Genomic DNA, 40982 nt, shown 5'->3' with positions numbered 1-40982 from the left:
CGACGAGCCGGTAGGGCGTGGTCGCGCCCGTCTCGTCCGTGACCTCCACGGTGGTGCCCATCGCGAGGTCGAGCACGTCGCGCATCACGCCGACGCCCGAGGCGGCATCGACGTGCCCGACGAGCACGACGTGCCCCGACGCCGCCCCGGCCGCCGCGCCGGACGACCACCATCCGAGGACGGAGGGGTCCTCCGGGACGAGCAGCGCCCCGGACGGTCCCACGCCGACGGGGACGACGTCGGCGCGGACTTCGGTGCCGGGTGCCGTGACGGACGTCGGCGGTACGCCGTACGTGCGGACGACGTCGACCGGCGGCTCGGGCAGGGGAGCCGCGCTCGGGTCGGCTGCCGGGGCGTCCGTCGGGACGGCGGCGAGCGCCTCGGTGGCGGCGGGTGGCGGCGCGACCTGGCCCGCCGCGGGGACGGTGCCGGCGTCGGCGGCCGCCACCGCGCCGGGACGCAGCGCGAGCTGACCCCCGAGCACGACCGCGGTCGTCCCGACGGCCAGCGCCGTGGCCGTGCCGATCGCGCGCACGCGGCGGTCGGCACGCCACGGGGCGAGTCGGTGCTTCACGCGCGCGAGCGGCGCACCACGAGGAGCGAGGTGGCCGCGAGCAGGAGCAGCCCACCGAACGCCACGGCGAGGCCCAGCGTGCGCGACGACGTCGCGGCCTCACCCGACGTGCCGGCGGGCACGGACGTCGGCACGCCGTACTTCTGGGCGGCCGCGAGAGCGGCGTCGAGGTGGTGCTGGACGACCGGTGCCGAGGCGGTGGCCAGCGCCTTGACCGTCGGCTCGGCACCGTTCGCGAGCTCGCGCTGCCCGAGCGCCAGCGAGGCCCGGTGCGACGTGATCTGAGCGGCGATCCACGCGTTGTCGAACGCCTGACCGGTCTGGGCGGACACCTCGGCCAGGGCGGCCTTCTGCACCGTGGACGGCTCGGCGGGGAGCGTCACCCCGAGGGCCTGCGCGGCGGCGACGACCTGGGCGTCGAGGGCCTGGTGGTCGGTGACCAGCATCTGCCCGAGCTCGCGGACCTCGGAGGTCGTGGCCTTCTCGACCGCCGCCTGACCCGAGGCGATCTCGGTGAGGTTGCTCTGATGGGCTCCGACGAGGAACGCCTGGTCGACGTCGTTGGGTGCGGCGACGACCGGGGCGGCCATCAGGACCAGGGCGCCGACGGCGCCCGTCACGGCGAGTGCGGTGCGGCGGAGAACGTTCATGGCGGGCCCCCAGGACCAATCGGCGGTGATCGACCCGACCACTGTGCGCCTGCCGTGCCCCCGCCGCGCGCCGGGCGCGTGCCGCGGCCGCCGAGGGTGCCGCCCGTGGTCCCATGGGGGATGTGGCGGCAGCCCTCCGGGCCTCGAGCCGCACGTCGGATGTCATAATGCACATTATCGGCGTGCGGGGGTGTGTCGGTACGCAGCGAACGGAGAGCTGGCGCGATTGGCCGAGCCGGGCGCCCAGGGTCCAGGATCGGACCCATGAGCACCGACGCCGCACGTGCACCCGAGCAGGACGTCCGCGAGACGATCGCCCAGGTCGAGGCGCACGAGCACGAGCTCGTGTTCTCCCGGTTCGACAACAACGACGCGTGGCGGCTGGGCTGCCTGCTCGTCGAGCTCGCGCAGGAGCGGGACCTGGCGGTGACGGTCGACATCCGGCGTGGGCCGCAGCAGCTGTTCCACGCCGCCATGCCCGGGACGACGCCCGACAACGACAGCTGGATCGAGCGCAAGGTGCGCGTCGTCGAGCGGTTCGGGGCGTCGTCGTACCTCGTGGGCCTGCGCGCCCGGCGCCAGGGCATCACCTTCGCCGCGCAGCACGAGCTGCCGCTGCAGGAGTACGCCGCGCACGGCGGCTGCTTCCCGGTACGGGTCCGGGACGTCGGCGTGGTCGGGACCGTCACCGTGTCCGGTCTGCCGCAGGCCGACGACCACGCGCTCGTCGTCGAGGCGATCCGCACGTTCCTCGCCTGACCACGGACCCCGCTCCAGTACGGCCGGGCCGAGGTCACAGCCGGGACGCGGGACAGCGTGGGTGGCACCGTCCACACTGTGCGGGTGCGCACTGTGGGTGTCGAGGAAGAGTTCCTGCTGGTCTCCCCGGCCGGCAGGCTGAGCTCGGTGGCACCCGCCGTGCTCGACCACGCGCACGCGGTGGAGCCCGCGACGTCGGAGCCGGGCGGGCACCTGGAGAAGGAGCTCAAGCGCGAGCAGATCGAGACCTCGACGCACCCCTGCGAGGACCTCAGGGACCTCGCGGACCAGCTGCGGGCCGGGCGGGCCGCGGCGGACGAGGCCGCCCAGCACGCCGGCGCCCGCATCGCGGCGGTGGCCACCGCCCCCGGCGCGACGACGTCGGTCGTGTTCCCCGAGCCGCGGGCCGAGCGCCTCGGCGAGCGGTTCGGCGTGCTCGCCCAGGAGCAGCTGACCTGCGGCTGCCACGTGCACGTCGCGGTCGCCGACGACGACGAGGGCGTGCTGGTCATCGACCACCTGCGCCGGTGGGCCGCGGTCCTGCTGGCGCTGACCTCCAACTCCCCGTTCTGGGACGGCGTCGACACCGGGTACGCCAGCTTCCGGACGCAGGTGTGGGGGCGCTGGCCCACCTCGGGGCCGGTGGCGCCGTTCGGGGACGCCGCCACGTACCACCGGGTCGTCGCGGACCTCGTCGCCAGCGGCACGATCCTGGACCAGGGGATGGTGTACTTCGACGCCCGGCTCTCGGCCCGCTACCCCACCGTCGAGGTGCGCGTCGCCGACGTGTGCCTGGACGTGGAGGACGCCGTCGTCCAGGCGGCCCTCGTGCGTGCCCTCGCGGACACGGCCGTCCGGTCCCGCGACGACGCGCCCCAGCCGCGCACGGAGCAGCTGCGGGTCGCCGCCTGGCGGGCCGCGCGCACCGGGATGAGCGCGGACCTGCTCCACCCGTTCACCGGGCGCCCCGCCCGGGCCGCGACCGTGGTGCGGACCCTGCTCGAGCACGTCTCCCCCGCCCTGGAGAGGTCCGGGGACCTGGACCGGGTCACCGCCCGGCTCGACGTCGTCCTCGCGGGCGGGACCGGCGCCGACGCCCAGCGGGCCTGGCGACGTGCCGGTCTGGACGACGCCGCGCTGCTCGCCCGTGCGCGCGACAGGACCCTCGCATGAGCACCGGAACCGCGCCGGCGGCCGGGGCGCCGACCGCTTCCCCGTCGCCCGCCGGCCCGGAGGTCGCCGCCTCGCCCGCGCTCCTGCGGCGCATCGGGGCGCTGCTGACGCCGTACCGCGGGTCCCTGACGCTCGTGGCGGTGGCGATCGGTGTCAGCGCACTGCTCGGGGTCATCACGCCGTTCCTCACCCAGCGGGTCTTCGACGAGGCGCTGTTCCCGGTCGACGGGTCCGGCGTCGACCTGCGCCTGCTCGGCGTGCTGACCGCGGCGATGATCGTCGTGCCGCTGGTGAGCGCCGCCATCGGCGTCGGCCAGACGTACCTGACCACCAAGGTCGGCAACCTGGCGATGGCCGAGCTGCGGGGGCGGCTGTTCGAGCACCTGGAACGCATGGAGCTGGCGTTCTTCACGGCCACCAAGACGGGGTCCATCCAGTCCCGCCTGGCCAACGACGTCGGCGGCGTGCGCTCGGTGCTGACGACGACGGCGTCGTCGATCCTGTCGAACCTGGTGACGGTGCTCGCGTCGCTGGTCGCGATGCTCCTGCTGAGCTGGCAGCTCACCGTCGTGGCGGTGGCGCTGATGCCGCTGTTCGTCGTGCTGCAGCGGCGCGTCGGCGCGCGCCGGCAGCGGCTGGCCCGGGCGACCCAGGAGTCGCTGTCGGACATGACGGCCATCACCGAGGAGGCGCTAAGCGTCTCCGGGGTGCTGCTGGCGAAGATCTTCAACCGCGCCGACGCCGAGGTCGCCCGCTACCGCGTGGAGAACGAGCGGCAGGTCGACCTGCAGGTGCGCCAGGCGATGGCCGGCCAGGGGTTCTTCGGCGTGGTGTCGGCGTTCATGGCGATCACCCCGGCGCTGGTCTACCTCATGGCCGGGTACATGCTCACCGGGGACCTGGGAGCCGCCTCGATCTCCGCCGGGACCCTCGTCGCGTTCTCGACCCTGCAGGCGCGGCTGATGATGCCGATGATCTCGCTCATGCGGGTCGCCCTGGACGTGCAGACGTCGCTCGCGCTCTTCCGCCGCATCTTCGAGTACCTCGACCTGCAGCCGGCGATCGCCGACCGCCCCGACGCCGACGTGCTCGACCCGGCGCGCGTCCGCGGACGTGTGGAGCTGGACGGCGTCTGGTTCGCCTACCCCCCACCCCCGCGGCTGACCGCTCCCCCGCCCGCACCACGGGGTGGAGGTCGGGGTGGCGGCGGTGGTGGCAGCGGCATGGGCGGCGGGCGCTGGGGTGCGCTCGGCCTCCCGCCCAGCGGGCCGGGCAGGCCGCCCGCCGTCGTCCAGGTCGCTGCAGCGGTGACCCCGGACGGCGAGGAGAGCCCGTCGCGCCGGCGGCCGTGGGCGCTCCGTGGCGTCTCGCTCGCGGTCGAGCCGGGGCAGCTGGCCGCGTTCGTCGGGCCGTCCGGTGCCGGCAAGACGACGCTGAGCTACCTCGTGCCGCGCCTGTACGAGGTCGACCGCGGCGCGGTCCGCGTCGACGGCCGGGACGTCCGGGACGTGACGCTGGGATCGCTGGCCGAGGTCGTCGGCATGGTCACGCAGGACCCGTACCTGTTCCACGCGACCATCGCGGAGAACCTGCGCTACGCCCGCCCCGACGCGAGCGACGACCAGCTCCAGGAGGCATGCCGCGCGGCCAACATCCACGACCGGATCATGTCGTTCCCGGACGGCTACGCGACCACGGTCGGCGAGCGCGGGTACCGGCTGTCCGGCGGCGAGAAGCAGCGCCTGGCGATCGCCCGGGTGCTGCTCAAGGACCCGCGCGTGCTCATCCTCGACGAGGCGACCTCCGCGCTGGACTCGGCGTCCGAGCGGCTCGTGCAGGAGGCGCTCGCCAGGGCCGTGTCCCGGCGGACGACGCTGGCGATCGCCCACCGCCTGTCCACCATCCGGCACGCGGACGTCATCTTCGTCGTGGACGACGGGCGCATCGTGGAGCGAGGCACCCACGAGGAGCTGGTGGACTCCCCCAGCGGCCTGTACGCCCGGCTGTACGCCGAGCAGTTCGGCGGCGGGCGGGTCGAGGCACGCTTCGCCGACGGCGTCATGTTCACCGACGGAGTCGTGCTCGCCCAGCCGTCGGCGCCCGCCCCCTGAGGCTCACGCCGGCCCGGGCGCTGCCTCGTCGATCGCGGCCAGCTGCTCCAGGCTCGGCTGCCACGCGCCGGCGGCCGCGTTGGCCTGCACCTGCTCCGCCCGCCGCGCACCGGCGATCACCGACGCGACAGCCGGCTGGGCCGCCAGTCCTCCGATCGCGAGCGTGAGCAGGTCGATCCCCCACGCCCGGGCGAGCGCGGACAGCGCCTCGATCCGGTCGAAGTCCGCGGCGGCCAGGCGCTCGGGGCGCTGCGCCAGGCGCGTGCCTGGGGGCGCCGCCTCCCCGCGTCGGTACTTGCCCGTCAGCAGCCCCGAGGCGAGCGGGAAGTACGGCAGCACGCCCGCGCCGACCCGGTCGGCGGCCGGGACCACCTCGCGCTCGAGGCCTCGCTCCAGCAGCGAGTACGCGTCCTGGACCGAGACGAACGGGGTCAGGCCGCGGGTGCGCGCCGTCCAGTCGGCGTCGACGACCTGCCAGGCGTCGAAGTTCGACGACCCGAGGTACAGCACCTTGCCCTCCGCGACCAGCTCGTGGAGCGCGCCCAGCGTCTCCTCCACGGGGGTCTGCGGGTCCGGGGAGTGCATCTGGTAGAGGTCGATCCGGTCGGTGCGCAGCCGTCGCAGCGACCCCTCCACCGCGCGCCGGATGTACCGCCGGGACCCGCGGGCGCCCCAGTCGGCGCCCGCCGCACCCCGCATGTCGAGCCCGAACTTGGTCGCCACGACGACGTCGTCGCGCCGCCCGACCAGCGCGTCGCCGACCAGCTCCTCGCTCTCGCCTGGCCGACTCCCGTAGATGTCGGCAGTATCGAGGAAGGTGACCCCCGCCTCCAGGGCGGCGGTCACCACGCCGGGGACGTCGTGCGGGGGGACTGTCACCCCGAACGAGTTGCACCCCAGGCCCACGGTGGAGACCACCAGGCCCGAGGTGCCCAAGCGGCGGTACGACATGGAGGAAGGCGTCACCGAGCAACCCTGACACAGGCGGCGACTGTGACGGTGTTCACCGGACCTTCACGTCCGGGGCGGAACACGCCTGTCGCAGTGGTCGTTGACACCACTGGTAGAGCACGAGTCCAGACCTTCGGAGGTTATCTGATGGCGAACCGGTCGTTGCGCGGAATGCGCATCGGTTCCAACAGCATGGAGACGGAAGAGGGCGTCGAGTTCGCTCCCCGTGTCCTGGCCCACTACGACGGTCCCAACGGCGTCAGCGTCACGGTGCCGTTCTCCGTCGAGGCCGAGATCCCGCTGGTGTGGGAGATCCCGGGCGGCGGCGAGGCGCTGCTGCGCGGGCACGAGCGTCCCGAGGGCAAGGTCGGCAAGCCGCCGCGCACCCACTGGGACATGCTGCTCGAGCGCCGCACGATCAAGGAGCTCGAGGTCCTCCTCGAGGAGCGCCTCGAGCTGCTGCGCGCGGGCAAGCTCCGCCGCAGCGCCTGATCCTCAGGGGCGACGCCCCACCCGCGGCAGCCGACCCTGCCGCACCCGCATCGCAGACAGCCGGCGCAACGCGCCGGCTGTCTGCTGCATCCGCCGGGTGACGCCCCACACGGTCACCCGCAGCAGGGCCTCGGCGACGATGCCGCGGGTCATCTTGGACCGCCCGTCGACCCGCTCCACGAACGTGATGGGCACCTCGACGACCGGGTGACCGGCCGCCACGACCCGGCGCGCCATGTCGACCTGGAAGCAGTACCCCTGCGACGCGACGTCCTCGAGGTGGACGTCCCGCAGCGCACCGGCCCGGTAGGCCCGGAAGCCGCCGGTCGCGTCGCGCAGCGGCAGGCCCAGCGCGCGCCGCGCGTAGGTGTTGCCGCCCCGGGACAGCCACTGCCGGTGCCGCGGCCAGTGCACGACCCGTCCCCCGGGCACCCAGCGCGACCCCAGGACGAGCCCGACGCCGCCGTCGAGCGCCGCCAGGATGGCGGGCAGGTCGACCGCGCGGTGCGACCCGTCGGCGTCCATCTCCACCACGACGTCGTACCCGCGCTCCAGGGCCCACCCGAAGCCCGCCACGTAGGCGGTGCCCAGGCCGAGCTTGCCGGTGCGGTGCAGCACGTGGACGGACCCGTCCCGGGCCGCCCACGCGTCCGCCACGTCCCCGGTGCCGTCCGGGCTGGCGTCGTCGACCACGAGGACGTCGGCGGACGGCACGGCGTCGCGCAGGGCGCGCAGCGTCCGGGGCAGGGTGGTGGCCTCGTCGTAGGTCGGGATCACCACGAGCGTCCGGGTCACAGCGCCGCCGGTGGGCGCGTCCCGCGACGCTCGCGGGCGCCGCCGGCCAGGCCTGCCACCACGACGACCACCGCGAGGGCGCTGACCGCCCACCCCGGCCAGATCCCCATCGCGGCCGCCGGCGTGAGCGAGGTGCGCAGCGGGACGGTGTCGACCAGCTGCTCGGCCGTGAACAGCCCGGTGTCCTGCACGACGACGCCGTTGGGTGCGATGACCGCACTCACCCCGACCGTCGAGATCTGGATGGTCGAGCGGCCCAGCTCGATCGCGCGCAGCCGGGACATCGCCAGCTGCTGCGTCGACTCGTCGGTGTACCCGAACGACGCGTTGTTGGTCTGCACGACGAGCACCTCCGCGCCGGCGCGGACGGCGTCGCGCACGAGCGTGTCGTAGGCGACCTCGAAGCAGATGACGTCCCCGATCGGCACGGTGCGCCCGAGCCGCTCGGACGCGAGCGGCACCACGCCGACCTCGGTGCCGGCGATCATGTCGTTGCGCACGAGGTCGACCGCGGACGAGAACGGCCGGACCCACTCGCGCAGGGGGATGTACTCGGCGAACGGCGCCGGGTGCTGCTTGGAGTACTTCGCGGTGACCCCGTCGCCGGGCTCCCACAGGACCGCGGTGTTGTACCGGCCGCCCGAGTCGGGGTACTCGATCGTGCCCACCAGGACCGGCGCGGCCACCGCGCGGGCGGCGTGGTCGATCTCGCGGGCGGCGTCCCGGTCCACCTGGGGGTCGACGTCGGACCCGTTCTCCGGCCACGCGACCAGGTCCAGCTCGCCCGGCTCGACCTGGTCGAGCAGGGCCTCGGTGCCGGCGGCGTGGTTGTGCAGCACCTCGCGCTGCTGGGCGAAGGCGTCCAGGCCGGGGGTCGGCACGTTGCCCTGGACGGCGCCCACCCGCAGCTGCCCCGCCTGCTGCTGGGTCTGCAGGGGCACGACGAAGCCGGCCAGGAGCAGCAGCAGGCCGGCCCCGACGGCGGTCACCGTCCGCACGACCCGGAGCCGCCGCGCGGATAGCACCGCGATCGCGAGCAGCGCCCCGACCGCGGCGACGGCGGCCGAGACGAGCGGGGCGCCGCCCAGCCACGCGAGCCGCGCCAGGGGCGAGTCGGCCTGGGAGAACGCCAGCCGCCCCCACGGGAAGCCGCCGAACGGGGCCGCGGACCGCAGCTGCTCCACCGCGACCCACAGGACCACGAACACCGCCACCTGCAGGCCCGGGCTGCGCCAGGTCCCGACCCCGCGCCGCGCCCACGCCCACGCGGCGCCGAACAGCGCGACGAACCCCGCCTCGAGCACGCTGAGCGCGACCCACGGGACGCGTCCGACGGCGTAGTCGGCCCAGGTGATGTGCGGGAGGAAGAAGGCCAGCCCCCAGACGAACCCGACCAGGGCGTTCCACCGGGCGCTGTCCCGCCGCAGGGCCGCGAACAGCAGGGCGATCCCGACGAAGGCGGCCCCCCACCAGCCACGCCCGGGGAAGCCGGCGTCGGTCACGACGCCGCCGATCGCGCCCAGCAGCAGAGCCCACCAGCGGGTGGGTTCAGGGCGGGCGGGCACGGGAAAAGGCTACGTCAGCGTGCCGGGTGCTCCGGCCGGACCGCGTGTCCTTCGGTCCAGACGACGTAGGCGCGAGCCGTCTGTTTTCTACTGAACACGCGTGCCCGACCGGTGCCCCGGCCGCGGCGCCGGGGTCCTGCGTCCTGCAGGGCACGGCGGCGGGCGGGTGGAACGAGGGTTGAACCTACCGGGCCGGCGACCTGAGGTGTCAAGCGCACGTCTCCGCAGGTCAGCGGCGTCCACGCTGGTCACAACTTGGTCACGGGCGCGATCGTCGGTGCCCGCTGCGGCGTGTCGGCGGGCGTGTCCCGCGTGTCGTCCACCGGGTCGCCCGCGGTGCGCCGGGCGGCTCCGGCGGGCCGCCGGGACGCCGTCGCTGCAGGCGTCACCCGGACGCGCCGCGGGGCCGCGCCGGCGCGTCACCCGGTCGTGCGACGCCCGGCCGGGCGCGGGTCAGCCGAGCACGTCGTGCAGGACGACGCCGTGGCGCAGCGTGCGCAGGCAGACCGGCTCGGGGGCGTCCGGGCCGAGGTCGGGCAGCAGCGGCGTGCCGGCACGCGCGTCGGTGCTCCACGCGGACACCCGGCCGTCGGCCGCCTGCACCGCGAGGTGCTCGGCGCGCCACAGGGCCAGGTGCGCGGGTGCCCCGACGCGGATCTCGCCGGCCCCGGTGTGGTCCAGCGCGGCGGCCCGCCAGCCCCCGCGCGTGTGCGCCCGGAACGCCGCCCGGGCGGAGATGCGCTGCTCCGGTGCGTGGTGGCTCATGGCCGCCCGGACGGCGCCCCAGGGGTCGAAGGGCGTCACCGGGGAGTCCGAGCCGAACGCCAGCGGGATCCCGGCGGCGGCGAGGTCGGCGAAGGGGTTGAGCGTGGCGGCGCGGCCGGGCCCGAGGCGTCGGGCGTACATGCCGTCCGGGCCGCCCCAGGCGGCGTCGAAGGCGGGCTGCATGCTCAGCCGGACCCCGAGCGAGACCAGCGCGGCGAGCGTGCCGGCGTCGACCATCTCGGCGTGCTCCACGCGGTGCCCGGCGGCGCGGATCGGGCCCGTGCCCTCGACGTCCGCGGCCGCCCGCAGCCCCAGCAGCAGCTCGTCCATCGCCCGGTCGCCGATGACGTGGAACCCGGCGTGCACACCGGCCCGGGTGACCGCGGTGACGTGGTCCGCGATCTGCTCCGCGGTCAGGTACAGCGGTCCGCTGCGCTCCGGGTCGTCGGCGTACGGGGCGCGCAGGGCCGCGGTGCGGGACCCGAGCGAGCCGTCCACGTTGAGGTCGCCGCCGATGCCGGTCAGGCCCGGGATCGCGTCGAGCAGCTCGCGGGCGTCGTCCACGGTGACGCACAGCTCGCCCCGGTAGCCGACCACGTGCGGCAGCCCGGCGGCGGCGTCGCCGGTGAGCCTGAGCAGCCGCACCAGCCCGGCGCGGGTGTCGATGCCCGGTGCGCTGTGCTCGTGCAGGGACGCGATCCCGCGCGACGCGGCGTGCCGCAGGGCGGCGGTGTACAGGGCGTCGCGGTGGTCGTCGGTGACCTCGCGGGCCGCCCCCCGCGCCGCGTGGTGCGCGTCGCGCTCGACGCGGCCGTCGTCGGTCCAGCCCGCCAGCCCCCGGACCCCCGTGGCCTCCGCGAAGCTCGTGGACACCACGGCCGAGTGCACGTCGACCCGGGCCAGGTACACCGGCGCGCCACCGGCGGCGGCGTCGAGCTCCTCGCGGGTGGGCGCCCGGCCCTCGGGCCAGTCGCTCTCGTCCCAGCCCTGCCCGAGCAGCGGTCGCGACCCGCCGCCCACGCCCCGGACGGCGTGGGCGTCCTGCGCGGCGCGGTGGACCGCGGCGAGCGCGTCGGCCAGGGACCGCACGCCGGCTGCCGCGGACAGGTCGACGCTCTCCAGCGCCAGCCCGCTCTCCAGGACGTGCGCGTGCGCGTCGACGAAGGCGGGGGTCACCAGGGCGCCGTCGAGGTCCACCACGGTGCCCGCGGTGGCGGCCAGGCCGGCGGCGGTGTCGTCGGCGCCGATCCAGGTCACCACGCCGTCGGCGACCAGCACCGCCTCGGCGAAGGGGTCGGCGGGCGAGTGGACGACGCCGTTCCGGTACAGGGTGGAGCTCACAGCCGGACACGATAGGCCAGACCACCCACGAGGCGACCGCCGCCCGGGCCGCCGGGCCACCCACGGGCCACCGCCGTCCCGGCGGCCGGGCCCCGGACGGGTCAGATGGACGAGTAGGAGACGACCCCGCGGCGCAGCGCCACGACCCCGCGCCGGGCGGACTCGCGCACCCGCGCGTGCGGCGCCGCCTTGGACAGCTGGTCGAGCAGGTCGATGACCTGCTTGCACCACCGCACGAAGTCGCCGGCAGCCAAGTCGGTGCCCTTGAGGACCGCGTCCAGGCTGCGCCCCGACGCCCACCGGTGCATGGCCTCCACGAGGCCCATGTCCAGCGGCCCGGTCGACTCGATGGTCCGCTCGGACTCGATGTCGTCCAGCTCGGACCAGATCCGCACCGTCTCGTCCAGCGCCCGGCCCAGCGTCCCCTGCGGGCCGCCCGGGACGTGCGGCTCGGCGTCGCGGTCGTCGCGGCGGGCGGAGTACACGACCGTGGACACCGCCGCCGCCAGGGCCGGCGGGTCCAGCTCGTCCCAGGCCCCGCGGCGCAGGCACTCCGCGACGAGCAGGTCGTTCTCGGCGTACAGCCGGCGCAGCCACTGCCCCTCCGTGGTGACCCGCACCTCCGCCCGGCCGTCGTCCGTGGTGACCGGCACGAGGTAGCCCAGCTGCTGCAGCACGTCGCAGATCCGGTCGAAGACCCGGGCGATCGAGCTGGTGCGGCCCTCGATGCGCTTGACCAGGGCGTCGTGCTCGCGCCGCAGCCGGTCCCAGCGCTCGGCCCAGCGCGCGTGCTCCTCGCGGTCCGGGCAGCCGTGGCACGGGTGGGCACGCAGCCGTCGGCGCAGGGCGGCCAGCTCCGCGTCGTCGTCCGACTGCCCGTTGTGCACGCTCCCCCGGCGCCCGTGCCGGGGCGCGGCGACGTCGGGGAGCGCCTCGCGCAGCTTGGCGGCCAGGTCCCGGCGGGACGGCGCGTTGCGGCCGTTGAAGCCCTTGGGGACCTTGATCCGGGTGACGGTCCGCACGCCGCCGGGGGTGTCGGCTACCGACACCCGCCGGACCTGCCGGTCGGTGGTCAGCACGAGCGGCTGGGGCCCGTCGAAGCCGCTGTGCATGGCGGGCTCGAGGACCACCGCGTACCCCGCGCGTCGCCCCGAGCCGATCTCCACGACGTCCCCGACCTTCACCTCCTCCAGCGAGCGCATGGCCTCCGCGCGTCGCTCGCGACCCGCCTCGCGGGTCAGGTGCGCCTCGCGGTCCGCGATCCCCCGGCGGATCCCGGCGTACTCGGCGAAGTCCCCCAGGTGGCACTTCATGGCCTGGGCGTACCCGTCCAGGGCCTCGGTGTGGGACTGCGCCTGCCGGGCCAGGCCGACGACGCCCCGGTCGGCCTGGAACTGCGCGAACGAGGTCTCCAGCACCTCCCGGGCCCGCTCGCGACCCACCTGGGCGACCAGGTTGACCGCCATGTTGTACGTGGGCCGGAAGCTGGACCGCAGCGGGTACAGGCGCTTGGACGCCAGCCCGGCGAGCGCCACCGGGTCCAGTCCCGGATGGTCGACGACGACCGCGTGCCCCTCGGTGTCGATGCCGCGCCGCCCGGCCCGCCCGGTCAGCTGCGTGTACTCCCCCGGCGTCATGTCGACGTGGTTGGAGCCGTCCCACTTGACCAGCTTCTCCAGCACGACCGAGCGCGCCGGCATGTTGATCCCCAGCGCGAGCGTCTCGGTGGCGAACACCACCTGCACGAGCCCGCGGGAGAACAGCTCCTCGACGGTCTCCTTGAACAGCGGCAGCATCCCGGCGTGGTGGGCGGCGACCCCGCGGGCCAGCGCCTCGCTCCACTCCCAGTAGCCGAGCACCTGCAGGTCCTCGGGCGGGATGGTGGCGCAGCGGTCCTCGACGATCGCCCGGATCTGCTCCTCCTGCTGCGGCGAGGTGAGCCGCACGCCGGCCGCCAGGCACTGCGAGACGGCGCCCTGGCACCCCGCGCGCGAGAAGATGAAGACGATCGCCGGCAGCAGCCCCTGGTCCTTGAGGATGTCGATGACGGCGAACCGCGGCGTCGGCCGGAACCCCGCGCTGCCGCCGCTGAACCCGCCGCGACCGCCGCCGCCGCGGTAGCCACGGTCCCCCCGGCCGCCGCGCCCGCCCTGCTGGGCCGAGCCGGGGCCGAAGCCCTCCCGGTCGCGGCGCCGCATCGCGATCATCAGGTCGGGGTTGATCGGCGGGTTGGGACCCGGGGCGGTCGGGTCGACGTGGCCGGCGTACAGGTCCAGCAGCGAGTCGCGGGTCAGCACGTGCTGACCGAGCGGGACGGGACGGTGCTCGCTGACCACCACGGCGGTGTCGCCGCGGACCATCTCGAGCCAGTCCCCGAACTCCTCGGCGTTGGACACGGTCGCCGAGAGGGACACCAGCTGCACCTCGGGAGGCAGGTGGATGATCACCTCCTCCCAGACCGGGCCGCGGAAGCGGTCGGCGAGGTAGTGCACCTCGTCCATGACGACGAACCCGAGCCCGTGCAGCGCGTCGGAGCCGGCGTAGAGCATGTTGCGCAGGACCTCGGTGGTCATCACCACCACGGGGGCGTCCCCGTTGACGGTGGTGTCGCCGGTCAGCAGGCCCACCTGGTCCGGCCCGTACCGGCGCACCAGGTCGCCGTACTTCTGGTTCGACAGCGCCTTGATCGGCGTCGTGTAGAACGCCTTGCGCCCCCCGGCCAGCGCCAGGTGGACGGCGAACTCCCCGACCACGGTCTTGCCCGCCCCGGTCGGCGCCGCCACCAGGACGCCCCGGCCCGACTCGAGCGCCTCGCACCCCGCGACCTGGAAGTCGTCCAGCTGGAACCCCAGCAGCTCACGGAACCGGGCCAGCTCGGTGCGCGAGGCGGCCGCCCGGCGACGGGAGGCTGCGTACCGCTCGGCGGGGCTCAGCTCGACATCTGCCATGTCTCCACCCTAGGTGGGGTGCTCGGGCCCCACCCGACGGCGACCTCCGCCCGCGACGGCCGGATCGGGCACGCTCGTCCGGGCTCGCTCTCGCGGACTCGCTCGGTCGCGTGCGCTCGCCCGGCTCGCCCGGCTCGCCCGCGCTGGCTCAGGCGAGGACGGCCAGCGCCCCGGGGCGGACGTCGACGCGCAGCGGCAGCGGGCCGATCGGCTCGCCGTCGGCGAAGGCGACCGGCGGGGTGCGGCCCAGGGTGGGGTCCGGCTCGATCAGCACGCCGCGGGTGCGCAGCACCTGGACCGCCGGGTGCCGGACGTGCCGGCCGCGGTAGGCACCGGGCAGGAGGGCGGCCACCCCGGGACGCGTGACCGGTCGGGCGACGACGACGTCGAGCAGCCCGTCGTCCACCGACGCGTCCGGCGCGATCGCGATGCCGCCCCCGAAGCGCGGCGTGTTGGCGACCGCGACGAGCGTGCCCGCGGACTGCCAGACGGCGTCGTCGAGCACCAGGCGGTACCCGTAGGGCCGGAACCCGCCCAGCTCGGCGGCGACGGCCCGGACGTACCGCCCGGACCCGCGCGGCCAGGTCATGGCGTTGGCGCGGGCGTTGACCGCGGCGTCGAACCCGCACGAGAGCACGCCCACGAACCAGGCACGCGCCGGCGGAGCCGTGAGGTCCGCCGCCACCGGCGCGACGGTGACGGCGTCCACCGTGCGCGGCCCGGCGGTCAGGGCGTCCTCCAGGACCCGGACGGCGGCCGCCACGTCACCGCGCGCGGCCCCCCGGGGCACCCCGAGGCAGCGGGCGACGTCGTTGCCGGACCCGGCCGGGACGACGCCCAGCGGCAGCCCGGTCCCGGCGGTCAGCTGCAGCCCCGCGTGCACGGTGCCGTCCCCGCCGACGACCACCAGCCCGTCGAGGCCGTGCAGGTCGGCCGCGTCGGCGGGCCCGCCGGCGCCCGCCGGTCCGGTGGCGCCGGCGAGCCCGTGCCCTGCCGGCCGCGGGACCTCGACGAGGGACACCCGGTGCCCGCGGCGGCGCAGCAGCTGCACGGTCGCCTCGCCGGCGCGGCGTCCTCGGCCGCCGCCCGCCACGGGGTTGAGCAGGACACCCAGGCGGCTCACGCCCGCTGCTCGGCGATCACCCCGCCGCCGTCCTCCTCGTCCTCCGCGGCCAGCCGGCGGGCGCGGCGGCGGTCCAGCACGAGCCCGATGGCGACCGCGGCGAAGTACAGGATGGTGATCGGGATCGCCAGCACCAGCATGGAGACGGCGTCGCCGGTGGGGGTCGCGACGGCGCCGAAGACGAACGAGAGCATGACCGCGACGCGCCACCCGTGCAGCCAGCTGCGGCCCTCGACGAGCCCGACCATCGTCAGCGCCACCATGATCACCGGCAGCAGGAACCCGGCCCCGAACGCGAGCACCATGCGCATGACGAAGGACAGGTACTCCTGCGCGCTGATGAGGTTGAACGCGTCCTGGGGCGTGAACCCGGTGAGCACGCCGACCGCCTGCGGCAGCAGGAACCACGCGAGGAACGCCCCGGTGAGGAAGAGCGGGACGGCAGCGGCCAGGAAGCCGACCGTGACCAGGCGCTCGCGGCGCGTCAGACCCGGGGTGATGAACGCCCACAGCTGGTAGACCCACCAGGGGCTGGAGACCAGCACGCCGACGAAGAGCGACACCTTGATCTGCATGTCGAAGCCGGCCAGCACGCCGCCGAAGTTGAGCCCGATGAGCAGGCCGCGGTCCTCCTGCAGCCGCACGACGGGTGCCTGGAGGATCTCGAAGACGGTCGGGTACAGCAGCCACCCCGCGACAGCGCCCAGCACGAGGCCGATCGCGGCGCGGCCCACCCGCTTGCGCAGCTCCAGCAGGTGCTCGCGCAAGGGCATCCGACCGTCGCCGGGGCCCTGGCGACGGCTCGAGCGGGATCTCACCGGCGGCTCAGACCTGCTTACGGTCGGGGACGTCGGTGGGCAGGACGTTCAGGGCCGGGTCCCCGTGCGGCGGGGTGGTCCCGAGGCGCTCGGCGTCGGGCAGGGCGGCCGGGGTGACCGGCGTGCCCGGCGCGGGACGGTCGTCCTCGCGCAGGTCCTTGACCTCGCTCTTGAAGATCTTCAGGGACTTCCCGACGCTCCGGGCCAGCTCGGGCAGACGCCGCGCCCCGAAGAGCAGGAGGACGACCAGAACGATGAGCAGGATCTCGATCGGCCTGAGGTTGGGCATGGTGCTCCTTCGGTGGGCGGATGCGTTGTCATGCTAACCCTGCGCAGCCTCCGTGAAGGGAGCGTCAACGCGTGTACGCGCGCCACCCGGCGAACGTCGTGGCGTGACGCAGCTGCCGCTGCGCGCGCCGGGCGGCGCGGGCGGCCTGCAGCGCCGCGAGCCGGGCGCGGTGCACGTCCGGGTCGCCGAGCAGGTCGTGGTGCAGCGGCTGCGCCTCGGCGGCCGCGGTCAGCGCCTCGGCCCGATCGCCCAGCTCGCCGACCACCCGCCCCGCCCGCTCCAGCTCGGCGAGCAGCGCCCTGCTCTTGCGCCACAGGTCCCGGCCGAGCCAGAAGGCACCCGCGAGGGTGGCGAGCACGAGGACCGTCCACACGATGAACCAGAGCACCGGCACAGGGTAGCGGCGGCGAGCGCCCCGGCCGGTCAGTCCGCGAGCGGGCCGTACGCGGCCAGCGCGGCCCGGGCGGCGTCGGCCGCATCGGTCGCCACGACGGCCGGCTCGACGGCGCGGACCTGCGCGGCCACCTGCAGCAGGAGGTGACGCAGCCATGCGGGCTCGGCCACCCGCAGGGCGATGCGGAACCCGCCGTCGGGCAGGTCCTCCACGCTCTCCACCGGGACCTGCTCGGCGATCCAGCGCCCGGGGCTGGCGAGCTCGAGCGTGACGAGCTCGTCCTGGGGCGAGGGGGTGAAGGTCTGGGTGTGCCCGGCGACGGGGTGCTCGGTGGCGGGCACGTCGAGCACCTCGGCGGCCAGGACGCGGTCCACGCGGAACAGCCGCTCGTCGCGGGCCCGGTGGCACCACGCGAGCAGGTACGAGTGGTCGTCCTCGGTGACCAGCCGGATCGGGTCGACCTCGCGCTCGCTGGTCACGTCGGCGGCGGTGACGTACCGGATCCGCAGGCGTCGCTGGGACGCCAGGGCGTCGCTGAGCGCCGCGACGACCTCCGGGGCGCCGTCGACGGCGAGCCGGACGTCCACGGCGGCCGCCCCCTCCCCCGTCGCGGCGGTGAGCTTGTCCAGCGCGGAGCTCAGGACGGCGGCGCGGGCACGGTCCAGCCCGGGCGCGACGGCCTCGCGCATGGCGCGCAGCGCCGCGATGAGGGCGACGGCCTCCCGGGTCCCGAGCCGCAAGGGGCGGGTCATCCCCCGCGACTCCACCAGCCGGACGACGCCCTGGTCGTAGGACGCGGCGTCGAAGTCGATGAGGTCGTGCGGCCAGTAGCCGGGCGTGCCGGTCACCCAGAGCGTGTCCACGTAGGCGAGCACTTGCTGGGTGCTCACCCCGAACTGCGCGGCCACCTGCTCGACCGTCACGCCCTGGTGGCGGTCGAGGTACGTCACCATGCCCAGCAGCCGCAGCAGCCGGTCGGTCGCCTTCTCAGCCACGGTCGTCCTCCGACTCGCTCGCGTCCACGGTGGCCGCCGCGCCGGCGCCGGGCGGGGTGCCCGGTGGTGCCTCGCCCGGGGCCCGGTCCAGCGCCGCGGCCGCGCGCAGCCGCTGCAGCACCTGGGCGCGCAGGTCGTCCGGACCCAGGACGACGACGGCGTCGGCGTAGCCGGCGAGCTCGTCGGCGAGCTCGGACGCGGACCCGAACGGCACCCGCACGACGTCCCGGTCGGCGAGCGCCGCCGCAGACCGTGGGTCGGCGACGTCGGGGTCGTCCGTGGGGTCGGCGGCCACGCCACGGGCGCGCAGCGCGCTCGCGCGCTCGGGGCGCAGCGCCAGGACCGCCAGGCGGGTCGGCTCGGTGTGCCGGTCCCCCACCACCGCGGCGGCGTCGACGTCGGCCGGGATGTCGTAGGCGCCCGCCGCGCCGGTCGTGCGGACCCGGCCCTGGATGCGGCTGAGCCGGAACGAGCGGGGGGCGCCGCGGTCGGTGTCCCGGCCGACGACGTACCAGCCGCCGCCCCGGGCGAGCAGCCGCCACGGCTCCAGGGTCCGGTCGCGGACCTCGCCGGTGTTGGCCGCGCGGTAGGTGAAGGTGACCGCCTGCCGGGCGCCGATGGCGTCCAGCAGCGGGCCGAACGCGTCCCCGGCCGGCCGCACGCGCGGCGCCAGCCCCGCGACGAGGTCGGTGCCGGCAGGCGCGGAGCCGACGGCCCGCAGCTTCGTCAGCGCGCGGGCGGCGTCGGTCCGCAGCGCCTTGTCCTGCCAGAACTGCACGGCCAGCGACAGCACGCCCAGCTCGGCCGCCGTGAGGTCGACCGGGCGCAGCGCGTACGCCTCCTGGTCGATGCGGTAGCCGACGTCGTCGCTGTGCCCGCTGCCGGCCACCGTGAGCACCGGGATGCCCAGCTCGCGCAGGGAGTCCTTGTCCCGCTCGAACATGCGCTCGAAGGCGTCGTCGCTGGTGGCGTCGGCGTACCCGGCGACGCTGGAGCGGATCTGCTCCTTGGTCATCCGGTTCGCCGTGTTGACGAGGGCGATGACGAGGTTGAGCAGGCGCTCGGCGGGGTGGGTCTGTTCAGGCATCGGGCTCCAGGCTAGCCGCCGGTAGCGTGACCGGGTGATCACGTGGCGTGCGGGGACGGTGGTGTCGCGCGGGGCGACGTGGCGCGGGGCCCGCGAGCTGCGGGTCCGGCTGGACGCCGACGGGCCCGGGGAGGGCACCGGCGAGGTGCGCGCGCTGGCCTACCCGGGTCTGGTCGGCGACCCGGCCGTCGGCGACCGGGTGCTGCTCAACGTCTCCGCGCTGGCGCGCGGGCTGGGCACCGGCGGCTACGCGCTGGTCGTCAGCCCCGCGGGGACGCTGCCGCCCGACCCGCTCGCCGGGCCGGGGCACCTGGTCAAGGCCCGGTACACCCCGCTGCAGGCGCTGGTGCTGGGTGTCGACGAGCAGGAGTCCCCGCACCACGACGTCCTGCGCGACGCCGACGACCTGGCCGGCCTGCCGGTCGTCGTGGCGGACCTGCACTCCGCGCTCCCGGCGGTGCTCGCCGGAGCGCGGCACGCCGCGGCGCTCGCGGGCCGGCCCGCGCCGCGCGTGGTGTACGTGATGACCGACGGGGGTGCCCTGCCGGCGTGGTTCTCCCGGACGGTCGCCGGCCTGCGCGACGCCGGGTGGCTCGAGGCGTGCGTGACGGCCGGGCAGGCCTTCGGCGGCGACCTGGAGGCCGTGACGGTGCACACGGCGCTGCTCGCGGCGCGGCACGTGGTGGGCGCCGACCTGGTCGTGGTGGCCCAGGGCCCGGGCAACCTGGGCACGGGGACGCGGTGGGGGTTCTCCGGGGTGGCGGCGGGTGACGCGGTGAACGCCGTGGCCACCCTCGGCGGCCGGCCGGTCGGGTCCCTGCGGGTCTCCGGCGCCGACCCCCGGCCCCGGCACCAGGGGGTGTCGCACCACTCGATGACCGCGCTCGGCCGGGTGGCGCTGGCCCCCGCGGACGTCGTCGTGCCGGTGTTCCCGCCCGGTCCGATGGACGGGCTGCCGGACGCCGACGGCGTCCCCCCGCTGGAGGCCGGCTCCCTGGCACCGCTCGGGGCGCGCGTGCACGGTCAGGCGCTGGCGCTGGTCGCGCCGATGGGACGGCACCGGCTGGTCGAGGTGGAGGCCGGGCCGGACCTGCTCGCGGCGCTCGCGTCGTCCCCGGTCCGGCTCTCGACCATGGGACGCGGCCTGGCCGAGGACCCGGGGTCGTTCCTGGCCGCCGCGGTGGCCGGGGTGCACGCCGTCCGGCTGCTGGGCTGACCGCGGCGGGCCGGCGTGGGCCGGCCGGCGCGGCACCGGCTGGTGCGCTCAGTCGTCGCGCGGCGTGCGGGTGTGGATCGCGACCAGCGCGGCGAGCCGGCCCGCCTCGGCCCGGGCGTGCGCGCCGTCGGCCTGCTGCACGCCCATCACCGCCAGCACGTCGCCGTCGGCGAGGTCGAGCTGCACCCACGGCCGGCCGGACCCGAACCGCACCGACACGACCTGCGCCCAGGCCAGGCGCCGCGTCAGCATGAGGTTGCGCACCACGATGCCCTGCTCGTCGACGTCGGCGCGCACGCTGGCCTCCCGCCAGCAGAACCAGGCGATCCCGCCGCCGAACAGCCCCACGCCCACCATGTCGAACGGGTTGAAGAAGTCCCGCAGCGCGATGAGCAGGGCGGCGGTGCCGACCGCCACCGCGACGGCGAGCACGAGGCTGACGACCCGGGCCGCCCGCGGCCGGAACGGCGCGTACAGGCGCGCCCGGTCGGGTGCGGGCATCAGATCCGGCACGCGTGGATGGTCGTCACCAGGATCGCCCGGGCGCCGACCTCGTACAGGTCGTCCATGACGCGGTTCGTCTCGCTGCGCCTCACCATGGCGCGCACGGCCGCCCACTCGCTGTTGTGCAGCGGGGACACGGTCGGCGACTCCAGGCCCGGGGTGATCGCCACGGCGCGCTCGACGTGCTCGACCGGGACGTCGTAGTCCATGAGCACGTACTGCTGGGCGGTCAGCACGCCCTGCAGGCGGCGGGTCAGGACGTCGAGCCCGGCGGGCGCCTCGGCCCCGGCGCGGCGGACCAGGACGGCCTCGGAGCGCAGGATCGGCTCGCCGAAGACCTCCAGGCCCGCGGCCCGCAGGGTGCTGCCGGTCTCCACGACGTCGGCGATGACGTCCGCGACGCCGAGGCGGATCGCGGTCTCCACCGCCCCGTCGAGCCGGACGATCCCGGCGGGCTGCACGCCGTGGGACGCGAGGTGGTCCGCGACGAGCACGGGGTAGGACGTCGCCACCCGCTGCCCGGCGACCTGGGACACGTCGGTCAGGGTCCCCTGCGGCGCGGCGTAGCGGAACGTGGACCCGGCGAAGCCCAGCGGCAGGTGCTCGGTCGCGGTGGAGCCGGAGTCCAGCAGCAGGTCGCGCCCGGTGATCCCGGCGTCGACCGTCCCCTCCCCCACGTACACGGCGATGTCGCGCGGTCGCAGGAAGAAGAACTCGGCGTCGTTCGCGGGGTCGGCCAGGACGAGCTCGCGGGTGTCGCGGCGCTGGCGGTAGCCCGCCTCGCGGAGCATCTGGGAGGCGGGCTCGGACAGGGAGCCCTTGTTCGGGACGGCGATTCGCAGCACTTCGGTCCTCGGTGCGGTGGTCAGGCGGGTGGGCTGGTGGCTCAGAGGTGGCGGTAGACGTCCTCGAGGGACAGCCCGCGGGCGACCATGAGCACCTGCAGGTGGTAGAGCAGCTGGGAGATCTCCTCGGCGGTCCGCTCGGTGCCCTCGTGCTCCGCGGCCATCCAGACCTCGGCGGCCTCCTCGACGATCTTCTTGCCGATGGCGTGCACGCCGGCGTCGAGCTCGGCCACCGTCCCGGAGCCGGCGGGTCGGGTCACGGCCTTCTCGGACAGCTCGGAGAACAGGGCGTCGAACGTCTTCACGACCCTGAGCCTAGACGGGCCGCGGGGCACGTCCGGGCACGGGCGCCCGGGACGGTCACAGGTCGCGCAGCGCGAGCACCGTGGCGACCGCCGCCTCGGCGGCCTCGGCGCCCTTGTCCTCCGACGACCCCGGCAGCCCCGCCCGGTCCAGCGCCTGAGCCTCGTCGTCGCAGGTCAGGAGCCCGAACCCGACCGGGACGCCGGTGGTCAGGGCGACCGACGACAGCCCCTGGGTGGCGGCCTGGCAGACGTACTCGAAGTGCGGCGTCCCGCCGCGGATGACCACGCCCAGCGCGACGACGGCGTCCACCCCGGACGCCGCGGCCTTCGCGGCGGCGACCGGCAGCTCGAAGGAGCCGGGGACGCGCACCTCGCGGACCTCGGTGACCCCGGCCTTCCCCAGGGCGCGCCGGGCGCCGTCCAGGAGGCCGTCCATGACGGTCGTGTGCCAGCTGGCGGCGACGACCACGACCCGCAGGCCGCTCCCGTCGAGGGTGAGGCTGGGTGCTCCGGCGCCGCTCATGCGGATGTCTCCCTGGGGGTCGAGGTGGTGGTGGCGAGTGGGGTGGTGCCGGTGGGCGCGTGGTCGATCGCCGTCGCCGCGTCGCCGTCGTCGTCGTCCGGCAGCGCCAGGAGGTGGCCCATGGCGACGGCCTTGGTCCGCAGGTACGCGAGGTTCTGCGGGGTGCGGCCCACCTCCAGCGGCAGCATGTCGACTTCCAGGCCGTGCGCGCGCAGGCCGGCGACCTTGGCGGGGTTGTTGGTGAGCAGCCGCAGCCGTGCGATCCCGAGGTCGGCGAGGATCGCCGCCGCCGCGCCGTACTCGCGGCGGTCGGCGGGCCAGCCGAGGTCGATGTTGGCCTGGACGGTGTCCCGGCCGGCGTCCTGCAGCGCGTAGGCGCCGATCTTGGCCAGCAGGCCGATCCCGCGGCCCTCGTGGCCGCGCAGGTACACCACGACGCCGCCCTCCTCCGCGGTGCGCTCCATCGCCGCCTCCAGCTGCGGGCCGCAGTCGCAGCGCAGCGAGCCGAACGCGTCCCCGGTCAGGCACTCGGAGTGGACGCGCACGACCGGGTCGTCGCCGAGGGCGTGCACCGACACCAGCGCGACGTGGTCGGCGCCGGTGCGCAGGTCCCGGTAGCCGTGCACCCGGAACGAGCCGTGCCTGGTCGGCAGCGCCGCGACGCCGCTGCAGTGGACGCGCGGGACGTCGGGGGCGGCGGCGTCCGCGGACGCGGTCCCGGTCGACCCCGACGGCCCGCTCGACCCGTCGTGGACCGGCTCGGCGTCGTGCTCGCGGCGCCACGCGATGAGGTCCGCGATGGTCAGCAGCACCAGGCCGTCGCTCGCGGCGAGCGCCGCAGCCTGCGGCAGGCGGGTCATGGTCCCGTCGTCGTTCACGAGCTCGGCGATGGCGCCGACGGGCTCGAGCCCGGCCAGGCGGCACAGGTCGACGGCGGCCTCGGTGTGCCCGGCGCGGTGCAGCACGCCGCCCGGCACGGCCCGCAGCGGCAGCACGTGCCCCGGACGGATGAGGTCCCCGGCGCCGGACGCCGGGTCGGCCAGCACGCGCAGGGTCCGCGCCCGGTCGGCGGCCGAGATGCCGGTCGTGACGCCGTGCGCCGCGTCGACCGTCACCGTGTAGGCGGTGCGGCGCGGGTCCTGGCTCATCGGGACCATGAGGGGCAGCTCCAGCGCGTCGGCCCGGGCCCCGGTCATCGGCGCGCACAGGTACCCCGACGAGTGCCGGATCGTCCAGCCCAGCCACTCCGGCGTCGCGGACTGCGCGGCGAGGATGATGTCGGCCTCGTTCTCCCGGTCCGGGGAGTCCGCGACCAGGACGGGACGCCCGGCGCGCAGCTCGGCCAGGGCCTCCTCGACCGTGCCCAGCCGCGGCGGGACGGCGTCGACGTCGAGGGTCTCGCTGGTGGCGCTCATCGCAGGGCCTCGGTCGTCCCGGTCGCGCCGCTCGTCCCGCTCGTCCCGGCCGCCCCGTGGCCGGTGGCCAGCAGCCGCTCGACGTACTTGGCGATCACGTCGACCTCGAGGTTGACGGCGGACCCCGGCGCGAGGTCCCCGAGCGTCGTCGCGGCCAGCGTGGTCGGGATGAGGCTGACGCCGAACGTGTCCGGGCCGACGTGGGTGACCGTCAGGGACACGCCGCTGACCGCGATGGACCCCTTCTCCGCGACGTACCCGGCCAGGTCGACCGGGAGCCGGACGACGACGTCGTCCCAGCGCGGCCCCGGCGTGCGGCTGACGATCGTCCCGACCCCGTCCACGTGCCCCTGGACGACGTGCCCGCCGAGGCGCGCGTCGGCCCGCACAGCCCGCTCGAGGTTGACCGGGGCGCCGGGGACCAGGGAGCCGAGCGCCGTGCGGCGCAGCGACTCCGGCATGACGTCGGCGGTGAACGTGCCGTTCCCGGGCAGGTCCGCGACCGTCAGGCACACGCCCGACACCGAGATGGAGTCGCCCAGCGCGGCGTCCGAGGTGACCAGGGGGCCGCGCACGGTCAGCCGGACGTCGGCCTCCGTCGCGGTGCCCTCGGTGCTGCCCGGGGCGACCGACACGACCGTGCCGACCTCCTCGACGATCCCTGTGAACATCAGTGCTCCCTCTGCGGTCCCGGTGCGGTGCCCGCGCCGGTCTGGTCGGAGTCGGCGCCTGCCGCCGCGCGCTCCTGCACGGCGGCGACGACGAGCACGTCCGGTCCCAGCGGGACGGGCTCGCGCGGGACCAGCCGGACGGCGTCGGCGATGCCGGTGATCCCCAGGTCCCCGATCGCCGTCCGGCCGCCGCCGAGCAGCACCGGCGCGACGTAGGCGTACACCTCGTCGACGAGCCCGGCGCGCAGGAACGCCGCCGCGAGGGTCGGGCCGCCCTCGAGCAGGACGTGGCGGACCTCGCGCGCCTCCAGCGCGGCGAGGACCTCGGCTGGGTCGTGCGTGGCGAGGTGGACGAGGTCGCCGCCCGGTCCGTGCAGCCGGGCGCCCGGCTGGACCGGTCGGTGCCCGACGACGACGCGCAGCGGCTGGTGCTGGGCCAGCTCGCCGTCGGCGGTGCGGGCGGTGAGCGAGGGGTCGTCCGCCGCGACGGTGCCGGTGCCGACCACGATCGCGTCGGACTCGGCGCGCAGGTTGTGCGCGTGCCGGCGGGCCACCGGGGAGGTGATCCAGCGGCTGCTGCCGTCGGCGGCGGCGACCCGGCCGTCCAGCGTGGTGGCGATCTTCAGCGTGACGAACGGCCGCCCGCGCGACGCCGCGGGCAGCCACCGGCGCAGCAGCTCGCGGCCCGCGTCCTCCTCCACGCCGGTCACGACGTCGACCCCGTGCGCCCGCAGGTGCTGCGCCCCGCCGGCCGCGACGGGGTTGGGGTCCTGGACGGCGACGACGACGCGGGACACCCCCGCGTCCAGCAGCGCCTGGGCGCACGGGCCGGTGCGGCCGGTGTGGTTGCAGGGCTCGAGGGTGACCACAGCGGTGGCGCCGCGGACGTCGACCCCCGCGGCGCGCGCGGCCTGCAGGGCGGCGACCTCCGCGTGCGGGGTGCCGACGCCGGCGTGCCAGCCCTCGGCGAGCGTGGTGACGTCGGTGAGGTCGGCCCGGTCGCCCCCGGCGGCGGGGCCGGTGCCCAGCAGGACGCAGCCGACGCGCGGGTTCGGGCCGTGCGCGGGGCCGCGCCGGGCGAGCTCCAGGGCGCGCGCCATGGCGGCACGCTCGCGGGCGGTGGCGGTGGTGGTGGCGCTCACGGTGGCGTTGGCGGCGGCGCTCACGGTGGCGGTGGGAGCCGCGGTGGCGCGTGGCGGGGGTGCGCCGGTCGTGCCGAGCACCACGGGTCCACGGCTCTGGGTCGTCTGCACGCTGGTCACCTCCGGTCCGTCTGGCGGCTCCGGGGTGGACGAGGTGGCACGGCGGCGCGGACGCCGCTGGTCACCGCGGACCGCCCGGCGCAGGCCGGACGCACCGCCACGTACTTCCTCCCATCCGGACTTTGACCGTCGGTCCTGGAGTTCCACCAGGTCAACCGGCGTGCGTCCGGTGAGGGACGCGGCGCGCGGGTCGCGGACTATGACCGCCGGCTCGGATTTTCACCGACCCCGGAGCACGTGTGTGTTCGGCCCCGATCATGCCACAGGGGCGCAGGGCGTCCGCTCGTCAGTGCCGGTGGGCGCCGTCGGCCATGGAGCGGAGCACGTCGATCTCCGCGGCGACGTCGTCGGCGCCGTAGACCGCCGACCCGGCGACGAAGACGGTGGCGCCGGCGTCGGCGATGCGCTCGATCGTCGACCGGGACACCCCGCCGTCGACCTGCACCCACACGTCCAGTCCGGACGCGTCGATCGCGGCGCGGGCGCGGCGGATCTTGGGCAGCGTGCCCTCGATGAACGACTGGCCGCCGAACCCCGGCTCCACCGTCATGACCAGGAGCATGTCGATCTCGCCGAGCAGGTCCAGGAACGGCTCGACCGGGGTCGCGGGCCGCAGCGCCAGGCCGGCGCGGGCGCCGTGCCGCCGCAGCTCGCGGGCGAGCCGGACCGGAGCGGAGGCCGCCTCGGCGTGGAAGGTGACCGACGCGGCGCCCGCCTCGGCGAAGGCCGGCGCCCAGCGGTCCGGGTCCTCGATCATGAGGTGGGCGTCGACCGGCACCGGGGACACCTGCACGAGCCGCTCGACCACCGGCAGGCCGAGGGTGAGGTTCGGCACGAAGTGGTTGTCCATGACGTCGACGTGCGCGTAGTCCGCCCCCCGGATCGCGGCGAGGTCCCGCTCGAGGTTGGCGAAGTCGGCGGACAGGATGCTCGGGTTGATGAGGGCGCCCACCCGGGCGACCCTAGCGAACCGCTGCGCTCACGCCCGCCGGCGCAGCAGCGCCAGGAACATCGCGTCGGTGCCGTGCACGTGCGGCCACAGCTGGACGTCGGTGCGCTCGGTGAGCGGCAGGTCCGGTCCGGCGACGTCCCGCATCGCCACGCGCGTGTCGAGGACCTCGACGTCGTCGCGACGGCGCAGCACGTCCTTGACGACGAGCTGGGTCTCGACCAGGTGCGGCGAGCACGTCGCGTAGGCGACGACGCCGCCGGGGCGGACGGCGTCCAGTGCGGACGCGAGCAGCGACCGCTGCAGCTCCCCCAGGTGCGCCAGGTCGGCCGGGGTGCGGCGCCAGCGTGCCTCCGGACGACGACGCAGCGCGCCGAGCCCGGTGCACGGGGCGTCGAGCAGGACCCGGTCGTAGGCGCCGGGCTCCTCCTCGCCGACGGTCCGGCCGTCGCCGACCCGCACCGCCTCCACCGCGCGGGCGGGCACCGCCGCCAGGGCCCGCTCGACCAGTCGCGCGCGGTGCGGCTGCACCTCGTTCGCGACCAGGCGCGCGCCCCTCGTGGCGGCCAGGGCGCCGAGCAGCGCGGCCTTGCCGCCCGGGCCGGCGCACAGGTCCAGCCACCGCTCGTCCGCGCCGCCGTCGAGCGCGGCGGCGGCGAGCGCGAGCGCGACGAGCTGGCTGCCCTCGTCCTGGACCCCCGCGCGGCCGTCCCGGACCGTCCGCAGGGCACCGGGGTCGCCGCCGGACATCGTCACCGCGTACGGCGACCACCGGCCGGGCGAGGTGTCCTCGCGGGCCTGCTCGCGGACCTCGTCGACGTCCGACAGACCCGGTCGGGCGACCAGGGTGACGGCCGGGGCGGCGTTGTCCGCGGCGAGCAGGTCCCCGATCTCCCCCGCGTCCCGCCCGTGGGCGACCAGCGCCTCCCGCAGGGCGCGGGTGACCCACAGCGGGTGGCTCTCGGTCACGGCGAGGCGCGCGACGGCGTCGGTCCCGGCGGGGTCGGCGGCCGTCGCGATCCGGCTCAGCCAGGTGTCCAGGTCCTGCGCGCTGACCGCACGCAGGACGGCGTTGACGAACTGGGCGCTGCCGGCCCCGGTGCGGGCCCGCGCCAGCCCGACGGTCTCCGAGACGGCGGCGTGCGGCGGCACCCGCATGCCGAGCAGCTGGTGGGCGCCGAGCCGCAGCAGGTCCAGGACCGGCGGGTCGATGCGGTCCAGCGTCCGGCCGCCGGCGCACAGCTCGATGATCGCGTCGTAGCGACCTCGCAGCCGCAGCGCGCCGTACGCGAGCTCGGTGGCGAACCCGGCGTCCCGGCCGCGGATGTCCCGCTCGCGCAGCAGCGGCGGCAGGACCAGGTTGGCGTACGCGTCGGACCCGTCGACCTCGCGCAGGACGTCGAACGCGGCACCGCGGGCGGAGTCGGCGTCGCGGCGGCGCGCGGACGGCGCGGAGGCGGTGCGGTTCCCCTGCCCGGTCAGGCGGGCGGCGCCGCGCTCGCGGCCCGCGGCGTCCCGGCGGTCCGCGGCCGGGCTCCGGCGGTCGGGTGCCGGGCCGCGGCCACCGTGTCGGCCGGAGCCTCCCCGGTCCGGTCCTCCCCGGCCCGGTCCGCCCCGGTTCGCTCCGCCTCGGTCCGGTCCGCCTCCGTCCGGGCCGTCGCGACCGGCGCCGGCGGGGCGGCCGCCGGGCTCGCGCGGGGTCACGCCGCGGCTCCCAGGACCGTGCCGGCGTCCAGGCGGGCGCCGCGCGCCCACGCGGCCGCCGGCATGGGGCGTCGTCCGGCGGGTGCGACGTCCCCCAGGCGGACGGCGTGGCTCGCCGTCCCGACCAGCACGTCGTCCTTGAGCACGCGCAGCGCCCCCGGCGCGAGGTCCGTGACGGACGGCTCGGGGGTGACCGGTCCCAGCTTGAGGCGCGACCCGTCCGGCGCGGTCGTCCACGCACCCGGTGCCGGGGTGCAGCCCCGGATGCGACGGTCCACGGCGAGGGCGGGGTGGGACCACAGCACCCGGGCGTCGTCGACCTCGAGCCGGGGGGCCAGGCTCACGCCGTCCGGGGGCTGCGGGACCGGCTGGGCGACGCCGTCGGCTATCGCGTCGAGCGTGGCGACGAGCAGGCCGGCGCCGGCGGTGGCGAGCCGGCCCAGGAGGTCGCCGGCGGTGTCCCGGGGACGGATCGTCTCGGTCAGAGTCCCGAACACCGGCCCGGTGTCCAGCCCGGCCTCGATCCGGAACGTGCTCGCGCCGGTGACCTCGTCCCCGGCGATGACGGCGTGCTGCACCGGCGCGGCACCGCGCCAGGCGGGCAGCACGGAGAAGTGCAGGTTGACCCAGCCGTGGACCGGGACGTCGAGCACGGCCGGCGGCAGCAGCGCGCCGTAGGCGACGACCGGCGCGCAGTCGACGGCGAGCTCGGCCAGCCGGTGCTGGAAGTCGGCGTCGCGGGGGCTGCGAGGGGTGAGGACCTCCAGCCCCTCGGCGAGCGCGCGCTCCTTGACCGGGCTGGCCGCCATGGTGCGGCCACGACCGGCGCGGGCGTCCGGACGGGTCAGCACGGCGACGACCTCGTGGCGGGACGCGAGCAGCGCCTCCAGGGCGGGCACGGCCACGGCGGGGGTGCCGGCGAACAGCAGACGCATGACCTCGATCCTAGGTGCGGCTCCCCGGCGCGCCCGCCGCCGGTCGACGGGGCCGCGACCTGTCCGCAGGCGTCAGAGCATCTCCTTCGGGTCCACCTGGACGCGCACGGTCCCGCCCTCCCGGCGCGCGCTGCGCACGGACGCGGACGCCGCGAGCGTGGCCGCGAGCTCTCCGCCCGCGGCGAGCGGCACCCGCACCAGGGCGCGGACCGGGCTGTCGAGCGAGCCGGGCGCCCCCGCCGTCTCGGGCGCGTCCACCGCCACCGGCCCGAGCACCGTCCCACCCGCCGGCACCCGCACCCGGGCGAGGAACGCCGTGACCGCGTCGCGCGTCCCGGTGACCGCCGCGACCCGGACGGCGGGCGGCAGGTCGAGGGACCGGCGCTCGGCGAGCTCGCGCTCGGCGAACCCGACCGGGTCCCACCGGACCAGCGCCTGGGTGGGAGCGGGCGCGGCGTCCCCGACCAGCACGACGGTGCCCCCGGCGGAGGCCGGGCGGACCAGCGCCGCCGCCGTCATCCACCGGTGCAGCGCCTCCTCCCCCACCCGCAGCGACGCCCGGGCGGTCGACACCGCGGCGTCCAGCAGCAGCGCGGCGGCGTACCCGCCCTCGGCGACGGGCTCCGCGCCGGGGGTGGCGACCACGAGCGCCGGCCGCGACTCGACCCGGGCGAGCACCCCGGTCGCCGACCCGGCGCCGGACACCCGGACCGGGACGCCGGGGAACGCGCGCCCGAGCTCCTCCGCGGTCCGGTCCGACCCCACCCGGACCGAGCGCAGGGCCGTGCTCCCGCACTCGGTGCACCGCCAGGCGCCGGCCAGCGTGCCGCACCACGTGCACTGCGGGACGGCGTCGGCGGCGCCCAGCGCGAGCGGTCCCGAGCACGCCCGGCAGCGCGCGACCGCGCGGCACCGGGCGCACGCCACCACGGGCAGGTACCCGGCGCGCGGGACCTGCACCAGCACGGGCCCGGACGCCAGGGCGTCCCGGGCGGTCCGCCACGCCGGCGCCGGCAGCCTCGCCGCGGCGGCCGCGCCCTCCCGGGCGAGCTCGACGGAGGTCAGCGCCCGCACCCGCGCGGTGCGCTCGCGGACGACGGACCGCTCCGGCTGCAGGGGCCGCGCCCAGGTGAGGTCGACGAGCTGCTGCGCCTCGGTGGTGCGGGTGTGGCCGCCGAGCAGCGCGGCGCAGCCCGCCTGCTCGGCCCGGGCGACCAGGACCTCGCGCACGTGCGGGTACGGCGACCGGGGCTCGGAGTGCAGGTCGTCGGCGTCGTCCCAGCACACCACCAGCCCCAGGTCCGCCACCGGTGCCCAGGCCGCCGCCCGCGTCCCGACGACGACCTGCGCCGACCCGGTCAGCGCGGCGAGGAAGGCGCGGTACCGGGGGGCCGGTCCGGCGTCGGCCTCGAGCCGGACGAAGCCGCCGTCAGCGCCGGGTGCCCACGGGGGGACGCCGCCGGCCGTCAGAGCGGCCGCCAGGCGGTCCAGGTCCCGGGCGTCGGGCACCACGACGACGGACCCGCGGCCGCTGCGCGTGGTGGCGGCGACGGCCTCCGCGACGGCGGCCGGCCAGTCCTGCCCGGGCGGTCCCGGCAGCGCCGTCCAGACCGCGCGGGGGCTGCGTCCGGCGGCGAGGTGGTCGAGGAACGCGCGCCCACCGCGCAGGGCGGCCCACGCGCTCGGACCGGGCGCGGGGTCGCGCCCGGTGGGCACGTGGTCGCGCCCGGTGGGCACGGGGTCGGGCACCGGGTCGGGTCCGGCGGGCCCGCCGGGGCCGCCCGGCCGGGCGCGCCCCGCGGGCTCCTGCCCCGCCGCCCCCACCGCGATCATCTCCGCCTCGACCCGGGCGTGCCGCGGCGGGACGGCGAGGCGCAGCACGTCCCCGAGCGTCCCGGCGTACCGGTCGGCGACGGCACGCGCGAGCCGCAGCACCTCCGGCGCCAGGACGGCCACCGGGGACACCACCCGCCGCAGCGGCGCCAGCTCACCGTCGTGCTCCGGCTCGTCGGTGCGCTCCAGCAGGTACCCGTCGACCTCCCGCCCGGCGAACCGGACCTTGACCCGGCACCCGGGGCGCGCGTCGTCGTCCATGGACTGCGGGACGACGTACTCGAAGGTCCGGTCCAGGTGCGCCGGGACGACGTCGACGTGCACCCGGGCCACCGCACGCGTGGCGGCGGCCACCACGGGACCGGCGGTGCGCGGTCGGCGGCGGCGCGGTGCGGGCAGGCCGGCGAGCGCGAGCTGCTCCCCCTGCGGCACGCCGTCCTCCGCCGCCACCCCGGTCACCCCATGCTCGGACACCACCTGCTCGGACAGCACCTGCTCGGACAGCACCTGCTCGGACACCGCGCCACCCCATCACCGGCCACCCACGTCCGGGCCGGCCGGACGGGAGTCGCGGTGGACGGGCTCAGCCCAGGACCGACCGCAGGTCCTCCACGCGGTCCGTGCGCTCCCACGTGAAGTGCGGCAGCTCGCGGCCGAAGTGCCCGTAGGCGGCGGTCCTGCGGTAGATCGGCCGCAGCAGGTTGAGGTCGCGGATGAGCGCGGCCGGACGCAAGTCGAAGACCTCCCGGATGGCCGCGGTCAGCGCGCTGTCGGGGACGGTGCCGGTGCCGAACGTCTCGACGTACAGACCCACCGGGTGCGCCTTGCCGATGGCGTAGGCGACCTGGACCTCGCAGCGGCGCGCGTAGCCGGCGGCCACCACGTTCTTGGCCACCCACCGCATCGCGTACGCGGCCGACCGGTCGACCTTCGACGGGTCCTTGCCCGAGAAGGCGCCGCCGCCGTGGCGCGCCATGCCGCCGTAGGTGTCGACGATGATCTTGCGGCCGGTCAGGCCCGCGTCGCCCTGCGGTCCACCGATCACGAACACGCCCGTCGGGTTCACCAGCAGCCGGTGGCCGGCGGTGTCGATGCCCGCAGCGGCCAGCACGGGGGCCACGACGTGCTCGGCGATCGCCGGCTCGAGCTCGGTCCCCAGGTGCATGCCCGGGTCGTGCTGGGTGGACAGCACGACGGTGTCGACGCGGATCGGCTTGTCGCCGTCGTAGCCGATCGTCACCTGCGTCTTCCCGTCCGGGCGCAGGCCCGTGACGATGCCCTCCTTGCGGACCTGGGCGAGCCGCTCGGAGAGCCGGTGCGCCAGCCAGATCGGCAGCGGCAGCAGGGACGGCGTCTCGTCGCTGGCGTAGCCGAACATCAGCCCCTGGTCCCCGGCGCCCTGGGCGTCCAGCGGGTCGAGGTCCTCGTCGTCCTGGCGCAGCTCCCACGCCTTGTCCACGCCCTGGGCGATGTCCGGCGACTGGGCGCCGATGGACACCGACACGCCGCACGAGTCGCCGTCGAACCCGATGGCGGACGACGTGTACCCGATGCCCCGGACGACCTCGCGGACGACCTGCGGGATCTCGACGTATGCGCTCGTGGTGACCTCGCCGGCGACGTGCACCAGTCCCGTGGTGACCATGGTCTCGACCGCGACGCGCGCCGCCGGGTCCTGCTCGAGGATCGCGTCCAGGATCGCGTCGGAGATCTGGTCGCAGATCTTGTCGGGGTGGCCCTCCGTCACCGACTCGGACGTGAACAGGCGCAGGTCATCCGTCATGGGGACAGGGTAGTAGCGCCGGGCACCGCTGCCGCGCCGCGCCAGGCGGCCCGGGGACGGGCGTCACCGAGACGGCGCCGGGCGTGCGGCCGGGCCGGACCTGTCCAGCGCCTGCCGCGCCTCCGGAGGGAGGATGGCCGGCAGCACGGGCACGGGCGTCTGCGCCGGGCCCGCCTCCACCGGGTCGAACGGCGACCCCACCGGCTCGCAGGTCAGGTCTCCCGCCGGCGTGGCCGAAGTCAGCAGATAGGTCGCGACCGCCTCGTCGACGCAGTCGTCGTCCGCCGCGAGGAAGCCCCCGTGGCCCCAGCCGGCATAGGTGACCAGGCTGGAGTTCGGCAGCAGCTGCGAGGCGGCCACGGCACCGTGGTAGCCGGTCGCCGGGTCGAACCTGTTGCCCACGATCAGCACCGGGTTGGCGGTCCAGGCGTCCCAGGGGCCCGCGTACCGGTCAAGTCGGGCCTCCGCGGGCCAGATCGCGCACTCGCTCGTCCTCCAGTTCCAGAGGCGGCCGAAGTAGCTGCCGGCCTCGGCGGCGTCCGCGGCCTCGCGGTACCGGCGGTAGCTGCGGGGGTTCTCGGAGTCAGCGCACAGGACGGCCGCTCGCACGTCGAAGTCGTTGACGAGGTCGTCCGCGAGGCGGCCGGGCTGGTCCGGCTCGTGCTGCGCGTGCGGTGACGCCGCGCCGGACGGGACCGGAGGCAGGGATGCGGCGGCTTCCACCTCCGCGAGCGTGCCGGCCAGGAACGGCCAGAAGGCCGGTGAGTGCAGCGCGCCGAAGACCTGGAGGATCAGGTTGTTGAGGGTCACGGTCCTGGTCCCGGATCCGTCGAACAGCTCGATCGGCCCCGAGCGCAACCGCTGTGCGAGCCGCTCGAAGCGGTACGACGCGCCGGGTGCGAAAGGGCAACCCTGCCCGGCCTCGTCGCAGAGGCGGAAGAACTCCTCGAGGGTCTGCTGGGCGGACTCGGCCCCGCGCAGACGCGTCTCGACCGGCACGGTCCAGCGCTCGATGCCCTCACCCACCCACGCGCGGGGATCGATGACACCGTCGATCACCAGAGCCCGAACCCGGTCGGGGAACAGGTTGGCGTACGTCTGGCCGAGGAACGAGCCGTACGAGTAGCCCACGTAGGTCAGCTGCTCGTCGCCCACCGCCTGACGCAGGAGGTCCAGGTCCCGGGCGACGTCCGCCGTCGACATGTGCCGCAGGATCGGGCCGGCGTTCTCCCGGCAGGCGTGCACCACCCTCCGGTCCTCCGCGATGAACCGGTCCTCCTCGGCACCCGTCTCGGGGTACGGCGCCAGGGGGTCGCCCCAGGGCACGTCCGGGGCGCCGCCGAAGCACCGCACCGGGGTGCTCCCGGCGATCCCCCGGGGGTCGAAGCCGACGATGTCGAACCGCTCACGGACGGCGGCCGGGATGGCGAAGGCGAACCCTGGGACGTAGTCGACGCCCGAGTCGCCGGGACCGCCCGGGTTGACGAAGAGCGTGCCGATCCTGGTCGCCGGTGAGGTGGCCGGGACCCTGCGCAGCGCGAGGTCGATCGTCGGGCCGTCGGGACGGTCGTGGTCGAGCGGTACGCGGACGGTGGCGCAGTCGCTCGAGCCCAGACCGCACGGCGTCCACCCGATCGGTGGCATCGCCGGCGGGTCGAGGTCACGGTCGAGCTCGCGCACCGTCGCCCCTGCGGCCGAGGCGCCCGATGGCCCTCCGACGGCCGGGACCGCCGTGCCGACCAGCATCGTGGCCGCCAGCCCGAGGCCGACGACCGCGGCCGTGATGTCGGCTCGCATGACCTGTCGCTTCATGCCGCACCTCGAGGCCGAGCCCGGCGACGTCGCCGGGAGCCCGACGCTACTCGCCGCGTCACGAGCAGGACAAGGTGCCGTTCGCGGGTGCACCCGGGACGAGCGGGGTGCCTAGAGCAGGTGCACGACGGCGTCCAGCAGGCCGTCCGCGACGACGTCCTTGGACCCCGCGGCACGCCCGACCACGTCGCCGGACGCGTCCAGGATCGTCACCTCGTTGTCCGCGGTCCCGAAGCCGAGGCCGCCGCCGACGGCGTTCACCGCGAGCAGGTCGGCACCCTTGCGCCGGGCCTTGTGCCGGCCGTGCTCGAGCACGTCGCCGGCGTCGTCGCCGGTCTCCGCCGCGAACCCGACGACGACCTGGCCCGGGCGCCGCAGCTCCCCGGCGAGCTCGGCGAGGACGTCCGGGTTCGCCTCGAGGGCGATCGGGGCCACCACGCCGTCGTCACGCTTCTTGATCTTGTGCCCGGCTGTGCTCGCGGGACGGAAGTCGGCGACGGCGGCCGCCATCACCACGACGTCGGCGTCCTTGGCGGCGGCGTGGACCGCGTCGCGCAGCTCGGCGGTGGACTCCACGTGGACGACGTCGACGCCGTCCGGGTCCGGCAGCGTGACGTTGGCGGCGACCAGGGTGACCCGGGCGCCGCGGGCACGGGCCGCCCGGGCCAGGGCGAGGCCCTGACGGCCCGAGGAGCGGTTGCCGAGGAACCGGACCGGGTCGATCGGCTCGCGGGTGCCGCCGGCGGACACCACCACATGGCGTCCGGCCAGGTCCTGCGCGCGGGCCGGGTCCGTCCCGGCCGCGGCTGCGTGCGAGCCGGCGTCGCCCGGGCGCACCAGCGCCAGCGCGGCCGCGGCGATCTCGGCCGGCTCGGGCAGGCGTCCCGGGCCGGTGTCGCTGCCGGTGAGGCGTCCGGAGGCAGGCTCCAGGACGTGCACGCCCCGCTGGCGCAGCGTGGCGACGTTCGCCCGGGTCGCCGGGTGGTCCCACATCTCGGTGTGCATCGCCGGGGCGAGGAGCACCGGGCAGCGGACCGTCAGCAGCGTGCTGGTCAGCAGGTCGTCCGCCCGGCCGGTCGCCGCTCGCGAGAGCAGGTCCGCGGTGGCGGGCGCGACGACGAGGAGGTCCGCGCCCTGGCCCAGGGAGACGTGCGGGACGTGCTCGACGTCCTCGAACACCTCCGGCGTGGCCGGGTGACCGGACAGCGCCTCCCAGGTGGGCCGCCCGACGAACTCGAGGGCTGCGTGGGTCGGGATGACGCGGACGTCGTGCCCGGCCTCACGCAGCAGGCGCAGGAGCAGGACCGCCTTGTAGGCGGCGATCCCGCCCGCGACGCCGAGGAGGATGCGCACGGGCGGGTCAGGCGCCGGTCGGCTCGTTGTGCTCGGCGGTCAGCAGGCCGTCGTTGATCTCGCGCATCGCGATGGACAGGGCCTTCTCCTGCGGGCGGGTCTCGACCAGCGGGCCGACGTACTCGAGCAGGCCCTCGTTGAGCTGGGAGTAGTACGCGTTGATCTGCCGCGCGCGCTTGGCCGAGTAGACGACCAGCGAGTACTTGGAGCTGGCCCTCTCGAGCAGCTTGTCGATCGGCGGGTCGGTGATGCCGACGGGCTCGGCAACGGTTCCGGACACGGTGGTCCTCCTGGAGGTGGGGGGAAGTCGGGGCCGAGTCTACCGGGTCGCCAGACCCATGGTCCGGACCAGCTCGTCCGTCGCCCGGTGCACGTCGTCGTTGACGATCGTCACGTCGAACTCGGACTCCGCGGCGAGCTCCACCTTCGCGGTGTCGAGCCGGCGGGCGCGCTCCTCGGGCCCCTCGGTGCCGCGGCCCACCAGCCGGCGCTCCAGCTCCTCCCACGTGGGCGGCGCGAGGAACACGAACAGGGCCCCGGGCATGGTCTGCCGCACCTGCCGGGCGCCCTGCAGGTCGATCTCGAGGAGCGCCGGCTCCCCCGCGGCGAGCTTCTCCTCGACCGGCCGGCGGGGCGTGCCGTAGCGGTTGCGTCCGTGCACGACCGCCCACTCCAGCAGCTCGCCGCGCTCGGCCATCTCGTCGAACCGCTCGGTCGAGACGAAGTGGTAGTGCACCCCGTCCACCTCCCCCGGTCGGGGGTCGCGCGTGGTCGCGGAGACCGAGAGCCACACGTCGGGGTACCGCGCGCGGACGTCGGCGGAGACGGTCCCCTTGCCGACGGCGGTCGGTCCGGCGAGAACGGTGAGCCGGGCTGGCGTCGTCGTCATGGGTGGTGCGGTGCTCCTGAGGGTGACGTGCGGGCGGATGGTGCCGGGGCGCGCAGGTGGTGCCGGGCGCGGGTGCGGTCAGCCGAAGCGGTCGACGAGCGCCTTGGCCTGGTGCGGGCCGAGGCCGCGGACCCGCCGCGTCTCGGAGATCCCCACCTCGGCCATGATCGCGCGGGCCTTGACCTTGCCGACGCCGGGCAGCGACTCCAGGAGGGCGACCACCTTGAGCTTGCCGATGGTGTCGTCCGTGCGGCCCTGCTCGATCACCTCCGAGAGCGAGCCCTGGGAGTACTTGAGGCGGTTCTTCACCTCGGCTCGGGCCTGTCGGGCCGCGGCAGCCTTCTCCAGCGCTGCGGTGCGTTGTTCGGGGGTGAGCGGCGGTAGGGCCACGCGTGGTCACCTCATCGTCGTGGGCGGGGTCGTCTGTCGAACCTAGCGACCAGGGGGGTCGACGGCAATCGCGCGCACCGGCCCCGCGGTGTGTCTCTCCGCAGGTCAGGTGCGGGTCCGGTGCGGCGCGGGCGCGCGCCGGGTCGACCTCAGGCCAGTGCGGCGGCCGCGTCGGCCGCCGCACGCAGGGCCGCTGCCCGGAGCGCGGCGACCTGCGGGCCGGCCGCGAGCACCCCGCGGGACGACGACGCCAGCACCGCGCCACGGGCGGCGCCGAAGACGTCGGCCAGCTCGGCCGGCCCGGCTCCCTGCGCCCCGACGCCGGGCGCCAGCAGCGGTCCCCCGACGGCGGCGAGGTCGACGCCCAGCCGCCGGGCCGCGTCGCCGATGGTGGCGCCCACGACGAGGCCGGTGGACCCCAGCACCGCGCGCGCCGACCGGGGCTCCGCGGTGGCGTCCGCCCGCCCCAGCTCGGCGGCGTTGAGAGCGGCCGCCTCCTCGGCGACCACCCGGGCCACGCTGCGACCGTCCGGCCCGACCGCGTGCTGGACGCTCGCACCCTCCGGGTTGGACGTCAGCGCGAGCACGAACAGCCCACGTCCGGTCGCCGCGGCGGCCTCCACGGCGGGGGACAGCGACCCGAACCCGAGGTACGGGGACACGGTCAGCGCGTCGCCGGCGAGCGGCGAGCCGTCGCGCAGGTAGGCGTCCGCGTACCCGGCCATGGTGGAGCCGATGTCGCCGCGCTTGGCGTCGACGATCACCAGGGTCCCCGTCGCCCGTCCGGCGGCGACGACCTCCTCGAGCACCGCGACGCCGACGGCGCCGTGCCGCTCGAACAGCGCGGACTGCGGCTTGACGGCGGCCACCCGCCCGCCGACGGCGTCCATGACCCGCAGCGCCAGCTCGCGCACGCCCGAGGCGTCGTCCGGCAGGCCCCAGGCGTGCAGCAGCCCCGGGTGCGGGTCGATGCCCACGCACAGCGGCCCGTCGGCGTCCATGGCGCGCGTGAGCCGGGCGCCGAACGACGGGCGCTCCCCCGCGGTGGCGGCGGGACCGGCTGCGCTCACGCCCCGGTCCCCGCGAGGGTGCCCAGCCGCGCGGCGCGGGCGGCGTCGTGCTCCTGCAGGCTGGTGACGGCGAACGGCCCGGCCAGCGCCGCCTCGATGCCCTGCACGGCGGCGCCGAGCTGCTGGACGGTGGTGACGATCGCCTTGTCCGCCGCGGTGGTGGCTGTGCGGATCTCGTAGCCGTCGGCGCGGGCACCCTGCCCGGACGGGGTGTTGACCACCATGTCGACCTCGCCGGACCGGATGAGGTCGACGATGGTGGGCTCGCCGGCCGGACCGCGACCGGTGGAGTACTTGCGGACGACCCGGGACGGGATGCCGCTGCGGCGCAGGACCCCGGCCGTCCCCTCGGTCGCGAGCACCTGGAACCCGAGCTCGACGAGCCGCTTGATCGGGAAGACGATCGCGCGCTTGTCCCGGTCGGCGACCGAGATGAACACCGTGCCGGACGTCGGCAGCCCGCCGTACGCCGCGGCCTGGGACTTGGCGAACGCCGTCGGGAAGTCCACGTCGAAGCCCATGACCTCGCCGGTCGAGCGCATCTCCGGCCCCAGGACGGTGTCCACGACGGTGCCGTCCGTCGTGCGGAACCGCTTGAACGGCAGGACCGCCTCCTTGACCGCGATCGGGGCGTCGAGGTCGAGCACTCCCCCGTCGGCCTCGGGCAGCACCCCGGACGCGCGCAGGTCGGCGATGGTGTGGCCGGCCATCACCAGCGCCGCGGCCTTGGCCAGGGACACCCCCGTCGCCTTGGAGACGAACGGCACGGTCCGCGACGCGCGCGGGTTGGCCTCGAGGACGTACAGCACGTCGCTGACCAGCGCGTACTGCACGTTGAGGAGCCCCTTGACGCCGATGCCCTTGCCCAGGGCCTCGGTGGACCGGCGGATCCGGTCGAGCTCGCCGGTCGACAGCGTCACCGGCGGCAGGACGCACGCGGAGTCGCCGGAGTGGATGCCGGCCTCCTCGATGTGCTCCATGACCCCGCCGAGGAACATCTCCTCACCGTCGAACAGCGCGTCGACGTCGATCTCGATGGCGTCGTCCAGGAAGCGGTCGATGAGCAGGGGCGCAGATGCGAACCCGGCCGGTGCCTCCTCCAGCGCCTTGCCGACGTACTGCTCGAGCTGGGCGTCGTCGTAGACGATCTCCATGCCGCGGCCACCCAGGACGTACGAGGGCCGCACGAGCACCGGGAACCCGATCGACGCGGCGATCTGGCGGGCCTCGTCGGCGGACGTCGCGGTGCCGAACGCGGGTGCGGGCAGGCCGGCGGCGGCGAGCACGCGCCCGAACGCGCCGCGGTCCTCGGCGAGGTCGATCGCCTCGGGCGTCGTGCCGAGGATCGGCAGGCCGGCGTCCGCCAGCCGCTGCGCCAGGGACAGCGGCGTCTGGCCGCCGAGCTGGACGATGATGCCGGCGACCGGACCGGCGGCCAGCTCGGCGTCGTAGACCTCCAGCACGTCCTCGAGCGTCAGCGGCTCGAAGTACAGCCGGTCCGCGGTGTCGTAGTCGGTGGACACCGTCTCGGGGTTGCAGTTGACCATCACGGTCTCGTACTCGCCCTTGAGGGCGAGCGCGGCGTGCACGCACGAGTAGTCGAACTCGATGCCCTGGCCGATCCGGTTGGGGCCCGAGCCGAGGATCAGGACGGCCGGGCGCTCGCGCGGCTCGACCTCCGTCTCCTCGTCGTAGGTGGAGTAGTGGTACGGCGTCGTGGCCGCGAACTCAGCGGCGCAGGTGTCGACCGTCTTGTAGACGGGCCGCAGCCCGAGCGTGCGCCGCACGAGCCGGACCTCGTCCTCCCGCATGCCGCGCAGCTGGCCGATCTGCCGGTCGGAGAGCCCGTGCCGCTTCGCGTGCAGCAGGACGTCGCGGGTCAGGTCGCGCGCGGCCGCCGTCTCGGCGGCGACCTCGTTGACGAGCTGGAGCTGGTCGAGGAACCACGGGTCGATGCCCGTGCGCGCGTGGACGTCCTCCAGCAGCACCCCGGCGCGCAGCACCTGCTGGACGTCGACGAGCCGGCCCTGGGTGGGACGGGAGATCGTCGCCAGCACCCGGTCGAGCTCGTCCCCGGCGAGCGGGTCGCCGAGCCAGTGGAAGTCGGCGCCGCGGGTGTCGATGGAGCGCAGCGCCTTGCCGAGCGCCTCGGCGAAGTTGCGGCCCATGGCCATCGCCTCCCCGACCGACTTCATGGTGGTGGTCAGGGTCGGGTCGGCGGCCGGGAACTTCTCGAACGCGAACCGCGGTACCTTGACCACGACGTAGTCCAGGGTCGGCTCGAACGACGCCGGGGTGACGGCGGTGATGTCGTTGGGGATCTCGTCCAGCGTGTAGCCGACGGCCAGGCGGGCGGCGATCTTGGCGATCGGGAACCCGGTCGCCTTGGACGCCAGCGCCGACGAGCGCGACACGCGCGGGTTCATCTCGATGACCACGACCCGGCCGGTCTGCGGGTGCACCGCGAACTGGATGTTGCAGCCGCCGGTGTCGACCCCGACCTCGCGGATCACCGCGATGCCGATGTCCCGCATCCGCTGGTACTCGCGGTCGGTGAGCGTCAGGGCGGGGGCGACGGTGACGGAGTCGCCGGTGTGGACGCCGACCGGGTCGACGTTCTCGATGGAGCAGACGACGACGACGTTGTCCGCGCGGTCGCGCATGAGCTCGAGCTCGTACTCCTTCCAGCCGAG

Annotated in this window: 37 protein-coding genes and 1 riboswitch (1 of these 38 only partly in view); of the genes, 5 read left to right on the top strand and 32 right to left on the bottom strand. The window is 75.9% G+C overall.

The features are described from left to right. Positions 1-574, bottom strand: a 574-nt coding sequence (locus tag CAE01nite_RS05995) for a class F sortase (protein ID WP_146901444.1), incomplete at its 3' end; no start/stop codon positions are given. Next, positions 571-1224: a DUF4142 domain-containing protein gene (locus tag CAE01nite_RS05990; RefSeq protein ID WP_146901441.1), complete on the bottom strand. Its 654-nt coding sequence runs from the start codon at positions 1222-1224 to the stop codon at positions 571-573. The genes CAE01nite_RS05990 and CAE01nite_RS05995, both read right to left, overlap by 4 nt. Positions 1225-1488: 264 nt before the next feature. Between CAE01nite_RS05990 and CAE01nite_RS05985 the strand changes: the two genes are divergently transcribed. The 3 genes from CAE01nite_RS05985 to CAE01nite_RS05975 all read left to right on the top strand — a co-directional run bounded on the left by CAE01nite_RS05985 (position 1489) and on the right by CAE01nite_RS05975 (position 5267). Further along, positions 1489-1983, top strand: a complete 495-nt coding sequence (locus CAE01nite_RS05985) for a heme-degrading domain-containing protein (RefSeq protein ID WP_146901438.1) — start codon at positions 1489-1491, stop codon at positions 1981-1983. 84 nt (positions 1984-2067) lie between these two features. Continuing rightward, positions 2068-3156: a carboxylate-amine ligase gene (locus CAE01nite_RS05980; protein WP_246131030.1), complete on the top strand. Its 1089-nt coding sequence runs from the start codon at positions 2068-2070 to the stop codon at positions 3154-3156. Further along, entirely contained in the window at positions 3153-5267 is a 2115-nt protein-coding gene (locus tag CAE01nite_RS05975) for an ABC transporter ATP-binding protein (RefSeq protein ID WP_146901435.1), read from the top strand. Before CAE01nite_RS05980 ends, CAE01nite_RS05975 begins: the two co-directional genes overlap by 4 nt. A 3-nt stretch (positions 5268-5270) precedes the next feature. On the opposite strand, the gene CAE01nite_RS05970 is transcribed toward CAE01nite_RS05975, so the two are convergent. Beyond that, positions 5271-6218 carry an aldo/keto reductase gene (locus CAE01nite_RS05970; RefSeq protein ID WP_146901467.1) on the bottom strand — a complete coding sequence of 316 codons (948 nt, stop codon included), beginning with the start codon at positions 6216-6218 and terminating at the stop codon, positions 5271-5273. Positions 6219-6365: 147 nt separating this feature from the next. On the opposite strand from CAE01nite_RS05970, the gene CAE01nite_RS05965 reads away from it, so the two are divergent. Continuing rightward, complete coding sequence (locus CAE01nite_RS05965) at positions 6366-6710, top strand: RNA polymerase-binding protein RbpA (protein ID WP_146901432.1); 345 nt, start codon at positions 6366-6368, stop codon at positions 6708-6710. 3 nt (positions 6711-6713) lie between these two features. Here CAE01nite_RS05965 and CAE01nite_RS05960 read toward each other — a convergent pair whose 3' ends face one another. The 10 genes from CAE01nite_RS05960 to CAE01nite_RS05915 form a co-directional block, all read right to left on the bottom strand. Next, positions 6714-7505: a polyprenol monophosphomannose synthase gene (locus CAE01nite_RS05960; protein ID WP_146901430.1), complete on the bottom strand. Its 792-nt coding sequence runs from the start codon at positions 7503-7505 to the stop codon at positions 6714-6716. Then, a complete protein-coding gene (gene lnt, locus CAE01nite_RS05955; protein ID WP_146901427.1) occupies positions 7502-9070 on the bottom strand; it encodes an apolipoprotein N-acyltransferase in 1569 nt (522 codons plus the stop codon). The genes CAE01nite_RS05960 and lnt overlap by 4 nt, the downstream gene beginning before the upstream one ends. Positions 9071-9523: 453 nt before the next feature. Continuing rightward, positions 9524-11176, bottom strand: coding sequence for an amidohydrolase (locus CAE01nite_RS05950; protein ID WP_146901424.1), 1653 nt, complete (start codon positions 11174-11176; stop codon positions 9524-9526). 101 nt (positions 11177-11277) lie between these two features. Further along, on the bottom strand, positions 11278-14124 hold the full coding sequence (locus tag CAE01nite_RS05945) for a DEAD/DEAH box helicase (protein ID WP_146901421.1): 2847 nt from the start codon (positions 14122-14124) through the stop codon (positions 11278-11280). 148 nt (positions 14125-14272) lie between these two features. Further along, complete coding sequence (locus CAE01nite_RS05940) at positions 14273-15247, bottom strand: diacylglycerol/lipid kinase family protein (RefSeq protein ID WP_146901418.1); 975 nt, start codon at positions 15245-15247, stop codon at positions 14273-14275. Further along, the gene (gene tatC, locus CAE01nite_RS05935; protein ID WP_146901415.1) at positions 15244-16020 is read right to left on the bottom strand and encodes a twin-arginine translocase subunit TatC; all 777 of its coding nucleotides are present in this window, start codon (positions 16018-16020) and stop codon (positions 15244-15246) included. The genes CAE01nite_RS05940 and tatC overlap by 4 nt, the downstream gene beginning before the upstream one ends. A 52-nt stretch (positions 16021-16072) precedes the next feature. Next, positions 16073-16354, bottom strand: coding sequence for a Sec-independent protein translocase subunit TatA (tatA, locus tag CAE01nite_RS05930; protein ID WP_146901412.1), 282 nt, complete (start codon positions 16352-16354; stop codon positions 16073-16075). Positions 16355-16418: 64 nt separating this feature from the next. Then, positions 16419-16742: a hypothetical protein gene (locus tag CAE01nite_RS05925; RefSeq protein ID WP_146901410.1), complete on the bottom strand. Its 324-nt coding sequence runs from the start codon at positions 16740-16742 to the stop codon at positions 16419-16421. A 35-nt stretch (positions 16743-16777) separates the two neighbouring features. Beyond that, entirely contained in the window at positions 16778-17743 is a 966-nt protein-coding gene (locus CAE01nite_RS05920; RefSeq protein WP_146901407.1) for a helix-turn-helix transcriptional regulator, read from the bottom strand. Next, positions 17736-18830 (bottom strand): helix-turn-helix transcriptional regulator, encoded by a 1095-nt coding sequence (locus tag CAE01nite_RS05915; RefSeq protein WP_146901404.1) that lies wholly within the window; start codon positions 18828-18830, stop codon positions 17736-17738. Before CAE01nite_RS05915 ends, CAE01nite_RS05920 begins: the two co-directional genes overlap by 8 nt. Before the next feature lie 34 nt (positions 18831-18864). Between CAE01nite_RS05915 and CAE01nite_RS05910 the strand changes: the two genes are divergently transcribed. Beyond that, a complete protein-coding gene (locus CAE01nite_RS05910; RefSeq protein WP_146901401.1) occupies positions 18865-20046 on the top strand; it encodes a DUF3866 family protein in 1182 nt (393 codons plus the stop codon). 48 nt (positions 20047-20094) lie between these two features. Here the strand turns inward: CAE01nite_RS05910 and CAE01nite_RS05905 are convergent, their stop codons facing one another. From CAE01nite_RS05905 to carB, 19 genes are all read right to left on the bottom strand, one after another. Beyond that, complete coding sequence (locus CAE01nite_RS05905; RefSeq protein WP_246131029.1) at positions 20095-20559, bottom strand: PH domain-containing protein; 465 nt, start codon at positions 20557-20559, stop codon at positions 20095-20097. After that, positions 20547-21395, bottom strand: a complete 849-nt coding sequence (gene hisG, locus CAE01nite_RS05900; RefSeq protein WP_146901398.1) for an ATP phosphoribosyltransferase — start codon at positions 21393-21395, stop codon at positions 20547-20549. The genes CAE01nite_RS05905 and hisG overlap by 13 nt, the downstream gene beginning before the upstream one ends. 41 nt (positions 21396-21436) lie before the next feature. Further along, entirely contained in the window at positions 21437-21700 is a 264-nt protein-coding gene (locus tag CAE01nite_RS05895) for a phosphoribosyl-ATP diphosphatase (RefSeq protein ID WP_146901395.1), read from the bottom strand. Positions 21701-21755: 55 nt separating this feature from the next. Next, positions 21756-22223: a 6,7-dimethyl-8-ribityllumazine synthase gene (gene ribH / locus CAE01nite_RS05890; protein WP_146901392.1), complete on the bottom strand. Its 468-nt coding sequence runs from the start codon at positions 22221-22223 to the stop codon at positions 21756-21758. Continuing rightward, entirely contained in the window at positions 22220-23638 is a 1419-nt protein-coding gene (gene ribA, locus CAE01nite_RS05885) for a GTP cyclohydrolase II (RefSeq protein ID WP_146901387.1), read from the bottom strand. Before ribA ends, ribH begins: the two co-directional genes overlap by 4 nt. Then, positions 23635-24309: a riboflavin synthase gene (locus CAE01nite_RS05880; protein ID WP_146901384.1), complete on the bottom strand. Its 675-nt coding sequence runs from the start codon at positions 24307-24309 to the stop codon at positions 23635-23637. Before CAE01nite_RS05880 ends, ribA begins: the two co-directional genes overlap by 4 nt. Further along, a complete protein-coding gene (ribD, locus tag CAE01nite_RS05875) occupies positions 24309-25409 on the bottom strand; it encodes a bifunctional diaminohydroxyphosphoribosylaminopyrimidine deaminase/5-amino-6-(5-phosphoribosylamino)uracil reductase RibD (RefSeq protein WP_146901459.1) in 1101 nt (366 codons plus the stop codon). The genes CAE01nite_RS05880 and ribD overlap by 1 nt, the downstream gene beginning before the upstream one ends. A 259-nt stretch (positions 25410-25668) precedes the next feature. Beyond that, positions 25669-25812, bottom strand: a riboswitch (FMN riboswitch). Positions 25813-25857: 45 nt separating this feature from the next. Further along, positions 25858-26523 (bottom strand): ribulose-phosphate 3-epimerase, encoded by a 666-nt coding sequence (rpe, locus tag CAE01nite_RS05870; RefSeq protein ID WP_146901381.1) that lies wholly within the window; start codon positions 26521-26523, stop codon positions 25858-25860. A gap of 27 nt (positions 26524-26550) precedes the next feature. Then, complete coding sequence (locus CAE01nite_RS05865) at positions 26551-28224, bottom strand: RsmB/NOP family class I SAM-dependent RNA methyltransferase (RefSeq protein WP_146901377.1); 1674 nt, start codon at positions 28222-28224, stop codon at positions 26551-26553. After that, positions 28221-29159 carry a methionyl-tRNA formyltransferase gene (locus CAE01nite_RS05860; RefSeq protein WP_146901373.1) on the bottom strand — a complete coding sequence of 313 codons (939 nt, stop codon included), beginning with the start codon at positions 29157-29159 and terminating at the stop codon, positions 28221-28223. Before CAE01nite_RS05860 ends, CAE01nite_RS05865 begins: the two co-directional genes overlap by 4 nt. A gap of 72 nt (positions 29160-29231) precedes the next feature. After that, the gene (locus CAE01nite_RS05855; protein ID WP_146901456.1) at positions 29232-31442 is read right to left on the bottom strand and encodes a primosomal protein N'; all 2211 of its coding nucleotides are present in this window, start codon (positions 31440-31442) and stop codon (positions 29232-29234) included. A gap of 133 nt (positions 31443-31575) precedes the next feature. After that, positions 31576-32775 (bottom strand): methionine adenosyltransferase, encoded by a 1200-nt coding sequence (gene metK / locus CAE01nite_RS05850; protein WP_146901367.1) that lies wholly within the window; start codon positions 32773-32775, stop codon positions 31576-31578. Between the two features lie 63 nt (positions 32776-32838). Further along, complete coding sequence (locus CAE01nite_RS05845; protein ID WP_146901365.1) at positions 32839-34587, bottom strand: alpha/beta hydrolase; 1749 nt, start codon at positions 34585-34587, stop codon at positions 32839-32841. Positions 34588-34698: 111 nt separating this feature from the next. Continuing rightward, positions 34699-35940: a bifunctional phosphopantothenoylcysteine decarboxylase/phosphopantothenate--cysteine ligase CoaBC gene (gene coaBC, locus CAE01nite_RS05840; RefSeq protein ID WP_146901362.1), complete on the bottom strand. Its 1242-nt coding sequence runs from the start codon at positions 35938-35940 to the stop codon at positions 34699-34701. 7 nt (positions 35941-35947) lie between these two features. Continuing rightward, on the bottom strand, positions 35948-36220 hold the full coding sequence (rpoZ, locus tag CAE01nite_RS05835) for a DNA-directed RNA polymerase subunit omega (RefSeq protein WP_146901359.1): 273 nt from the start codon (positions 36218-36220) through the stop codon (positions 35948-35950). A 39-nt stretch (positions 36221-36259) separates the two neighbouring features. Then, entirely contained in the window at positions 36260-36829 is a 570-nt protein-coding gene (gene gmk, locus CAE01nite_RS05830; RefSeq protein ID WP_146901356.1) for a guanylate kinase, read from the bottom strand. A 78-nt stretch (positions 36830-36907) separates the two neighbouring features. Then, positions 36908-37219, bottom strand: coding sequence for an integration host factor, actinobacterial type (gene mihF / locus CAE01nite_RS05825; RefSeq protein ID WP_146901353.1), 312 nt, complete (start codon positions 37217-37219; stop codon positions 36908-36910). Positions 37220-37368: 149 nt separating this feature from the next. Beyond that, the gene (gene pyrF / locus CAE01nite_RS05820) at positions 37369-38289 is read right to left on the bottom strand and encodes an orotidine-5'-phosphate decarboxylase (RefSeq protein ID WP_281285561.1); all 921 of its coding nucleotides are present in this window, start codon (positions 38287-38289) and stop codon (positions 37369-37371) included. Further along, positions 38286-40982 carry the 3' portion of a carbamoyl-phosphate synthase large subunit gene (gene carB / locus CAE01nite_RS05815; RefSeq protein WP_146901350.1) on the bottom strand. The gene runs 630 nt beyond the window's last position, so 2697 of the gene's 3327 nt are visible here — the last part of the coding sequence; its start codon lies off the right edge, out of view; it ends in the stop codon at positions 38286-38288. The genes pyrF and carB overlap by 4 nt, the downstream gene beginning before the upstream one ends.

Source organism: Cellulomonas aerilata (assembly GCF_007991755.1).
Taxonomy (GTDB): domain Bacteria; phylum Actinomycetota; class Actinomycetes; order Actinomycetales; family Cellulomonadaceae; genus Pengzhenrongella; species Pengzhenrongella aerilata.
The sequence above is the reverse complement of the archived record's forward strand: the minus strand, read 5'-3'. Positions and strand labels throughout refer to the sequence as shown.

Bases quoted from the DNA above. Each gene is read 5' to 3' on its own strand.
- CAE01nite_RS05990 (WP_146901441.1), bottom strand. From the start codon at position 1,224: ATGAACGTTCTCCGCCGCACCGCACTCGCCGTGACGGGCGCCGTCGGC.
- CAE01nite_RS05985 (WP_146901438.1), top strand. From the start codon at position 1,489: ATGAGCACCGACGCCGCACGTGCACCCGAGCAGGACGTCCGCGAGACG.
- CAE01nite_RS05975 (WP_146901435.1), top strand. From the start codon at position 3,153: ATGAGCACCGGAACCGCGCCGGCGGCCGGGGCGCCGACCGCTTCCCCG.
- CAE01nite_RS05970 (WP_146901467.1), bottom strand. From the start codon at position 6,218: ATGTCGTACCGCCGCTTGGGCACCTCGGGCCTGGTGGTCTCCACCGTG.
- CAE01nite_RS05965 (WP_146901432.1), top strand. From the start codon at position 6,366: ATGGCGAACCGGTCGTTGCGCGGAATGCGCATCGGTTCCAACAGCATG.
- CAE01nite_RS05945 (WP_146901421.1), bottom strand. From the start codon at position 14,124: ATGGCAGATGTCGAGCTGAGCCCCGCCGAGCGGTACGCAGCCTCCCGT.
- tatC (WP_146901415.1), bottom strand. From the start codon at position 16,020: ATGCCCTTGCGCGAGCACCTGCTGGAGCTGCGCAAGCGGGTGGGCCGC.
- tatA (WP_146901412.1), bottom strand. From the start codon at position 16,354: ATGCCCAACCTCAGGCCGATCGAGATCCTGCTCATCGTTCTGGTCGTC.
- CAE01nite_RS05915 (WP_146901404.1), bottom strand. From the start codon at position 18,830: ATGCCTGAACAGACCCACCCCGCCGAGCGCCTGCTCAACCTCGTCATC.
- ribH (WP_146901392.1), bottom strand. From the start codon at position 22,223: ATGAGCGGCGCCGGAGCACCCAGCCTCACCCTCGACGGGAGCGGCCTG.
- ribA (WP_146901387.1), bottom strand. From the start codon at position 23,638: ATGAGCGCCACCAGCGAGACCCTCGACGTCGACGCCGTCCCGCCGCGG.
- CAE01nite_RS05880 (WP_146901384.1), bottom strand. From the start codon at position 24,309: ATGTTCACAGGGATCGTCGAGGAGGTCGGCACGGTCGTGTCGGTCGCC.
- ribD (WP_146901459.1), bottom strand. From the start codon at position 25,409: ATGGCGCGCGCCCTGGAGCTCGCCCGGCGCGGCCCCGCGCACGGCCCG.
- CAE01nite_RS05860 (WP_146901373.1), bottom strand. From the start codon at position 29,159: ATGCGTCTGCTGTTCGCCGGCACCCCCGCCGTGGCCGTGCCCGCCCTG.
- metK (WP_146901367.1), bottom strand. From the start codon at position 32,775: ATGACGGATGACCTGCGCCTGTTCACGTCCGAGTCGGTGACGGAGGGC.
- CAE01nite_RS05845 (WP_146901365.1), bottom strand. From the start codon at position 34,587: ATGAAGCGACAGGTCATGCGAGCCGACATCACGGCCGCGGTCGTCGGC.
- gmk (WP_146901356.1), bottom strand. From the start codon at position 36,829: ATGACGACGACGCCAGCCCGGCTCACCGTTCTCGCCGGACCGACCGCC.